This window comes from Clostridium sp. Marseille-QA1073 (assembly GCF_054863625.1).
Genome location: NZ_JBSVQM010000023.1, coordinates 1 through 57,671 on the forward strand (window position 1 = coordinate 1; position 57,671 = coordinate 57,671).

Annotated in this window: 41 protein-coding genes, 1 pseudogene and 1 other annotated feature (1 of these 43 running past the window's edge); of the genes and pseudogenes, 34 read left to right on the forward strand and 8 right to left on the reverse strand. The window is 28.3% G+C overall.

Annotation, left to right across the window (positions count from 1 at the left end; genetic code table 11):
• Nucleotides 1–58: 58 nt before the first annotated feature.
• The gene (locus tag ACY1IQ_RS17050) at nucleotides 59–1,246 is read right to left on the reverse strand and encodes a sensor histidine kinase (RefSeq protein ID WP_461615102.1); all 1,188 of its coding nucleotides are present in this window, start codon (nucleotides 1,244–1,246) and stop codon (nucleotides 59–61) included.
• Nucleotides 1,247–1,573: 327 nt separating this feature from the next.
• Nucleotides 1,574–1,833: a binding site (T-box leader), on the forward strand.
• A gap of 331 nt (nucleotides 1,834–2,164) precedes the next feature.
• Between ACY1IQ_RS17050 and brnQ the strand changes: the two genes are divergently transcribed.
• Nucleotides 2,165–3,493, forward strand: a complete 1,329-nt coding sequence (gene brnQ / locus ACY1IQ_RS17055; protein WP_461615103.1) for a branched-chain amino acid transport system II carrier protein — start codon at nucleotides 2,165–2,167, stop codon at nucleotides 3,491–3,493.
• 144 nt (nucleotides 3,494–3,637) lie between these two features.
• Here brnQ and ACY1IQ_RS17060 read toward each other — a convergent pair whose 3' ends face one another.
• Nucleotides 3,638–5,626: an ABC transporter substrate binding protein gene (locus ACY1IQ_RS17060; protein ID WP_461615104.1), complete on the reverse strand. Its 1,989-nt coding sequence runs from the start codon at nucleotides 5,624–5,626 to the stop codon at nucleotides 3,638–3,640.
• 518 nt (nucleotides 5,627–6,144) lie between these two features.
• Here ACY1IQ_RS17060 and ACY1IQ_RS17065 point away from each other — a divergent pair.
• The 21 genes from ACY1IQ_RS17065 to ACY1IQ_RS17165 all read left to right on the forward strand — a co-directional run bounded on the left by ACY1IQ_RS17065 (nucleotide 6,145) and on the right by ACY1IQ_RS17165 (nucleotide 36,642).
• Entirely contained in the window at nucleotides 6,145–6,819 is a 675-nt protein-coding gene (locus ACY1IQ_RS17065; protein WP_461615105.1) for a response regulator transcription factor, read from the forward strand.
• Nucleotides 6,820–6,834: 15 nt separating this feature from the next.
• Entirely contained in the window at nucleotides 6,835–7,869 is a 1,035-nt protein-coding gene (locus tag ACY1IQ_RS17070) for a sensor histidine kinase (protein ID WP_461615106.1), read from the forward strand.
• Between the two features lie 299 nt (nucleotides 7,870–8,168).
• Entirely contained in the window at nucleotides 8,169–8,936 is a 768-nt protein-coding gene (locus tag ACY1IQ_RS17075) for an ABC transporter ATP-binding protein (RefSeq protein WP_461615107.1), read from the forward strand.
• Nucleotides 8,923–10,869, forward strand: a complete 1,947-nt coding sequence (locus ACY1IQ_RS17080; protein WP_461615108.1) for an ABC transporter permease — start codon at nucleotides 8,923–8,925, stop codon at nucleotides 10,867–10,869. The genes ACY1IQ_RS17075 and ACY1IQ_RS17080 overlap by 14 nt, the downstream gene beginning before the upstream one ends.
• 101 nt (nucleotides 10,870–10,970) lie before the next feature.
• Nucleotides 10,971–11,339, forward strand: coding sequence for a pentapeptide repeat-containing protein (locus ACY1IQ_RS17085; protein ID WP_461615109.1), 369 nt, complete (start codon nucleotides 10,971–10,973; stop codon nucleotides 11,337–11,339).
• Nucleotides 11,340–11,383: 44 nt separating this feature from the next.
• A complete protein-coding gene (locus ACY1IQ_RS17090) occupies nucleotides 11,384–12,031 on the forward strand; it encodes an ion channel (RefSeq protein ID WP_461615110.1) in 648 nt (215 codons plus the stop codon).
• 99 nt (nucleotides 12,032–12,130) lie between these two features.
• Nucleotides 12,131–13,606, forward strand: coding sequence for a LexA family protein (locus tag ACY1IQ_RS17095; RefSeq protein ID WP_461615111.1), 1,476 nt, complete (start codon nucleotides 12,131–12,133; stop codon nucleotides 13,604–13,606).
• A gap of 751 nt (nucleotides 13,607–14,357) precedes the next feature.
• Nucleotides 14,358–14,894, forward strand: a complete 537-nt coding sequence (locus tag ACY1IQ_RS17100; protein WP_461615112.1) for a TDE2712 family protein — start codon at nucleotides 14,358–14,360, stop codon at nucleotides 14,892–14,894.
• Between the two features lie 1,142 nt (nucleotides 14,895–16,036).
• On the forward strand, nucleotides 16,037–17,395 hold the full coding sequence (locus ACY1IQ_RS17105) for an MATE family efflux transporter (RefSeq protein ID WP_461615113.1): 1,359 nt from the start codon (nucleotides 16,037–16,039) through the stop codon (nucleotides 17,393–17,395).
• An 800-nt stretch (nucleotides 17,396–18,195) separates the two neighbouring features.
• Nucleotides 18,196–18,387, forward strand: coding sequence for a hypothetical protein (locus ACY1IQ_RS17110; RefSeq protein ID WP_461615114.1), 192 nt, complete (start codon nucleotides 18,196–18,198; stop codon nucleotides 18,385–18,387).
• Between the two features lie 452 nt (nucleotides 18,388–18,839).
• On the forward strand, nucleotides 18,840–19,280 hold the full coding sequence (locus ACY1IQ_RS17115; RefSeq protein ID WP_461615115.1) for a hypothetical protein: 441 nt from the start codon (nucleotides 18,840–18,842) through the stop codon (nucleotides 19,278–19,280).
• A gap of 470 nt (nucleotides 19,281–19,750) precedes the next feature.
• Nucleotides 19,751–20,269 (forward strand): peptidylprolyl isomerase, encoded by a 519-nt coding sequence (locus ACY1IQ_RS17120; protein ID WP_461615116.1) that lies wholly within the window; start codon nucleotides 19,751–19,753, stop codon nucleotides 20,267–20,269.
• Nucleotides 20,270–20,428: 159 nt separating this feature from the next.
• Nucleotides 20,429–20,815 carry a DUF3783 domain-containing protein gene (locus ACY1IQ_RS17125; RefSeq protein WP_461615117.1) on the forward strand — a complete coding sequence of 129 codons (387 nt, stop codon included), beginning with the start codon at nucleotides 20,429–20,431 and terminating at the stop codon, nucleotides 20,813–20,815.
• Between the two features lie 92 nt (nucleotides 20,816–20,907).
• Nucleotides 20,908–21,579 (forward strand): helix-turn-helix domain-containing protein, encoded by a 672-nt coding sequence (locus ACY1IQ_RS17130; protein ID WP_461615118.1) that lies wholly within the window; start codon nucleotides 20,908–20,910, stop codon nucleotides 21,577–21,579.
• A gap of 209 nt (nucleotides 21,580–21,788) precedes the next feature.
• Nucleotides 21,789–25,355 (forward strand): S8 family serine peptidase, encoded by a 3,567-nt coding sequence (locus tag ACY1IQ_RS17135; protein WP_461615148.1) that lies wholly within the window; start codon nucleotides 21,789–21,791, stop codon nucleotides 25,353–25,355.
• 29 nt (nucleotides 25,356–25,384) lie between these two features.
• Complete coding sequence (locus ACY1IQ_RS17140; protein WP_461615119.1) at nucleotides 25,385–27,247, forward strand: S8 family peptidase; 1,863 nt, start codon at nucleotides 25,385–25,387, stop codon at nucleotides 27,245–27,247.
• A 36-nt stretch (nucleotides 27,248–27,283) separates the two neighbouring features.
• Entirely contained in the window at nucleotides 27,284–29,152 is a 1,869-nt protein-coding gene (locus tag ACY1IQ_RS17145; protein WP_461615120.1) for a S8 family peptidase, read from the forward strand.
• Between the two features lie 45 nt (nucleotides 29,153–29,197).
• On the forward strand, nucleotides 29,198–31,066 hold the full coding sequence (locus ACY1IQ_RS17150; protein ID WP_461615121.1) for a S8 family peptidase: 1,869 nt from the start codon (nucleotides 29,198–29,200) through the stop codon (nucleotides 31,064–31,066).
• A 46-nt stretch (nucleotides 31,067–31,112) separates the two neighbouring features.
• Nucleotides 31,113–32,981, forward strand: coding sequence for a S8 family peptidase (locus ACY1IQ_RS17155; protein WP_461615122.1), 1,869 nt, complete (start codon nucleotides 31,113–31,115; stop codon nucleotides 32,979–32,981).
• A gap of 46 nt (nucleotides 32,982–33,027) precedes the next feature.
• Complete coding sequence (locus tag ACY1IQ_RS17160) at nucleotides 33,028–34,905, forward strand: S8 family peptidase (RefSeq protein WP_461615123.1); 1,878 nt, start codon at nucleotides 33,028–33,030, stop codon at nucleotides 34,903–34,905.
• A 351-nt stretch (nucleotides 34,906–35,256) separates the two neighbouring features.
• The gene (locus ACY1IQ_RS17165; RefSeq protein WP_461615124.1) at nucleotides 35,257–36,642 is read left to right on the forward strand and encodes a peptidoglycan-binding domain-containing protein; all 1,386 of its coding nucleotides are present in this window, start codon (nucleotides 35,257–35,259) and stop codon (nucleotides 36,640–36,642) included.
• A gap of 488 nt (nucleotides 36,643–37,130) precedes the next feature.
• Here the strand turns inward: ACY1IQ_RS17165 and ACY1IQ_RS17170 are convergent, their stop codons facing one another.
• Together ACY1IQ_RS17170 and ACY1IQ_RS17175 are read right to left on the reverse strand one after the other, a co-directional pair.
• Entirely contained in the window at nucleotides 37,131–37,331 is a 201-nt protein-coding gene (locus ACY1IQ_RS17170) for a hypothetical protein (RefSeq protein WP_461615125.1), read from the reverse strand.
• Nucleotides 37,332–37,344: 13 nt separating this feature from the next.
• The gene (locus ACY1IQ_RS17175) at nucleotides 37,345–38,034 is read right to left on the reverse strand and encodes a TraX family protein (RefSeq protein WP_461615126.1); all 690 of its coding nucleotides are present in this window, start codon (nucleotides 38,032–38,034) and stop codon (nucleotides 37,345–37,347) included.
• Between the two features lie 771 nt (nucleotides 38,035–38,805).
• Here ACY1IQ_RS17175 and ACY1IQ_RS17180 point away from each other — a divergent pair.
• The 3 genes from ACY1IQ_RS17180 (at nucleotide 38,806) to ACY1IQ_RS17190 (ending at nucleotide 43,391) form a co-directional block, all read left to right on the forward strand.
• Complete coding sequence (locus tag ACY1IQ_RS17180; RefSeq protein WP_461615127.1) at nucleotides 38,806–39,492, forward strand: response regulator transcription factor; 687 nt, start codon at nucleotides 38,806–38,808, stop codon at nucleotides 39,490–39,492.
• Nucleotides 39,482–40,987 (forward strand): sensor histidine kinase, encoded by a 1,506-nt coding sequence (locus ACY1IQ_RS17185; protein ID WP_461615128.1) that lies wholly within the window; start codon nucleotides 39,482–39,484, stop codon nucleotides 40,985–40,987. The genes ACY1IQ_RS17180 and ACY1IQ_RS17185 overlap by 11 nt, the downstream gene beginning before the upstream one ends.
• Before the next feature lie 604 nt (nucleotides 40,988–41,591).
• Nucleotides 41,592–43,391 (forward strand): heme NO-binding domain-containing protein, encoded by a 1,800-nt coding sequence (locus ACY1IQ_RS17190; protein WP_461615129.1) that lies wholly within the window; start codon nucleotides 41,592–41,594, stop codon nucleotides 43,389–43,391.
• 244 nt (nucleotides 43,392–43,635) lie between these two features.
• Here ACY1IQ_RS17190 and ACY1IQ_RS17195 read toward each other — a convergent pair whose 3' ends face one another.
• Complete coding sequence (locus ACY1IQ_RS17195) at nucleotides 43,636–44,541, reverse strand: radical SAM protein (RefSeq protein ID WP_461615130.1); 906 nt, start codon at nucleotides 44,539–44,541, stop codon at nucleotides 43,636–43,638.
• Nucleotides 44,542–44,886: 345 nt separating this feature from the next.
• The gene (locus ACY1IQ_RS17200; protein ID WP_461615131.1) at nucleotides 44,887–45,969 is read right to left on the reverse strand and encodes a YkvI family membrane protein; all 1,083 of its coding nucleotides are present in this window, start codon (nucleotides 45,967–45,969) and stop codon (nucleotides 44,887–44,889) included.
• 223 nt (nucleotides 45,970–46,192) lie between these two features.
• Between ACY1IQ_RS17200 and splB the strand changes: the two genes are divergently transcribed.
• The 3 genes from splB (at nucleotide 46,193) to ACY1IQ_RS17215 (ending at nucleotide 50,263) form a co-directional block, all read left to right on the forward strand.
• Entirely contained in the window at nucleotides 46,193–47,200 is a 1,008-nt protein-coding gene (splB, locus tag ACY1IQ_RS17205; protein ID WP_461615132.1) for a spore photoproduct lyase, read from the forward strand.
• A 343-nt stretch (nucleotides 47,201–47,543) separates the two neighbouring features.
• Nucleotides 47,544–48,968 (forward strand): TldD/PmbA family protein, encoded by a 1,425-nt coding sequence (locus tag ACY1IQ_RS17210; RefSeq protein ID WP_461615133.1) that lies wholly within the window; start codon nucleotides 47,544–47,546, stop codon nucleotides 48,966–48,968.
• On the forward strand, nucleotides 48,968–50,263 hold the full coding sequence (locus ACY1IQ_RS17215) for a metallopeptidase TldD-related protein (protein ID WP_461615134.1): 1,296 nt from the start codon (nucleotides 48,968–48,970) through the stop codon (nucleotides 50,261–50,263). The genes ACY1IQ_RS17210 and ACY1IQ_RS17215 overlap by 1 nt, the downstream gene beginning before the upstream one ends.
• 136 nt (nucleotides 50,264–50,399) lie before the next feature.
• Here the strand turns inward: ACY1IQ_RS17215 and ACY1IQ_RS17220 are convergent, their stop codons facing one another.
• Nucleotides 50,400–50,822 (reverse strand): EamA family transporter, encoded by a 423-nt coding sequence (locus tag ACY1IQ_RS17220; protein ID WP_461615135.1) that lies wholly within the window; start codon nucleotides 50,820–50,822, stop codon nucleotides 50,400–50,402.
• A 301-nt stretch (nucleotides 50,823–51,123) separates the two neighbouring features.
• Here ACY1IQ_RS17220 and mnmL point away from each other — a divergent pair, with 301 nt between their 5' ends.
• From mnmL to ACY1IQ_RS17245, 5 genes are all read left to right on the forward strand, one after another.
• Complete coding sequence (gene mnmL, locus ACY1IQ_RS17225) at nucleotides 51,124–52,062, forward strand: tRNA modification radical SAM protein MnmL/YtqA (protein WP_461615149.1); 939 nt, start codon at nucleotides 51,124–51,126, stop codon at nucleotides 52,060–52,062.
• Nucleotides 52,059–52,766, forward strand: coding sequence for a 2-phosphosulfolactate phosphatase family protein (locus ACY1IQ_RS17230; protein ID WP_461615136.1), 708 nt, complete (start codon nucleotides 52,059–52,061; stop codon nucleotides 52,764–52,766). The genes mnmL and ACY1IQ_RS17230 overlap by 4 nt, the downstream gene beginning before the upstream one ends.
• Nucleotides 52,767–52,951: 185 nt before the next feature.
• Nucleotides 52,952–53,518: a S66 peptidase family protein gene (locus ACY1IQ_RS17235; protein ID WP_461615137.1), complete on the forward strand. Its 567-nt coding sequence runs from the start codon at nucleotides 52,952–52,954 to the stop codon at nucleotides 53,516–53,518.
• Nucleotides 53,519–53,566: 48 nt separating this feature from the next.
• On the forward strand, nucleotides 53,567–53,911 hold the full coding sequence (locus ACY1IQ_RS17240; RefSeq protein WP_461615138.1) for a hypothetical protein: 345 nt from the start codon (nucleotides 53,567–53,569) through the stop codon (nucleotides 53,909–53,911).
• Nucleotides 53,912–54,048: 137 nt separating this feature from the next.
• Complete coding sequence (locus ACY1IQ_RS17245; RefSeq protein WP_461615139.1) at nucleotides 54,049–54,930, forward strand: DMT family transporter; 882 nt, start codon at nucleotides 54,049–54,051, stop codon at nucleotides 54,928–54,930.
• A 918-nt stretch (nucleotides 54,931–55,848) separates the two neighbouring features.
• Here the strand turns inward: ACY1IQ_RS17245 and ACY1IQ_RS17250 are convergent.
• Nucleotides 55,849–57,068 (reverse strand): annotated as a pseudogene (locus ACY1IQ_RS17250) (NupC/NupG family nucleoside CNT transporter).
• A gap of 422 nt (nucleotides 57,069–57,490) precedes the next feature.
• Between ACY1IQ_RS17250 and ACY1IQ_RS17255 the strand changes: the two are divergent.
• Nucleotides 57,491–57,671, forward strand: partial view of a hypothetical protein gene (locus ACY1IQ_RS17255; RefSeq protein WP_461615140.1) — the 5' portion only. Its footprint extends 11 nt past the window's final position; only the first 181 of its 192 coding nucleotides appear in the window; the start codon lies at nucleotides 57,491–57,493; its stop codon lies beyond the right edge, outside the window.

Here is a 57,671-nt window from a genome sequence, read left to right on the forward strand (position 1 = left end):
AGAGATCCCTATGCTGATACTAGCATAGGGATTTTTAAATCTTCAAATAAAAATAACACTATAAATTATATATATCAGAGAATTCAATATTTATACTATTTAGAATATTCGATTTAGTAACTTCGTCAATAGTATAAATAGCATTTTCTTTTGAGTTGTTAATAGGTAAGGAGATAGTAAAGGTCGATCCCATATTTAATTGACTTACTAAAGATATAGTGCCGCCGTGAAGGTTTATAAGACCCTTTACTAAAAATAATCCGAGTCCACTGCCCTCTACATTTCTAGAAAGAGAGGTATCTACTTGACTAAATTTGTCAAATATATAGGCTTGATTCTCTTTAGATATGCCTATTCCATTGTCAGAAATACTTATATAAATATAGTCTGTATCATAAGTTATATTCACAAAAACATTCATTTTATTAGGTGTAAATTTAATAGCATTAGATAACAAATTTAATATTATTTTTTCAAATTTATTGTAATCAATGAGAGCAAACAATTCTTCACTATCAGTATCAAATATTATAGATATATCTTTAAATTTTATATACTCGTTAGCGGAGGTGCATAAATTCTCGATTACATCAACTACATTATAATTTTGCAAGTCTAATATTAAAGAACTATCATCTAAAGCAGAGATATCTAGGATATTGTTTATTAATCTTAGTAATCTTAAACTATTTTGATGTATGTCAGAGATTCTACCAGATACCTTTAAGTCATTTAAAGTAGTTTTCTCACTTTTAGAGTAAAGTTGCAATAACTGAGTTCCAGATAATATAACATTTAATGGAGTTCTAAATTCATGCGAGATATTATTCATAAAGTGATTTTTTAGTTGATTATATTTAAGTTCTTCTTCAAGCTTAATTTTTTCTTTCTTAGCTTGATGTTTTAATTTATTAAATTTTATTAGTTTAAATATAAGAATAGTAATTATAACTATAAATATTATTATTAGTATAGTTTTAGATAATTCAATCTTTCTTTTAGTTTTATTTATACATTTTTTACGGTAATTTCTATGATTTTTACATTTTTCATGGTTCATAGTTCTATAAGTTCTGTATTTGGAGGTTGAGGTTTTAGCGTATAAGTTTAGCATAAAAGAATTTTTTGAAAATTTATTTTGATAAGTAACTGTATTAGCTTTAGTAGAGGCAGGGAAAATGATAAATATTATAAAAATTAAAATTAAAATTAAAATTTTAATAATAGAAGAATATTTCTCTTTCATAAACATACCCCCTCTAAATTTTTAAGCATATTATACCACTTTCATAGTAAATTATTTGTATAATTAAGGTAGAAAAAATTTAATTTTTAAAAATTTATTTGATTTTACACAGTAAAAAATAACTTTATATAATTAAGTTTAATATTAACTTTAATTACATAAAAATATTTAGAGTTATAAATCACAAAAAAGAATATAAAATTAGCATTTATTCATTATTTTGACAGTTATTTCAAATATATTTTTATTTAAATTGGTGAATTATATGAAAAAAATATTTGACATAGTAATTAGACCATGATATTATAACTTTAATTTATTTACGAACTAAATTTGATGAAGAGAACAAGTAAGTTATGATATCTGTCCCACAGAGAGTTGGCATTATGCTGAAAGCCAATGTTCAGAACATATCTGAACATCATCTCTGAGAAGTAAAACTGAAGCTCACTTTAGGTAAGTTTTACCGGAGTTCCACCGTTAAAAGGAACGCGTATCATGTGTACGTAGCTGAGTGCTATAAACTAATATAGTATTTTTTGGTTTATAGAATTAGGGTGGTAACGCGAGTAAAACTCGTCCCTTTTATGGGACGAGTTTTTTATTTTTATATACTAGAAAATTATGGATTTTATAAGAGCATTAACAGTGAAGAATTTATAAAGTAAATAATTAATCTTACACTATAAATTACTTATCTATATATAATTAAACATTAAAACTTATAAATAATAGCGCTATTAATATATATTAATTTTTAACATGAGCATGTTGTAAAAACTAATTAAATTTTACAATCCAGTTCATGAAATAGTAATAATTAAAGAATAATTTCGGAGGTGGTATTAATGGAATGTGATATAGATATTAAAAACTATTATAAAATTAATGAGTTTATATATGTTTGGAGGCATAAAAATGGAAAAATTATCAAGAAAAGATATGATGCTTATTAGCTTAATGCTTTTTTCAATGTTTTTTGGGGCAGGAAATTTAATAATTCCCCCCTTTTTAGGACAATCAGCAGGTACTTCTATGGGAAGTGCTATTTTAGGATTTATTCTTTCAGCGGTAGGATTACCAATATTAGGAGTAATTATTGTTTCTAAAGCTGGAGGATTACATAATTTAGCTAGTCGAGTACATCCCTTTTTTGCATCTGTTTTTACAGTATTGATTTATGTAGCTATTGGACCTTTTTTAGGTATTCCTCGTGCAGGAAGTTTGGCGTTTGAAATGGGAGTAGCGCCTTTCTTACCAAATCATATAAACTTAAGTGGGTGGATTCTATTTTTATATACTTTAGTTTATTTTTTAATAGCCTTTTGGCTTAGCTTAACACCTTCTAAATTAGTAGAGCGTTTTGGTAAAGTTTTAACTCCTCTATTATTAATTCTTATTTCAACTATATTTATTTATAGTATATTTAAGCCACTAGGTAGTTTTGGTGCGCCAAGTGGAGATTATGCAAAATTTCCTTTCTTTAAAGGATTTTTAGACGGATATGTGACTATGGATACCATAGCTGCTTTAAACTTTGGAGTTGTAATTTCATTAACTCTTAAACAGATGGGCATTGAAAAAGAAAAATCTCTTGTTTCAAATTCAATACGTGCAGGGTTAATAGCTGGCTTTTTCTTAACTATTATATATATCATATTGGCAGTTTTAGGTGCTTCAAATCAAGGAAGCTTAGAAACTACAGCAAATGGAGCAGTAATATTAACTAATGTAGTATTATATTTATTTGGTAAACCAGGCGTTGTATTATTGGGACTAATATTTTCTTTAGCTTGCTTAACTACATCTGTTGGACTCATTACATCTTGTAGCCAATATTTTGCTTCATTAACACCAAAAATTTCTTATAAATGTTGGGTTACAATACTGAGTATATCAAGTATGATTCTTGCAAATATGGGATTAACCAAAATTCTTATAATATCAGTACCAGTTTTAACTGCTATTTATCCAATGGCAATTACCCTTATCCTTCTTTCTTTTGCTCATGACTTTTTTAAGGGAAAATCTAGTGTATATATGTGTAGTATGATTTTTGTATCCTTAATTAGCATTATTGAAGCTCTTAAACAATCAGGGGTTAAGGTTGATGTTATAATTAACTTATTTAAGCATCTACCACTTTACTCAATGGGACTTGGATGGATAGTTCCAGCTATAATTGGCGCTGCTATTGGATTTATATTCACTTTTTCAAAGGAAGAATTAGTTAATGTTGATATATAATTAAGGCATCATATAAAAAGCAGCCTAGCTATTTAACTAGGTTGCTTTAAAAATAATTGCCATCAATCGTCTATTGGTTAAAGTTATAAAATGAAATACTTAAGGATGCAATTATATTAGTTATACATTAATTTTTTAGACAGTTTATTTATATTCTTCTTTATACAAGTCTGAAAACTCTAAGTTAACTTTAGTAACAATATTTGAAGATAAATCTTTATTAGCTTCAATAGTACTATTTTCTAATATTGTTATAGGTAATTCAACTGTAAAAGTAGAGCCTTTATTCACTTCACTATCAACATAAATCTTTCCATTGTGAAGTTCAACTATTGATTTTACAATAGACAGCCCAATACCACTTCCATCAGCATTTCTAGATAATGAATTATCTATTTGAGTAAATCTTTCAAAGATAGAAGTTTGTTTATCTTCAGGAATACCTATTCCAGTATCTTGTACTATTATCAGAACGTTATCTTCCTTTAATTTTACATTAATAGTTATTGATCCACCAGATTTCGTGAATTTTATTGCATTAGATAATAGATTTAGCACAACTCTTTCAATTTTGTCATAATCTACTGCAGTGTATATTTCCTCTTCTTCAGTATCAAATATAAGAGATATGTTCTTATTTTCAACATAGTCTACTGTGCTTAAAACTATATTTTCAACTACTTCAACAATATTAATATTTTCAAGCTTTAAATTTAGAAAACCTGCATCTAGTTTAGTTATATCTATAAGATTATTTATAATTCTAAGTAGTCTTAGCCCATTTTGATTAATGTAAGAGATTTTATCCTTAGCTCTTTCATTCTTATATACTATATCTCCTGACTTTTCATAGAGCTCTAGTAATTGAAGTCCAGCAAGCATAACATTAAGAGGAGTTCTTAACTCATGGGATATATTAGCTAAAAACTCGGTTTTAATTCTATCATATTTAATTATTTCATTTAATTCTTGTTGGTCTTCTAAAGATTTTTTTCTAAGTCTAGTAGAATTAATAGATTGAAACATAGTAATAAGAAGGAATGTACAAATTAATCCTAAGATTAATGATTTAATTTCACTAGGCATATCGAAGGGAATTAGCGGCTTGTTTAATATAATACTATCCTCTGGCAAGTCTTTCATATCTATATCAAATTTTATTAACTCATCATAATTAAAAGTATATTTAGATGAGTTATCATAAAGTAAAGGCATGCTAGATAAATTTTCATTCATTAATATTTTTAAAGCAAGATTTCCGATTTGTGCTCCTTGTTCCTCAGGATTATAAACTTTTCCGCCTATTATGCCCTTAATGCCTATATATCTGTTCTTGAGAGTATACATAGGAAGAGTACTGATTTGTTTTAAATTTTCAACTATCTCTTTTGGTGATAAATATATATTCTTCTTATTTTTAAAATGTCCAGCTATTAAATTTACTTCATTAGAATTGGAAGGATGAATCTGTGATATAACATCTTCTATATAATCGGAGCAAATATAATTTAATTTAATATTGCTAAAATGCTCATCTAGTAGTAATACTTCGTCTAGTAGCAATTGAGAATATATATTGGCATTTAGTAATATGTTTATTTGTTTTGTTTCAGGATGCAAGTTGGAAATTAAATGTAATGTATCATCTAGTTGACTTTCTTTAGCAATACCTGAGAATAGATTATAAGGATACGATTTTAATTTAGTAATATCGTTTACGACACCAAAAATTACAGGTGTGTCCTTAAATAAATCTTCATAATAATTAGCAACAAAGTCTAGAGATTCATCATTGAGTACAATTATTAAATCAAATTTGTGATTTTGATATTTAGATTTCAAATAATTAGCTTTTGTATTTATATAGGAGAGATCTTTAGAACCATCTAGTTCTAAGTACTCAAAATTATATGTTATTTTAGTATATCTTTCGTCTAAAGTATGCTTTATTACATCAGAAATTTTAATAAATTTATAGTTTTCCTTATAATAAGATTGAAGTATAAGAATAGATTTAACTTGATTTAATTGCCCGGTATCACAATAGGCATAGGAAGAGGTATTTATTATATAAAACATTATAATAAAGAAAAAAATAAATATTTTTAATTTAATAAATCTAAAACACTTCATAAGACTATCCCCCATCAGTTCACAATATAATAATTATACCACTTTTGTTATTTTAAAGTATTAAATATTCGTAAAATTGGGAATTATTCAACAAATTGTCTTATATTAAAAAATTTGTTTTAATTTTGGATAATTGTGAAAAAACCATTCATAATCTTTAAATTATATAGGATAATATATAAATAAGTAGATTTTAATCTATCCATCAATAAAGTTGTGTTATTAAATTATTTTAGCTTACACTAATATAGAATGGACAATTGATAATTATGGTGGAAATTAATTTTACAAATTAACTTCTTCAAATAGTTTTTTAATAAAAGTGAATTGTACACTTTAAAAAGAAATTAATTCAAAACTTCTCTTTTAAAAGAGAAGTATCAATAATTCTCCATTGTCAATAGTCAATTTTCAATTTTCAATTATATAAGTTAGAAATTCAAATAACAATAACGTAATTATATAAAGTATAGATTAAATTTTAAAGTAGTGCATTTATAGAAATATGAGGTGATTGTATGTTTAAAATAATGGTTGTTGAAGATGATAAAACCATAAAGAATATAATATTAGAAAACATAATTAGATGGGGATTTACTCCTATTGATATAGATGATTATGGTGAGGTGTTTAATACTTTTATTAAGGAAGAACCACACTTAGTTTTATTGGATATAAATCTTCCATCTTATGATGGTTTTTATTGGTGTAATAAAATAAGGACAGTATCAAAAGTTCCTATTGTATTTATTTCTTCAAGAAATAGTAATATGGATATAGTTATGGCAATGAATATGGGAGGCGATGACTTTGTTCAGAAGCCATTTTCTATGGAAGTTTTAATGGCAAAAATTAATGCATTACTTAGAAGAACATATGATTATACTAATATAGAATCAAGCATTATCGAACATAGAACTGTAGTGTTAAATTTAAAGGATAATAATTTAATATATAATGATAAAAAAGTAGAGCTTACTAAAAATGAATTTAAAATACTTTATATACTTATGAAAAATAACGGAACTATAGTTAGCAGAGAAAAAATAATGAGGAAACTTTGGGAAGATGAAAGTTTTGTTGATGACAATACACTAACAGTAAACATAAATAGACTTAGGAAAAAATTATCAGACATAGACCTTGAAAATTTTATAGAAACAAAGAAGGGCCAAGGGTATGTAATATTATAAAAGGTGGTAAAATCAATGAAATTTAGGCATTATTTGTACGATAATATAAGTTTTATGGTTTATTATATAGGATTAATGGGTTTTATTACTATTTCCTTATATATAGATCCTAATAAGAGTATAACTGTAAATAATCTAATCTATATAAATATAGTAGCTTTTTCCTTTACCTTTATATATCAAGTATACAAATATATGAGTATTAGAAAATATTATAGTGAACTAAAAGTTATTGTAGATAACTATGTTCAAGACATTTCAAATACTTTACCAGAACCAAATAACTATGAGCAAAAAATTTATGTTGAGTTATTAAAAAAGATGTATGAAGAACAAAATGAAAAAATATATGAGCTTCGTCATGATAAAAAAGAAAATCAAGAATTTATAACCTCATGGGTTCATGAGGTTAAGGTTCCTATTGCAGCAAGTAGACTTATTATGGAAAATGATTTAGGGAAAAATATTGATGAAGTTACAGATATGCTAGAGGATGAACTTGATAGAATAGATAATTATGTAGAGCAAGCATTATATTATTCTAGAATAGATGATTTTTCTAAAGACTATTTTATTAATGAAATTAGTTTGATAAAAATAATAAAAGAGCTTCTAAAAAAGCATGCTAAAATGTTTATAAATAAGAAAATATCAATAGAGATAAAAGATGTTAACTTTGATGTATTAAGTGATAGAAAGTGGCTTAGCTACATAATTGAACAAATATTAGCCAATTCCTTAAAGTATACAAAAGAGGGTGGAGAAATAGTTATAACTGGGAAAGAAAAAGATGGAGATAAAGTTCTTATAATAGAAGATAATGGGATAGGTATAAAAAATGAAGATATAGGTAGAATTTTTGAAAAAGGTTTTACAGGATATAATGGAAGACAAAATTATAAGTCTACTGGAATGGGATTATATCTTGCTAAAAGAATGAGCAATAAACTAGGGCATGAAATAACTGTAGAATCAGAGTATGAGAAATATACTAGAATTAAAATTTATTTTCCTAAAATCACTAATTATTTAAATGTTACAAAACTGTAAGCTCATAACATGCTTTTGTAAGTTTAAAAAATTGTTTATAATGAATAAGTTTTATAAAATAAGCTTGTAAATAATAAATGCAAGCTTATTTTTGTGCATTAAGGAGATTATAAAAATAAAAAATTAAATTTGTAGATGATTTATAAGAAAATTAACGGCGAATGGCTTATAAGAATGAGTAGTTTTTAATTATTTATTTTTAGTTTAACAGAACTCTAAATTGTATACTGTTAGTTCTGTATTTAAAAAGTTGGAAGCTAGTTAATATATATTTTATAGAAGTTTTAGGAGGATAAATTATGAAAAATGTATTAACAGTAAAAAATGTTAAAAAAGTTTATGGTTCGAGAGGAAATGTATACACTGCTCTTAATGATATAAGTTTAGAAGTAGGAGAGGGAGAATTTGTTGGAGTAATGGGGCCATCTGGTGCAGGTAAAAGTACATTACTTAATATTATTTCAACTATTGATAAACCTTCTTCCGGTATAGTTAGTGTAGATGGAGACGATATAACAAAGATGAATGAAGATAAGCTATCTTCATTTAGAAGGGATAAATTAGGATTCATATTCCAAGATTTTAACCTTCTAGATACATTAACTGTAAAAGAAAATATAATATTACCATTAGCACTTTCAAAAGTTAATATAAGAGAAATAGAAAGTAGATTAAAAAGCATAGCACAAACATTAGGAATAGCAGATATATTAAATAAATATCCTTATGAAATATCTGGTGGTCAAAAACAAAGAGCGGCAGCAGCAAGAGCAATTATAACAAGTCCAAAGCTTGTACTTGCAGATGAACCTACAGGAGCACTTGATTCAAAATCTGCTACAGAACTATTACAATGTTTATCAGATTTAAATGAAAAAAATAACGCAACAATAATGATGGTTACTCATGATGCTTTTTCGGCAAGTTACTGTCAAAGAATATTATTTATAAAAGATGGTGTTTTATTTACAGAACTTGTAAGAGGAGGTTCACGTAAAGAGTTCTTCCAAAAAATAATAGATGTACTTGCGACTCTTGGAGGTGGAGACAAGAATGAACTTATTTAGTATTGCTATAAAAAATATTAAAAGTAATTTTAAAAATTATTTTCTTTATTTTGTATCGATGGTATTTAGTGTAATGATATACTTTACCTTTACATCAATACAATATAATGAACAAATTGTGGAATTAGTAAATAAAAGAGCAAAAATTATGGGGGCGTTTAATGCTTCGGCAGTAATAATATTATTATTTTCTGCTGTATTTATATGGTACTCAAATTCTTTCTTTACGAAAAAAAGGAAGAAAGAAATAGGATTATATTCAATGCTTGGGGTTAAGAAAAAGCAAATAGGAAGAATGTTATTTTATGAAACAATAGCAATGGGAGTTTTGGCATTGGCTGTAGGAATAGGGCTAGGTGGATTACTTTCTAAGTTCTTTATAATGATACTTGTTAATTTAATGGGATCAGCTATAGTTGTTAAATTCGCAATATCCATGAAGGCTATAATTCAAACATTTATAGTGTTTTTTATATTATTCCTTATAACATCAATACATGGATACTCATTAATATATAGATTTAAGCTTATAGAACTTTTTAAAGCTGAAAGTAAAGCAGAGGGAGAACCAAAGGCATCAATAATACTTGCAGTATTTTCAGTAATACTATTATCAGTTGCATATGCTGTATCTTTCCATATTTTCGAAGGTAATTTCTTACTAAGAATGATGTTTGTATTATTTGGATCTATTATAGCTACATACATACTTTTCTCATCTTTTATAGTATTTTTAATTAAAAAATCAAAGAAGAATAAAAGAAAATATTATAAAGGTATGAACATAATATCTACATCACAGCTTTTATATAGAATAAAAGGAAATGCAAGAACACTAGCTACCATAGCTATACTTAGTGCTACAACTATAACTACTATGGGAACAGCAGCAAGTTTTTATTATCAATCTGTGATAAAGACAAGAGACCAAGTTCCTTTTGATTATGCTTATAGTCATAATCAATATAAGGATATAGATAATGAAATTGAATCAATAATTAATAAATATGAAGATAATAAATTGAAGAATAAAATACAAGTAAAATTTATAGAAAAGGATATTAAATTACCTAATGTAATTAAAATGGCTGATAAGTCAGATGAAATGCAAGAAGCTTCTGTAAGTATAATTTCCGAAAGTAGCTTTAAAGAAATAGATAAAGCCTTAAATAACAAATTTAACTTTGAATTAAAAGACGATGAAATGGCGTATTTCCCTCAATTTTTTTCACCAGCACTTATGAGAAAGTTTGAAGGAGAAAAAGCTATAATTAACTTAAATGGACAATCTAAAGAGCTTACAGTAGCAAAATTTAGTGAAAAGCCATTAATACCTGTATATATGACTAATGAAATAGTAGTAGTTAAAGATGAGTTATATAATAAATTATATTCAAAAGACAATTTAACAACTATTAGTTTATTTAACGTAGAAAATTATTTAAAAGCAGAAGGACTTACTAATGAGCTTAAAAGCTTTATTGATTCTAAGAGCCTAGATAACGAATCTTATCTTCATGAATTTACTTCATTCTATTCTGTATATAAACAATCAATGGAATTTGGAGGGCTATTTATATTTATAGGAAGTTTCTTAGGATTAGTATTCCTAATTTGTACAGGAAGCATAATATTCTTTAAACAACTTTCTGAAGCTAGTGAAGAAAAGCCTAGATATATTATACTGAAAAAAATAGGAGTTAATCAAAAAGAAATTAAAAAGTCAATTGGTAAACAAGTTTTAGTAGTATTCTTATTACCACTTTTAATGGGAATAATGCATAGTTTATTCGCCTTAAGAATTTTAGATGGAGTTATGGGTGGATTAATGACACCAATAATGATAACTATAGTAGTGTATGTCATAATCTATTCTATATTCTATGTATTGACGGTAATATCTTATAATAATATAGTTAATGAAAAACGTTAATGTAGTAAATTTTAAGTTATTTATTAAGAGTATTTATCAGTTTTTGATAAATACTCTTTTTTAGGGAAAAATATTTAAAATTCTATATTGGTTGGTGTGTTATGAAATATAAAGGTTACAGTTATTATAAAGAATATAAAATTATAAATAGAACAATAGAACTAGAAAATTATAAGAGCAACGATATAGATAAAATATTTTTCTCTAATACTAAGTATGTTTCTTGTAATTTTTCTCATATAATTTTTGAAGGTATACAATTTTCTAACATGATATTTGAAAATTGTACTTTTGAATTTTGTAGCTTTTCTCATTGTAATATAATAAATAAAAGCTTTTTACAGTTATTATCTAGTGAAATTTTCAAATGCAGTTTTGAAAAATGCAATCTTAAAGGTATATATATTAAAAAGAGTAGATTTAAAGATGTAACTTTTAAGGATTCTTCTTTAAAGGGTGCAATTTTATAGATAATTGTTATAGTAGAGTAAGATTTATCGATGATTGTAATTTAATGGATTGCGTTATAAAAGATAGCAATTGCAGGTTTGACATATGTTTTATTAATAAAAAGTCCTATACAAAATTTAATTTAAATTCCCATGTTGGAAAGTTTAACTATGATGATAAGTATTATTACAAGGATGATAAATACTATGATAATGAAAAAAGATATAGAGATATCTGTAATACTTATTTATGTTTTGGAAGTCAATATTTAAAAAATGATATTAGGGTTAAACAAGGAGAATGCTTTTATGAGAGTAAGAAGGCACTCCATAAAACTTTAAGAGGAGTAAGAAAAATAACTTCTTTTTTATCTTATTATGTTTGTGGATATGGAGAGAAACCTTATCGAACTTTTAGCTTTTCATTAATAATAGTAATTTTTTGTGCTATATTATATATGCTTACAGGTTTACAGGGAAAAGATGAATTGATTTTGTATGGATTTAATGTAGGATCTAAAGGTATAAAGATTCTAATTAGAGATTTTATTTACTGTTTTCATTTTAGCTTAGTAACTTTTTCAACAGTAGGCTATGGAGATTTAGTGCCTTATGGTATTATGAGTACAATAATATCTAGTATTGAAATAATATTAGGTGTACTAATGATAGGAATTTGGACTTCAACTTTAGTTCGTAAAATGACAAGGTAAATATTATTTTTATCTATAGGTTATAATTTGTGAATTCTGCATTGGTTACGTTTTATATAATGTTATAATATAAGAAAGATATAATTAGGGGGTGAGGGTATGGAGCTTTCTAAGAAACAACAACAAATAGTTAATAGTAAATTTAATGGATGCTTGATAATAAAAGGTGAAGAGCATAGAGGTAAAACTATTACTGCAATACATAGGGCAATACATTTAAAAAATAACTATTGCTTATATAATGATGATAATATAATAATGATTATTCCTAATGACGAAGAAAAGGAAAATATACTAAATATTTACGAAAAAGAACAAGAATCTGGAATATTAACTTTATTTTCTTATAATAATCAAAGTTTTAAGGTGTTTACAATTAATGAAATAATAGAGTCAAAGTTTAAACAAATTAAAAGTAATAAGTCATTAATAGATGATAGTATTAGAGCTGAAGTTTTAAAAGAGTGTATTATAGAGCTGAAAAAACAGAAGAAAAGATCAAAGATACTAAAAGAAGAGTATATATCTTACTTTTTAGAAGAGTTTGATTATATAAAATCTAATATGATTTTTAGTATAGATGATTATCAGATATTTATAAGAAAAGGAAGAAAAGATACTATTTATAATGGCCCTAAGTCAGTACCTAAAAATTCTTCTACGAGAGAAGTGATATTTAACCTTATGGAACTTTATGATGAAGTTTTAGAAGAGAGAAATTTAATTGATTGTATTGGAAGAGAAACTTTGATATTAAGAAGTTTAAAGATAAATGACATAAAATCATACACTCATATAATTGTAGATAAACTTCATAAATACAGTAAATTACAATTAGAGATTATAAGGTTATTAAATAATAAAAAAGATTATACAAATTTTATTGTAACCTGGGATATAAAAGATATGTCAGAAAAAAACTCACTTGGAAATCGTGGCATTAAAATTAAAGATTTATTTTATGATATGAAGATTAAAACTATGGTATTGAAAGAAAAATTTAAAAGAGAAAATAAAATAGCTTCTTTTGATGTATCAAAGGATTATAAAAATAAAGAGAATATATTTATGGAAAGTTATGAGTTTTTTGATATAAGGCATAATAGAAAATTTGATTTTGCTATAGATACAAGCAGTGAGACAGATTTTATATTAAACCCTAAAGGCAAGGGTGAAAATTTACGGATAGATGACCTTCTATCTGTACCTATGTATAATGATATAGCGGCTGGAGAGCCTATAATGATTAATGAGGGAATTGAAGGTAACTTTTATCTCCCTAAATATTGGCTTAAAGGGATTAAAGATGCTTTTTTATTAAAGGTAAAGGGCGATAGTATGATAAATGCTAATATTAATGATGGAGATTATGTTGTTATAAGAAAGCAATATAATGCAAATAATAATGATATTATTGCAGTAGACTTAGATGGAAGTGCTACTTTAAAAAGATTAAGTATTAAAAAAGAAGGTATATTTTTAATGCCAGAAAATGATAAATATACACCAATTGTAGTAGATAATGAAAATACCACAATAATAGGAATAGCAATAGCAATAATAAAAAGGAATTAAAAAGTAGCAGTATTTTACTGCTACTTTTTATAAATAAATGCAATAAATGCTTTTATTTATACTAAAAAATGTTGAAAAAACTTATTATAATCTGTTATTAATTATGACTTATTATTTTATAAATAAGTTTCTTAAGTTTATTTTTTGTATAAATATATAAAACTGGTATTCCGTAGGCTAAAGAAAGAGAGGCTAAAGATTGTTTATCACAGTACCCTAAGAAAACTCCACATATTCCAAAGCTAAAAGAAAAAGAACCTATAAAAATTAGTAATACTATCAGTAAAAAAGTATACATTTTATTATTTGTAGAATTTAATTTAAAAATTATATATAAAATTACTATAGATAATAATACTAATAAAAGTGATGTAAAACTGTGAGTCATATTTAATGTGTCACATCCTTTGTATTTCTATGGTAATATATTATAGTTTTTTTTATATTTGGTGAGTGTTTTTATTGAATAATAAACTACTTTTAATAAGTGATAGAACTGAAGTAATAATTTAAAAATGAAATTATTACTTATATATTATATTTATTGTATAATTAAACTATAGTAGGCATCTTTAAAAAAATAATAGACCAGTATGTTAGCCTATTTTTCATCATACCGCGTTGTCAGAACCCACCCATAGCACCACTATGAGCGGAATCTGACACCTTGTCTGATATAAAATATACTAATATCTTTGATTTATTATTTTCTCTCAGATGCCTTAGTTATAAAAGATAAGGGGAGAATATTATGTTACAAAGGATTAAGTTAAATCTTGAGGCAGTTGAGGCTATGCTTTATTATTGGCAAGCAGCTAGTGAAAAGGATAACATAGCAGAAAAATTTTTCTATGACGTATCAGATATGCCTGCATTAAGTGCAGCTTATGACGATGAGTTTAATGGCGAGTCAGTAAGGCGTGCATTAAGTGCTATAAAAAATAGGGAACCTTTTGAAGGAAATAAGAAGGAAAAAAAGTTTTGGAATAATAATATGTGGATGATGGAAGATCTAGAATATACTAAAGCAATGGCTACTCCACTAAAAAAATTAAATTTAGACTCCTTGGTAGCAGAACTTAAAGATTGTAACGGTGCAGATAAGTATGAGGAAATAGAGGTGATATTTTCGCCACTACATTCAGATGAATATATAATTTCTGATAATAAATTAATAATTAATTTCTTTAGAATTAAACCTAGTGACATAGATGATAGAACATTTATAGGGGATGTTGAATTAATAAATTATATAGCAAATAAAATAAAAGAATTATTAAATAAGTAACTTGTATTATTAAATTTTCAAATAAGCAAACTAAAATTGAGAAATTGAATTTAGTTTGCTTATTTTATCGTTAAAAGAGATATTTTTGCCTAATATTATAATTTAAAGAAAAAATGTAATTATACTGATTATTTATAAATATAATATATAATACCTACAGTTTTTAAAAGAATACTTTGTATAGATTTATAATGGATAAGCTGGCATAGATAGAATAAGAAAAAATAGAGAAATTATTGCTTAAACTTTTAATAGGAATAAAAATTTATTTATTAATGTTAACAATTATAAGATTTTAAACTGCAATAATAATTTACTAAAATCTAGCTTAAAAATAAGCAATGGAATTTTAAGGGATAATTATGACCAGCCACAGTGTGTAAGATTACGAAAATTATCTCTCATTTCGTTTAATAAATAGTTTTATCTATATTATCTTATCGTCCATAATATATAAGAAATTCCTACTATTTATGGACACAGTACTGAGTTTTTTATAAGTACTAAACTTATGCTCCAATAATTTGCTATGCTATTTATTATAATCTTACACACTTTATATATTATAATTTAATATTTTTAATATGAAATAAGAATTATAAATTTTATTATTTGTAATTCTTATTTTTATTGCTTAAAAATTATTTATAAGAGATAATTAAGGGTTGATAATTGGTGTCAAATGTTGTAGAATTTAAAAGGTTAGTTAGGAGGCTAAGTAAACTTGTTAAGGATTAGACTTAATGGTAGAATGTTGGATTGACTAACTACTGGTAAAATGACAAACATACATGATTCAGCACTTCAGGAATATATTTAGGTTCATCTCAATCCTCAATATTATATCAATTATCCAGAAAATACTAACAAATTTAAGAATAAATTCAATAAAATAGAAGTTGAAGTAAGCACCTTGCTGAACCTTAATCTTCATTAGAATATAAAGGAGACCTATTTAGATTATAGAATAAAAATATTCGATAATTAATAGACTCTATTTATTTTTTATGGAAAAAAAGGAATATTAATGTATATTTAGAAAAGTCTAAGGATGATTTGTGTGGAATTTTTTCTTATAGAAGAAATAATTTTATTGGTTAGATGGCTAAAAAAAGCTTAGAAAAAAGCTAAGGGGGAATACAATGGATAAATCAACGCAATTAGGAAAAGAAAGTATAGGAAAATTATTATTAAAATTTTCTATACCAGCAATAATAGGTATGCTTGTTAATGCATTTTATAATATAGTAGATAGAATATTTATAGGGCAGGGAGTTGGAGAAATAGCTCTCTCTGGAGTTACAATTACCTTCCCAGTTTCAACGATTATTATGGCTTTTGGTATGCTTATAGGTATAGGTGCTGCAGCATTAATATCCATAAGACTTGGGCAGCAAAAGAAGGATGAAGCGGAAAAGATATTAGGAAATGCTTTTACTCTAGTAGTAATTATAATGATTTTGCTTACAGTAGTATCAGTAATATTCTTAGAACCTATGCTTAAAATTTTTGGTGCAAGTGATGTAACATTACCTTATGCCAAAGATTATGGTTATATCATATTATTAGGAGCTATTCTTCAAAATCTTGGATTTGGATTAAATGGAATAATTAGATCAGAAGGAAATCCTAAAGTTGCAATGCTTACTATGTTAATAGGTGCTATAACTAACATGGTGTTAGATCCTATTTTTATATTTACCTTTGGATTAGGGGTTAAAGGTGCTGCAATTGCTACTGTTATAGGACAAGGCTTAAGTGCAATTTGGGTAGTATTCTATTTCACCAAAGGGAAAAGTGTATTAAAGTTAAAAATAAACTATATGAAGTTAGATATGAAAGTAATAAAAGAAACATTTTCAATAGGAATGGCGCCATTTTTTATGCAACTAGCTGCAAGTTTAGTTACAGTGATTTCAAATAACGCATTAGCAACTTACGGTGAAGACGTTGCAGTAGGTGCTATGGGGGTTATATCTAGTGTATCAATGGTAATACTTATGCCTATCTTTGGTATAAATCAAGGCTCCCAGCCTATAATAGGATACAATTATGGAGCTAAAAGTTATGATAGGGTTAAAAAAGCTTTAAAATATGCGATAATAGCTGCTACTACTATAACAACAATAGGATTTTTGTCAATACAATTATTTGCACCACAAATAATAAAATTATTTAATAAAAATCCACAACTTGTGTCAATAGGTACCAAAGGTTTAAAAACTTTTATGTTTATGCTTCCTATTATTGGATTCCAAATAGTTAGTACAAATTATTTTCAAGCTGTTGGGAAAGCAAAAGTTGCAATGTTCTTAAGTTTATCTAGACAAGTTATAACTTTAATTCCATTATTGTTGATAATTCCACCCATATTTGGATTAAATGGAGTATGGTATTGTGGACCAACATCAGATTTTATAGCTTCTGTTATAACAGCAATATTTTTAATAAAAGAAATAAAAAATATAAATAGATTAAATAAAGAAAATGCTACATTATGAAATAAATAATGAGGTAGCTATGGAAAATGCAGAGTAGCAATTTATAAGAATATATTTAATATGATATGTTAATAATTAGAAGAATAGCAATATAAATTTCTTGAATAGAAATTTTAATTTATATAATAGTTTAATTTCTATAAATAAAAACTCTTTTATAGGAATTAAAAATTGAGAATGAAAAATTAAGAATTATGGTTAAAACTCCATAGCCAAATCCTTCGGAGTTTTTTAGAAAAATTTTCATTTTAAAAGGTATACTTTAAGTTTTTATATAGAATATTCATATTGTTATTCTTTATTAGTTTTTTATTATTGTGATATATTTTTAAAATATAATAAATTATATACAACTTACTACACAGGCTTATTATAGGGTGGCAATATTGAATTTCGATAGCGAAAGTAGTATTGGATTTTTTGATTCAGGTATGGGAGGACTAAGCGTATTAAAGCAATAAAAGTATTACCTAATGAGAATTACATATATTTTGGAGATTCAATAAATGTCCTTATGGAATAAAATGTTAGTAGGAGTTAAAAAATTAACTTGCTAATGCAGTAAATTTTTATTGAGCAAAAACCGCAAAAGCTATAGTCATAGCATACAATGCAACAAATTACGCTCTCAGAGGAATTAGAATACAATATGCTCATATACACCTATAGTTGAATGAACAGCATAGCTAACCCAGTAGAGCTAAATAGAGAAGGGAGTATAGTCATTATGGCAACATCTATGACATTAACTGAAAAAATAATTTGCTAAACTTCAATCAAAGTATAAGGAAATAGTAATATTGAATAACTTCCTTGTGCAGGGGTTAGCAGAAATTATTGATGAAGGAAAAATAACGGGAGAAGAAATTCATAATTATCTTGTAAATAAATTAAAAAATATAGAAAATATGAAAATAAATTCTATTGTTTTAGGATGTACTCATTATCCTTTAATAAAAGAAATCATAAAGGTTATGATAGAAATTCAGTAATTGATGGAAGTTTAGGAACTTCGAAGCAGTTAAAAGAATATTGTCTTCAAGAAAAATATTAAACACAAGTAATTCTAAAGGTAATGTTGAAATTTATAACTCATTAAAGTCAAAGAAAATAATTGATTTGAGTTATGAATTATTAGAGGTTTAGAAAGGAAGTCTGTTTATATAAAATAAAGTTTTATATAAAGAGACTTTCTTTCACTTATTTTACTAAATATCTTTAACAATATTTAGTAGTTATTCATACCATATATTATAAAATAAAACTTAGGTATCTGAAATAAATATGATTAAAAGATAGTGGCTTATTTGCATTAGTGTAAGTTAATGTATATATTAACACTGATGTTACTAGATGTTTCTGTAAACAGTATATAATAAAAAATAGGTTATCATAATGACAAATTATTTTTTGAAGATGACTTATAGAAATAAGGTGATTAAAGGTGAAAATATTTAAATTTCGTAAGGAGAAAAATTACAAAGCTCATGATAAAGTAATAGAGCTTGATTTGGATAAGGAGAAGGAATTTAGGTATATTACAATAACCAATCCTATAGATAGTAATAGATTATATATAATAAGCAATATAATGTTAAATAATATTAATAAAAACAATGAATTGTACTTTTATGGATATGATAGTAGCAAGAAATTAGAAGGCAGTAGTAAACAAGGAGTTCTAGATATAAAATCAAAAATTCATGAAGGAGATAATAAGGACAAGTTATTATTATATAAGTCAAAAATTAATGATCATAATAATCTAAGCTTACTTGGCGAGGATTATTTTATTGTTTTACCTGGAGGTACATTATCAATTGAATTTTCAAATTATGATAAAGATTTATCAGTAAAGGTATCCATAGAAGAAGAGGAGATATAAGGCATCTGAAATAAAATTATAGATTAAGCATATAAAAAAGTTTATATTGATGAAATAAAAAAGAGTAAAATTATATAGAAATTTAGAAGCTGTATGATTATTTGGGAATATAATAATTATTTCACCAAATCATATAGCTTTTTTAGAAAAAAATTAAGAATATATATTCAACACTTATAGAGTTAATAATTATGGATATAATTTAAATACAAAGATTGTAAATCACAAAGTTTTAAAATTATATAATTTATTATAATATTTCTATGATATAATCTGATTAATAAATTATATAAGGCATCTTCAAAAAAATAATAAACCAGTATGTTAGTCTATTTTTCATCATACTACGCTCACAGAACCTGCACATAGCTCCATTATGAGCAGAACCTGAAGCCTTGTCTGATATGAGACATATACTAACATCTTTAATTTATTATTTTATTTCAACTGCCTAGAAGGAGAGATTAAGAATGAAAAATCCAATAGTTACATTTAAAATGGCAAATGGAAAAACAATGAAAGCTGAATTATATCCAGAAACAGCACCTAATACAGTTAAAAATTTTATAAGTCTTGTTAAAAAAGGTTTTTATAATGGACTTATATTTCATAGAGTAATACCAGGATTTATGATTCAAGGTGGATGCCCTGATAAAAGTGGAATGGGTAATCCAGGATACAGAATAAAAGGAGAATTTTCAGCTAATGGCTTTCCAAATGATTTAAAACATACAACAGGAGTATTATCAATGGCTAGAACTGCAGTGCTAGATTCAGCTGGATGTCAATTCTTCATAATGGTAGCTGATTCACCTCATCTAGATAGACAATATGCTGCTTTTGGTAAACTTATAGAAGGCCAAGAGGTAGCGGATGAAATTGTTAATGTAGATAGAGATTTTAGAGATAAGCCATTAGAAAATCAAGTTATGGAAGAGGTTACAGTTGAAACTTTTGGTATAGAATATGATGAACCTGAAAAATTATAATAAGGCATGTGAAATAAAATAACTAGTTACAAATATTTAGGATATTTCATATCAAATAAAGACATTGGTATTTGTAATATTAGTAATATTAGTGAACATAGTATGATATAAAACATCCTAACTGGTTATTTTTAAATATGTCTAGAACGGAGAGTGGGTATGAGTAGTTTAAATGATAAAGTAATTTTAACTTATGAATTATCTGATGATGAAGTAGAAATACTGAATAAAGAGTTTGAAGGTAAAGTTGATTGTAATTGCATAGTGATAAAAGAAGCTATGGGTAACTCAAAAATTAAGGACATTTTAAGTAGAGAATTTAAAGAAGATGATGAATTTACAATGCCTTTAGAGAAAACAATAATATTTAATAATTTTCCCCCACAACAACTTCAAGCTTCAGTTAAGAAGGTTAGAGCTATTTTAGAATCTAGACCTATACTTGCAACAGTGACTCCAATATCAATAAATTGGAGATTTCATAAGTTATTAGAACATTTAGTAGAAGAAAGAGAGCAATTTAAAAACTCTACAAACAGAAAATAACAAAAAATCCTCTATGTTAATTGTAGAGGATTTTTTTATTTATGATAGAATATATCTATAGCTAAATTTCAAGTTTAAGAGAGGTATATAACATGAGCAAAGTAGGAGAGAACATTAAAAGAGCTAGAAATGAAAAAGGTATGAGTCAAAAACAATTAGCGAAAAAGCTTGGAGTTTCTGAAGGTTTTATTAATGAAGTAGAAAGTGGAAGAAAGGTAATAAATGAAAAGCTAATTGAAAGAATAGGTAAAGTATTAGGAGGAGATATTCAGAATATGACTTCTATGTTCCAAAATATTGCCTATGAAGAAAGTAAGAATGAAAGTGTTACTCCAAAGAATAAAGCTCCTGAAACTGTTAAGGATGTATGGAATGATGCCTTTGGCTCAATTTTAAAAACTATAGGAGTATACAAATATGATTTAGATAAACCTATAGGAAATCGTCAAATGCCTATAATATCTAATAAAATAGAGGGACATAATTCAGATAAAGTTTTATTTATTCAAATAGAAAATGATGATTTAATGGGCTTTAGAATATGTAAAGGAGATATAGCTTTTGCAAATTTAACTACAGAAATAGAAAACAATGCTATATGTTTAATTGACTATAATGGGGAGAGAGTTTTAAGACAAATTAAAAGATTAGATAATAACAAAGTTTTATTAATAAGTAATAAAGGAAGTCTTAGAACAGAAACATTAGGAGTAAAAGATATAAAAGTTATTGCAAAATTAAATAGAGTGGAAATTATACTTTAATAAATAAAAAAACTAGCATATATTGCTAGTTTTTTTATTTATTAAATTCTCAACCTTTTCAACTCATAATTGTAGATATTTCTCAGTAAAAGCCAATAACTTTAAAATTAATTTATTTTCAGGTACCATAGACACTTTCATTAATTATGAATTATTTTAACTTTTGCCTCATAACATATTAAGTGAAGGAGTGTTTTTAGGGAGGGATTATTACGGAAAAAGTTAGTGGAAGATTAAATTTATTTTTGAACCTACCTAGAGGAATTAGAAATAGAGTAGCACAAGTTTATAGAGAGCTTGAGATAGAAGAAGATAGAATTGAATTAGTAGTTTTATATGGTGAGAATGCACCAAGTGTTAGAGAACAAGTGGAGGCCTTAGGAGGTATCTTTGAAGATCTAGGCTATGGCTTTGGAATTATAACCGTAAGTTTTGATAGAGTTCTGGATGTGGGAAATATACAAGAAATAGATTATATGGAAATTCCTAAAAGTCTATTTATTAATTCAGAAATTAGCAATAGAGCTATTTGCCAACCGGCGGCTCAATTGGTTTATGGACTTACTGGTAAAGGAGTTTTAATAGGATTTATAGACTCTGGTATAGATTATACTCATCCTGCTTTTATAGATGCAGATGGCAATACAAGAATTGATTATATTTATGATTTGGCTGCTGATAATGTAGTATACAATAGTACAGATATTAATAATGCATTAAAATCTCCAGATCCCTTTAATATAGTTCCTCATGTTGATACAGCAAGGCATGGTACTCACGTAGCTGGTATAGCCTGTGCTGGTGGTAATATACCTCCACGATATTATGGTGTAGCGCCTGAAAGCTCCATAGCTATGGTTAAGCTTACAAGAGAGATAATGGGAGGATATACAAAGAGTACTCAGCTTATGAGAGGAGTAAAGTTTTTAATAGATAGAAGCAGAGAACTTATGAAACCTTTAGTTATAAACTTAAGTTTTAGCACTAATGATGGAGCTCATGATGGAAATAGTTTACTTGAAAGATATATATCAACAGTATGTTCTCTTGAAAGAATAAGTTTTATTGTTGCAGCAGGAAATGAGGGAGATAAGGCACATCATGCATCTGGAATTTTAGCCTTAGAGAATAGAGTAGATGTAAGTATTGGGGCCAATGAGACAGCAGTAATATTTCAATTATATAAATCTTTTATAAAAGATATTAGCATAGAATTAATAGCACCTAATGCTTCAAGAAGTGGGGTTATACCACTGATTAGAAATTATGTAGAAGGAAATATAAGAAACGATTATTATTATATTTTTAATTCTGGACCAACTCCTTTTAATATATCTGGAGAAATAGTTATAAGTTTAGTAGGTCAAAATCAATTTATTTCTCCAGGTACTTGGTCTATTATCATATATTCTAGAGAAGTTAATGAGGTTACTACCTTTGATATGTGGCTTCCAATAACTGAAGGATTAAATATAACTACTAGATTTTTAGAACCGTCAGTTTTTAACACAGTAGGAATTCCTGGTACTGTACAAAACGTTATTACAGTAGGTAGCTATAATGCTATTACTGGAACTATATCTAGTTTTTCAGGAAGAGGACCAGCGGATAGGTGTGTAATTAGACCAGAGATAGTTGCACCAGGAGAAAATATAGAAGCACCAGTACCAGGAGGTGGTTATGATTCACTATCAGGAACATCTATGGCTGCTCCACATGTAGCAGGTGCCGCTGCACTGCTTATGCAATGGGGATTAATACAAGGAAGAGACTCATACATGTATGGAGAGAGATTAAAGTATTTCTTACTTAAAAGTGCTACTAGAGATAGACCGCTTGTAGTTTATCCAAATGAAAGTTGGGGCTACGGAACACTATGTATAAGTAATGCATTAGAAACTTGGCTAGAAGAAGCACCTGTAAGAAGTATAGATATGAGTAGAGAAATACCCATACTAACCCCACCTTCTCCTGGTTGTAGGGAGTTATATTTAGATGAAAACTATGAAACCTTTATGGTGGAATATAATGGAGATATAATAAGCGAACTTGACAGATTTGATTATGCTTGTGCTTTTCTTGCAGAACCTTTTTATGCCGTTATATCTGTTCAAAGAGGAAGAAGAGCAGAACTTTTAAGAAGTGTTAGATCTATTATAAATGTAGAGAGAACAAAGCTCTATACGCTATCAGTATTATCTCCTGTTGATACTGCTAATATTTCTCAGTTTCATGAAAATCCTTATTTAAATTTAAGAGGTAGAGGAGTAATAGTTGGGATAATTGATACAGGAATTGATTATTTAAATATCGAGTTTATGACTGAAGATGATAGAACTAGAATAGTGAGTATATGGGATCAAACAATACAGGCAGGGACGCCGCCGGAAGGATTTGCTTATGGTACAGAGTATTTAGATACCCAGATAAATGAAGCAATTGCTGCTAGTTTTAGAGGAGAGGATCCATATGCTATTGTACCTTCAAGAGATGAAAATGGCCATGGAACAGCAGTTGCTGGTATTGCAGGAGGAAGAGGAAGAGCCGGTGTAACTGGTGCAGCACCAGATTGCCAATTTGCAATAGTTAAATTAAAACAGGCTAAAAGGCTTACATTAGAAGAACGTGGAGTGATTTTTCCAGTTGATACTCCAATATATCAAACTACAGATGTGGTATTGGGGCTGAGTTATTTAACTTCTATTCAAAGAAGATTAAATAGACCTATGGTAATTTGTGTGCCTATAGAAACAAATTATGGTGGACATGATGGTAGTGCTATTTCAGAAAGATTTATTGATTATTTTTCAATAACAAGAGGAATTGTTGTTGTTGCAGGTGCAGGAAATCAAGGAGCTAGTGAAACTCATGCTAGTGGTAGATTTAAAAATACAGGAGAAACTCAAATAATAGAGCTTAGTGTTGATTCAAATCAGGTAGGATTAGAAATAAATATATGGTGTAATCAGCCAGATAAGGTATCTGTAGGCATAATATCTCCAAGTGGAGAAGTGCTAGAAAGAGTTCCAGAAAAGCTACAAGGAGTAGAAGATATAAGGTTTATACTTGAAGGCACTACTGTTTCCATAACGTACTATTTGCCAGAGGATATTACTGGTGATGAACTTATTAGCATAGTGATGAGGAATGTTACAGGAGGTATATGGCAAATAGAATTAATAGGTGATTCTATAGTTGATGGCAGGTATAATGCATGGATATATCAAAGAGCTCTTTTAAAACCAAATACCAGATTTTTACGTCCTGATGCAGATATTACATTGACTATACCTTCTACTAGTAGAAGTGCAATTGTAACAGCTTATTATGATCAAGACAATAATACCATAGTGACTTCTTCAGGAAGGGGATATACAAGAGATGGTAGAATTAAACCTTCCGTTGCTACAGGTGGAGTTGATGTATTAACCACTAGACCAGGTGGCGGTACTACCACAGTCACAGGATCAAGTGCAGCTACAGCAGTATTATCTGGTGCAGTAGCATTAATATTACAATGGGGAATAGTAGAAGGAAACAACACCACTTTATACGCTTCAGAAATTACAACTTATCTTATTACTGGAACTAGAAAGAGACCAGGAGATATTTATCCTAATAGGGCTTGGGGATACGGTATGTTAGATTTAGCTGGAGTATTTAGAAATATAAGATCACTTGGATTACCCAAAAATTTTGAAAATAAAGAAATAGTTGAGTTTTCAAAAGAGGTATCAATAAATATACCAGAAAATATTTATCATAGATTAAAGTAACAATAATATTTACAGTGGGAGGGGGTATAGTGAAAAATCAAAAAGAAAATATTAGAGAGTCTAATATTAATGAATGTGGAAAACTATATTTAAGCGATGAATATGAACATTATATAGCTGACTATAACGGAGATATATTAGAAGAAATTAATAAAATAGATTATGCTTGTGCGTTTTTAGCGGAACCTTTTTATGCAATATTATCTGTAAAAAAAGGTAGAGTATGGGATTTGTTGGAGGATGTAAAATCTATTATAAGTATAGATGTAGATAAGTTGTATACGCTTAATGCAATGTCTCCTATTGATACCTCTAATGTTTCAGAGTTTTATAAAAATCCTTATTTAACACTTAGAGGAACGGGAGTAATTGTAGGGATGCTTGATACAGGTATTGATTATTTAAATAAGGAATTCATGACAGAAGATAATAAAACTAGAATATTAAGTATATGGGATCAGACAATTCAAACTGAAAATCCACCAAAGAATTTTGCTTATGGAACAGAGTATTCTATGGAACAAATTAATGAAGCTATAAGCGCACAAAATAGAGGAGAAGATCCCTATAATATTGTTCCGCAAAAAGATGATATTGGTCATGGTACAGAAATAGCAGGTATCATTGGAGGTGCTGGACGGCAAGGAGTAAGAGGGGCTGCACCAGAATGTGAATTTGTAATAGTAAAACTTAAAGAAGCTAATAGGAGTCTTATGCTTGATTATCCACAGGTTAATGTATCTATACCAGAATATCAAAGTTCAGATATAGTTTTAGCATTAAAATATTTATATGATATTCAAGCTAAATTAGATAAACCTATGGTGATATGTATAGCCTTAGGGACTAATTATGGAGGGCATGATGGCAGCTCTGTAGTAGAAAGATTTATAGATTATTTTTCTCTTAGAAGAGGTATTATAGTAGTTGGCGGTACTGGAAATGAAGGAGATGCAGCAAATCATACTAGTGGAAAAATTGCCCAAAATGGTGAAGTAGAAATTATAGAACTTAGTATGGGGGATGATCAACTGGGAATGGAGATGAATATATGGTTTAATAAACCAGATAGAGTGACAGTTGGAATAGTTTCGCCAAGTGGAGAAGCATTGGAAAGGGTTCCTCATAAGATAAAGGGGGCACAAGGAGTGAAGTTTGTACTTGAACAAACACTGGTTACAGTGACATATAATTTACAAGAAGATATTATAGGGGATGAACATATATCAATTTCTTTCAGAAATGTTAAAGGTGGTATATGGCAAATAAGACTTATAGGAGATTATATAGTTCATGGAACATACAACGCTTGGATATATCAAAAAAAGTTTTTGAAACCAGGAACAAAATTTTTAAAATCTGATCCATACTGTACATTAACTCCTCCTTCTACGAGTAAAAGTATAGTTGTTACTTCATATTACAACCAAAATAATAACACAGTTGTAGCAACATCGGGGAGAGGATATACAAGGGATGGACGTGTAAAACCAGCAGTTACTACTGGAGGAATTAATGTACTTACCACTAAGGTTGGAGGAGGAACAACTGTTGTTACTGGATCTAGTGCAGCCACTGCAGTTTTAACCGGAGCAGTAGCATTAATATTACAATGGGGTATAGTTGAAGGAAATAAACCTACTCTGTATGCACCTACAGTAATAACATATCTTATTTCAGGAACTAAAAGGAGAGGTGGAGAAATCTATCCAAATCCAATATGGGGATATGGCATGCTAGATTTAAATGGAGTATTTCAAAATATACGCTGCATTAATAATGATTTAAATAAAAATGAAGAAGTAGAGCAAAATGTAGAAGAATTTACTACAAATATATTTGTACAGATACCAAGAGAGGTTTATACAAGAATGAATATTAAGGCTCTTTAATTACCTTATAGATATAAAATCAGGAGGTATTTGTTTATGAAAGAGCATAGAGAAAACATAGATGAAATGCAAGAAGATTTAAACACGAATATATTACAATGCGGAGAAAGGTATTTAAGCGAAAATTATGAAAGTTATATTGCAGAATATAATGGAGATGTTATAAATCAGCTCAATCAAATAGACTACGCTTGTGCATTTATGGTAGGAAACTATATGATAATAGTAATTGTTGAAAGTGGAAGATTAAATGATTTATTAAGAGATGTACCAGCCATAGTATATATAGAAAGGGATGATTTATATTCTCTTACTCAATTATCCCCTATTGATGCTGCTAATATTTCTAATTTTCATGCAAATTCATATTTAATACTGCGAGGTACAGGTGTAGTTGTAGGGATGTTAGATACAGGAATCGATTACTTAAATAGAGAGTTTATGACAGAAGATAATAAAACTAGAATAATAGGCATATGGGACCAAACAATACAAGAAGGACCACCTCCGGAAGGATTTGCTTATGGAACAGAATATTCTAGGGAACAAATCGATGAAGCTATTAATGCACAAAGTAGAGGAGAAGATCCCTATGCTGTTGTTCCTTCAAGAGATGAAATTGGTCATGGAACTGAAATAGCGGGAATTATTGGCGCAGGAGGGCGCGAGGGAGTAACAGGAGCAGCACCAGATTGTGAATTTTTGATTGTAAAACTTAAAGAGGCTAATCCAGCACTTTTACGGCAATTTCCACAAGTTAATGTGGAAATACCAGAATATCAAACTAGTGATATACTTTTAGCATTAAAATATCTATATGATACTCAGAGAAAACTAAATAAACCTATGGCTATATGCATAGCCTTAGGTTCAAACTTTGGAGGTCATGATGGAAGTGCTAGAATAGAAAGATATATAGATTATTTTTCAGTTAGAAGTGGAATAGCAGTGGTAGGAGGTACTGGAAATGAAGGAGATGCTGCAAATCATACTAGTGGAACATTTACTGAAAGCGGAGAAGTTAGAATAATAGAGCTGCAAGTAGCTGATAATCAACTTGGAATAGAGGTAAATATTTGGTTTAATCAACCGGATAGAATGTCTGTATCAATTATTTCTCCAAGTGGAGAAATTTTAGAAAGAATTCCAGAGAAGGTGAAAGGAGTAGTAACAGTACAATTTACATTTGAGGGAACTACTGTTACATTATTATATGATTATCCAGAAGATATTACAGGAGATGGACATATATCTATTGGTTTTACAAACGTTAGAGGAGGAATATGGCAAATAGTTTTAACAGGAGACTATATAGTTGATGGGAGATATAATGCTTGGACTTATCAAAAAAACTTTTTAATGCCGGGAACAAAATTTCTAGAGCCAGATCCATATATTACTTTAACTATTCCTTCAACAAGTAGAACTATAATTGTTACATCTTATTATAATCAATTTAATAATACAGCAGTTGCTCTTTCTGGAAGAGGATTTACAAGAGATGGCCGTGTAAAACCATCAGTTGCTACTGGAGGAGTTAATGTGGTTACCACTAAGCCAGGAGGAGGAACAACTATTGTTACTGGATCAAGTGCAGCTACTGCAGTTTTAACAGGAGCAGTTGCATTAATATTGCAATGGGGTGTAGTAGAAGGAAATAATCCAGCATTATATCCACCTAAAATAAATACATTTCTTATAGCTGGAACTAGAAAAAGACCAGGTGATATTTATCCTAATCCAGTATGGGGATATGGAATGTTGGATTTAATTGGAGTATTTCAAAATATTCGATCTCTTGATAACTCTTCAATGCGCTCTAATAAAAATAAAGAAAATTTAGTTGAATTTACCAAAAATGTATTTATAAATATACCTGAAAATACTTATACAAGGTTAGACTAATGCTCTTTAAATAACCTTATATATAAGATAAGGAGGATTTAGCTCATGAAAGAGCATAGAGAAAATATAAATCAAATTCAACAAACTCCAAATAATAACTTATTACAATGTGGAAATTTGTATTTAAATGATAACTATGAGAGCTATGTTGTTAGTTATAATGGTGATATTATAAGTGAACTTAATAATATAGATTATGCTTGTGCCTTTATTATAGGATTTAATATGGCGGTAGTTGTTGTTGAAAGAGGAAGATTAAATGATTTAAGAAGTATATCTAAGACTATAGTGCGTTTGGAGAGAGATGAATTATATTCTCTTACTGAATTATCTCCCATTGACACTTCTAATATTTCTAATTTTCATGAAAACCCTTATTTGACATTACGGGGTACAGGGGTAGTTATAGGAATGTTAGATACAGGAATTGATTATTTAAATAAGGAATTTATGACCGAGGATAATAAAACAAGAATAATAGAAATGTGGGATCAGACAGTACAAGATGGACCACCACCACAGGGATTTCCCTATGGAACAAGATATACTAGAGAACAAATTAATGAAGCTATTAGTGCACAAAGTAGAGGGGAAGATCCTTATGCTATTGTACCTGAACAAGATATTATTGGTCATGGAACAGGGGTTGCAGGTATTATTGGAGCAGGAGGCCGGGCAGGAGTAACTGGAGCAGCACCAGAGTGTGAGTTTGTAATTGTAAAACTTAAGGAACCAAATAGAGCTGTTTTGCAATTATTTCCTGCAATAGTGGCAACTGCTCCACAATATCAAACTAGTGATGTGCTTATGGCATTAAAATATCTATATGAATCTCAAAGAAGATTAAATAAACCTATGGTTATATGTATAGCACTAGGGTCAAATTACGGAGGCCACGATGGAACTGCTCGTGTAGAAAGATATATAGATTATTTTTCATATAGAAGTCAAATTGCAGTAGTTGGTGGAACTGGAAATGAAGGTGACGCATCAAATCATACTAGTGGTAGATTTACACAAACTGGAGAAACTATAATAGTTGAATTACAGGTAGCTGATGATCAAATAGGAATAGAGGTAAACTTATGGTTTAACAGGCCAGATAAGGTATCTGTAGGAATAATTTCACCAAGCGGTGAAGCTTTAGAAAGAGTTCCAGAAGAAATAACAGAAATCACAAATTTAAAATTTACATTAGAAGGCACTACTGTTTCCATATTATATGATTATCAATTTGATATTTCAGGTGATGAGCGTGTATCTATTGAATTTAATAATGTTAAAGGAGGAATATGGCAAATAGTATTGATAGGAGATTATATAGTTGATGGAAGATATAATGCCTGGACTTATCAAAAGTTTTTTTTAAGACCAGGAACAAAGTTCTTAAAACCAAATCCGTATACTACTTTAACCAATCCTTCAACAAGCAGGGAAATAATTGTTACATCTTATTATAATCAATTTAATAATACAGCAGTAGCACTTTCAGGAAGAGGGTTTACAAGAGATGGTCGTATAAAGCCATCAGTTGCTACTGGAGGGATTGATGTGCTTACAACTAAGCCAGGAGGAGGAACAACTACTGCTACTGGTTCTAGTGCAGCTACTGCAGTTTTAACAGGAGCAGTGGCATTAATAGTACAATGGGGTATAGTTGAAGGTAATAATCCTGCATTATATCCACCTAAAATAAATACCCTTCTTATATCTGGAACTAGAAAGAGACCAGGAGATATATATCCTAATCCTGTATGGGGGTATGGTATATTAGACTTAGTAGAAGTATTTAAAAATATTCGCTCTCTTAATAATAGTTTAAATAAAATTCATAGGAATAAAAATGAGATAGTGAAGTTTAGTAAAAATATATTTATAAAAATACCAAAGGAAATTTATACAAGGTTAGAATAATGCTCTCTAGATAACCTTATGGATATAAGATAAGGAGGTTCTATTTATGAAAGAGCATAGAGAAATTATAGATCAAACCCAGCAAACTCCAAATAATAATTTATTACAATGTGGAAATTTGTATTTAAATGATAATTATGAGAGCTATGTTGCTAGTTATGTTGGTGATATTATAAGTGAACTTAATAATATAGACTATGCTTGTGCTTTTATTGTAGGATTTAATATGGCGGTAGTTGTTGTTGAAAGAGGAAGAGTAAATGAATTAAGAAGTATATCTAAGACTATAGTGTATTTGGAAAGAAATAATCTATATTCTCTTACTGAATTGTCGCCTATTGATACTTCTAATATTTCTAACTTTCATGAAAATCCTTATTTGACGTTACGGGGTACAGGTGTAGTTATAGGAATGTTAGATACAGGGATTGATTATTTAAATAAAGAATTTATTACAGAGAACAATGAAACAAGAATAATAGAAATGTGGGATCAAACAGTACAAGATGGGCCACCGCCACAGGGATTTCCTTATGGAACAAGATATACTAGAGAACAAATTAATGAAGCTATTAATGCACAAAGTAGAGGAGAAGATCCTTATGCTATTGTACCTGAACAAGATATCATTAGTCATGGAACAGAGGTTGCAGGTATTATTGGTGCAGGAGGCCGGGCAGGAGTAACTGGAGCAGCACCGGATTGTGAGTTTGTAATTGTAAAGCTTAAAGAGGTTAATCCAGCTGTTTTAGCACAATTTCCCAAAATAGAGACAACTGCTCCACAATATCAAACTAGCGATGTGCTTATGGCATTAAAATATCTATATGAATCTCAAAGAAGATTAAGTAAACCTATGGTTATATGTATAGCTCTAGGCTCAAATTATGGAGGTCATGATGGAACTGCTCGTGTAGAAAGATATATAGATTATTTTTCATATAGAAGTCAAATTGCAGTAGTTGGTGGAACTGGAAATGAAGGGGATGCAGCAAATCATACTAGTGGTAGATTTACACAAACTGGAGAAAGTATAATAGTTGAATTGCAGGTAGCTGACGACCAAATGGGGATAGAAGTAAACTTTTGGTTTAATCGACCAGATAAGGTATCTGTAGGAATAATTTCTCCAAGTGGGGAAGCTTTAGAAAGAGTTCCAGAAGAAATAACAGTAATTACAGATTTAAAATTTACATTAGAAGGAACTACTGTTTCCATATTATATGATTATCAATTTGATATTTCAGGTGATGAGCGTGTATCTATTGAGTTTAACAATATTAGAGGAGGAATATGGCAAATAGTATTAATAGGAGATTATATAGTTGATGGAAGATACAATGCTTGGACTTATCAAAAACTTTTTTTAAAACCAGGAACAAAGTTCTTAAAACCAAATCCATATATTACTTTAACTAATCCTTCAACAAGCAGGGAAATAATTGTTACATCCTATTATAATCAAGGTAATAATACAGCAGTAGCTCTTTCTGGAAGAGGGTTTACAAGAGATGATCGTATAAAGCCATCAGTTGCTACTGGAGGAATTGATGTGCTTACAACTAAGCCTGGAGGAGGAACAACTACTGTTACTGGTTCTAGTGCGGCTACTGCGGTTTTAGCAGGAGCGGTAGCATTAATAGTGCAATGGGGTATAGTTGAAGGTAATAGTCCCGCATTATATCCAGTTAAAATAAATACCCTTCTTATATCTGGAACTAGAAAGAGACCAGGAGATATATATCCTAATCCTGTATGGGGATATGGAATATTAGACTTAGTAGAAGTATTTAAAAATATTCGTTCTCTTGATAATAGTTTAAATAAAATTTATAGGAATAAAAATGCCATAGTAGAGTTTAGTAAAAATATATTTATAAAAATACCAAAGGAAATTTATACAAGGCTAGAATAATGCTCTCTAGATAACCTTATGAATATAAGATAAGGAGGTTCTATTTATGAAAGAGCATAGAGAAATTGTCAGTGAAATTCAAGAAGAATTAATAATTGATTTGCCACAATGTGGTAAATTGTATTTAGATCCTGAATATGAAAGCTACATTGGAGAATATATTGGAGATGTGGCAGGTCAACTTAATAAAATAGATTATGCTTGTGCACTAGTAGTTGGTGAATTTACAGTAATAGTAATTGTTAAAAGTGGAAGAGTAAGTGATCTATTACGTGATGTACCAGCTATAGTAAATTTAGAGAGAGATGAATTATATTCTCTTACTGAATTATCACCTATCAATACAGCTAATATTTCTATTTTTCATGGAAATGCTTTTTTAACTCTACGAGGGACAGGAGTAGTTGTAGGGATGTTAGACACAGGCATTGATTATTTAAATAGAGAGTTTATGACAGAAGACAATAAAACTAGAATAATAGGGATATGGGATCAAACTATACAAGAAGGACCATCACCAGAAGGATTTCCTTATGGAACTGAATATTCTAGAGAACAGATAAATGAAGCTATCGCTGCTCAAGCTAGAGGAGAAGATCCCTATGCTATTGTTCCTCAAAGGGATGATAATGGTCATGGAACTCAAATAGCAGGAATTATTGGTGCAGGAGGCCGCGCAGGAGTGACAGGAGCAGCACCAGATTGCGAATTTTTAATTGTTAAGCTTAAAGAAGCTAGTAAAAGTCTTACCGAGCAATTTCCGCAAGTTGCTGTAACAATACCAGAATATCAAAGTACTGATATACTTTTAGCACTGAAGTATTTATATGATACTCAAAGAAAGTTAAATAAACCTATGGCTATATGCATAGCTTTGGGTGCAAATTATGGAGGACATGATGGAAGTTCTCGAGTAGAGAGGTATATAGATTATTTTTCTGTTAGAAGTGGAATAGCAGTAGTAGGTGGTACTGGAAATGAAGGGGATGCTGCAAATCACACTAGTGGTGCATTTACACAAAGTGGAGAAACTAGAATAATTGAGCTACAAGTAGCCGATGATCAACTTGGAATAGAAGTAAATATATGGTTTAATCGTCCAGATAGGATTTCTGTAGCAATCATTTCTCCAAGTGGAGAAATACTGCAAAAAATTCCAGAAAAATTAAAAGGAGTAGTAACCTTAAAATTTACATTTGAAGGAACTATTGCCACATTATTATATGATTATCCAGAAGATGTCACTGGAGATGGACGTATATCTATTGGTTTTACAAATGTTAAAGGTGGAATATGGCAAATAGTTTTAGTAGGTGAATATATAGTAAATGGAAGATACGATGCATGGACTTATCAAAAGGATTTTTTAAGACCGGGAACAAAATTTTTAGAACCAGATCCAGAAATTACTTTAACTATCCCTTCAACAAGCAGAACTATAATTGTTACTTCTTATTATGATCAAAATACTGGTACAATTGAAGCAACCTCTGGGAGGGGATTTACAAGAGATGGACGAGTAAAACCAGCAGTTACTACTGGAGGAATCAATGTGCTTACCACTAGAGCAGGAGGTGGAACAACTGTTATTACTGGATCTAGTGCAGCTACTGCAGTTTTAACTGGAGCAGTAGCATTAATATTACAATGGGGTGTAGTAGAAGGTAATAGACCAGCATTATATCCACCTAAGATAAATACTCTTCTTATATCTGGTACTAGAACAAGACCAGGAGATATTTATCCTAATCCAAGCTGGGGGTATGGTATATTAGATTTGAATAAAGTATTTCAAAATCTTCGCTCTTTTGATGAAGATTTAAATAGAAATATAGATAAAAAGAATAATGTAGCAACATTTACTAAGGAGGTAATTGTTCGTATACCTAAAGAACTCTATAATGTATACAAAAAAAATAACTAGTTAAATATGCAAAGTATATCTTGTGTTAGACATGTTGACAGGTTTCCATGATAGCTCAGCTATCATGGGGTTCTGACGATTTAGTATGACATAAAATATATACGTATACTGACTAGTTATTTTTTGAATATATCTAATTATTAAATATAAAAGTTAGATAATATCTTTAGGATATAATTAAGTAATTACAATGTAATAATTATTGTAACTAATATTTATAACTTTCTATAAAAGCAAGTTTTATAGATTAAATTAAACTATTAATAATACAAAATAAAAAACAATTTACTCATATATTTACATATATTAGAATAAAATATAATTGAAGCATTTTAATTAAGGAGTATTTATATGGCTGATATAGGCAAAATAATGGTTAATGTCTATAGACAAGATAGTTATGTTCCAATTACCGATGCCAGAGTAACAATAACTCCAGTAGGAGAGGAAACAAGACAAGAGATTGTATTAACAACTAACAGTGCAGGGCAAACAGAAGCTGTTGAAGTGAGCACACCACCTATAGAACTTACGCTGGAACCACAACAAGATCAACTGCCTTATAGTCTTTGGAATATAAACGTTGAAGCAGAAGGATATGAGCCGGTAACTGTGGAAGGGTGTCAAGTATTATCTGAAACTACATCTATACAAAATTTTAATCTAGCAAATTTATCTAGAAGCAATAGAGAAATACAGATAGGAAGAGTAATAATTATACCTGATATAACTTTGTTCGGAAATTTTCCACCTAAAATTCCTGAAGATCCTGAGAAAGCTTTGCCGCCTCCACCAACTGGATTTGTGGTATTACCTGATCCAATAGTACCTGAATATGTAATAGTTCATGCAGGCGCACCAACTAATCCAGCAGCACCTAATTATAGGGTACCATTTAAAGATTACATTAAAAATGTTGCCAGTTGTGAAATATATGCAACCTGGCCAGAAAGTACAATAAGAGCTAATATATACTGTATAACATCCTTCACATTAAACAGAATTTATACTGAATGGTATAGAGGCAAAGGATATAATTTTGATATTACAAACTCTACTGCTTTTGACCATGCGTTTACTTATGGAAGAAATATCTTTGACAATATAGATAGGATTGTTGATGAGATATTTACCACCTATATTAGGAGGAGAGGGGCAAAGCAACCGCTATTAGCTCAGTATTGTGATGGACAAAGGGTTCAATGTCCAGGATGGCTGACCCAATGGGGAAGTAAATTTTTGGGTGATCAAGGAAGAATACCATATGAAATCTTAACTAATTTTTATGGAAGTGATATCGATTTGGTTAGAGCTGAAAGAGTAGCAGGAAGTCCACAATCTTATCCAGGTTATACATTAGGAATTGGCACTACTGGAGAACCAGTAAGAGTAATTCAAACTCAGTTAAATAGAATAGCACAAAATTATCCTTTAATACCTAAAGTAGCAGTGGATGGAGTATATGGACCTACCACTGCAGAAAGTGTTAGAGTATTTCAAAGTATATTCAATCTTCCACAAACAGGAACGGTAGATTATGCAACTTGGTATCAAATATCAAATATATATGTAGGCGTTACTAGAATTGCTGAATTGAGAAGTAGTATGGGCATAGACTCTAGGGAAGCTAGAACCTTACAAGAAGAATTAAATAGAAGTAGCACATCAATATTTATTCCGCCTACACCATATAAAGGAATATGGAATGTACCAAGATTGGAATATCCAGTGGATTAAAATAAATGAGAGTGTTTGCAAAAAATGCAAACATTCTTATTTATATTTTACTTTAAAATGAGTATTTTATAGTATTAATTTAAATAGATTAGAATCAAAAATAATTATTAATATAGTGTAAATACAAAATAAGGCATGATTTTTATCATGCCTTATTTTTTCGGGATTATTGGGATTGATTTATTAAAGTTTATCATAGTAACTATTGTTTATATCTTTTCAATTAAGATTTAAATTAGCTTAATTGTAAAGATATTTAAGAGAAAGTCTTAGAATATTTATATAAGTTTATAATTCAAATTATTTCTCAATAGAATAAAATCTGTAAAATAATACTTGGGGAAGTGATTAAAAAACACTTACAGAATTTTATCCAATACATAATAGCTACAATTAAAAACATTTCAATAATATTATTTTAGCAAGATTTTATTATATAATTCTTATAAGAAGATTAAAATTTGATGAATAAGCCATAAAGGTTATATTTACTTATACAATTTCGATTGAATTTTATAAGTAAAGGTTTGAAGTTCTTCATTCAAAATATTTAATCCTCTTTCAATTTTAATTCCATTGTATTTTATAAAGCTTCTTCCAGATTTCATATACATATATTTATTTAAGCCTATAAGTAATATAAAGATGCTAGATATGATAATAACTACATTTATAATTTTCTTTTTCATATATATCCTCTACTTAAATAAGTAAAAAGTTACTTATAATATATAACAATAAAATATGAACTGGATAGAAAGCATAAAAAGCATATTTAAAACTTTTGCCCTTTTCACCATTGTATTTTTTAATAAATATTAAGGAAAGGAGGGAGGCGCATTGCAAGAAAACACCCAAATTTAAATTACCATTTATAAATATATATTTATAAATAGGTACAACATAAATTATATTCACAATAACCTGTGCTATAATTAGCTTTGTAAAATCATTTTTAAACAATTTAAATGCTAATATAGTTAAAACTCCATATATTCCATATTCAGCACGAAATATATAAGAAGATGTAACTATAGCTGATACAACTATGACTTTTAGTATACTGTTTAATAGTTGATTTTCAGAAAATTCATAGTCAGTAGCATATAGTGCCATAAGTCCAATGAATAATGTAAAAAATATATTTAAATAAGTCATGTGAAAAGCTAACATATACGGTGCTTGAGAGACTAAAGCAAAAATAAAAAGTCTTATTGAATATTTTTTAATGCTATGGGTATGTATATAGCCTTCTGTAATTAAATAAGCGAATATAGGAAAAGCAATTCTTCCTATAACTCTCAAAAACAAATATTCTGGAAATAGAACAGAACCTATGTGATCTATAAGCATACAAATACAAGCAATTAGTTTTAAGTGAAAACTGTTCATAAATATCACCTCATTTATAAATTTTTAAATCCAAATTAGAATAATACTATTATAAGGTTGAAGGTAACAAGTTGCCTAGTAAGAAAATAGAATTTACAATCTTAATCAATGGAGAATTGAAAATGGATAATTATCGGCGGAACATGGGAATTTTTTAATTATTTGTTTTCTAGAGCCTATTATTTTTATGATGGAATGTATATTCCTTAATAAAGCAATAAATCCTTTTATATATATTGTTAATATTTTAGATATATTCATAGTGTATAGGAATAATAAAATAAAGGTTTTGTGTTACATTATCTGTAAAAAACTAAATTTTTTGTAACAACTATCAGTAAAAATGCAATTTGAAATAAAGCAAAATCTTGACAATTAGTCATGATTTTGTTCTTAAGATATAATATAATATTTTTTAGTATTTATTCTAAGTTTAAAGTATTAACCAATTTAGCCACTTCTCCTTTAGATTCTCATATTCAAAAGCAAGTAAATATACTAAGCATACTATAAAACACATAGCTATAAGTCCAAGGAATAATGTAAAGAATATATTTAAGGTAGATGATTTAAGAGTGAGCATGTAAGATAGATGAGAAATGAATCTAAAGATTTAGTAATTGAATATTCTTTTAAATTTTTACCGTGATAAGAACCTTTTGGAAAATTTGGTTGCAATATACTCCTATTCCTTATAATAAAATCCTTCTGAAAATATGTTAATATTGGTTTATAATATAATAAATAAAGATTTATAAGAGGTGAAAGTTAATGGATAAGACAATTCTGGTTGTTGATGATGAAGAAAGCATAAGAAGATTATTAGGGGCTTATTTATCGAAAGAAAAATATAATGTTATTTATGCAGTAAATGGCGTGGATGCTCTAAACAAATTAAAAAATGATGAGGTTCACCTTATAATCTTAGATATAATGATGCCTATTATGGGAGGATTTGAAGCATTACAACTTATAAGACAAAGTTATGATATTCCTATTATAATGCTCAGTGCAAAGGAAGAAGAACAAGATAAGCTTTTAGCTTTTGGGTTTGGAGTAGATAACTATGAAACCAAACCTTTTAGTCCTAAAATATTGGTGGCAAAAGTTAATGCGTTGATTAAAAGAACTTATGGTAGCGAAGTTAAGAGTGAAGATGTGTATGATTTTGATGGTTTGTGTATAAATGAGAAATCACATATAGTAACTGTGGATAAATTAGAAATTTCTTTAACTCCTACAGAATTCTCTTTACTTATGTACTTTGTAAAAAATAAAAATATTGTTCTAACTAGAGAACAAATTTTAGACGGAGTTTGGGGTTATGACTTTGATGGAGATTTTAGAGTGGTAGATACCAGTGTTAAAAGATTAAGAGAAAAGTTAAAGGATAAATCTAAGTTAATTCAAACAGTTAGAGGCTTTGGATATAAATTTGAGGTGAAGAATGAAGTATAATATAAGATATAAGGAGAGTATATCAACAAAGCTATTTATAATTACTACACTAATTTTTACATTATTCTTAAGCTTTAGCCTTTTAATACAAAGAATATTTTTTCAAAGTATGTATTCTAATAAGAAGAAGCAAGAAATAAGAACTAATACTGTTAAGTTTTCTCAAAGATATGATAAATTAAAGAATTATGAAGAGCTAACAGCACTTATGAAAGAATATGAGGAGAAATATAATACATATTTAGCAATAGTAGAATATAAATATGAATTTACTATTACATTTAATATTGAAATAGCAGGAGAAAGTAATAAAAGAGGTAAATATGTAAACCAAATTTTAGCTGAGTTAAACACAAATGAATTATTAAGAAATAAGCTTTTAAAGGAAAAGATAGTTGTCTTTTCTGTAGAGACTACCTATAGTGACAATAAAGATCTAGTTTGTATAAAGCTAGACGATAATAAACTTATAATAGGAACTACATCACTTCAGCCTATTGATGAAGGTATTAGTGTTATAGAGGAGTTTTATAAATACTTCTATGTAGTAGCAATATTTATAATTCTAGTTATGTCTTTTATATACTCTATAATGATTACTAATCCTCTAAGAAGAATAAATGCAACTGCAAAGAAAATGAGTAATTTAGATTTTAGTGAAAAATGTGAAGTAGTATCTGAAGATGAAATAGGCAATTTAGCAATAACATTAAACTTCCTTTCAGAAAACTTGTATCGTGCGTTATCTTCACTACAAAGAGCAAATATCCAGCTTCAAAAAGATATAGAAAAAGAAAGAAAAGTAGAAGAGGTTAGAAAAGAATTCGTAGCAGCAGTATCACATGAGCTTAAAACTCCTATAACTATAATTAAAGGTTATATAGAAGGTATTAAGGATGATGTATTTTCAGAGGAAGAAAAAAATGAATCTTTAGATATAATTTTAGAAGAAACTAATAAAATGGGTAAGCTTGTAAAAGATATGTTAGATTTATCTGCATTAGAAAGTCATGCTACAGGACTTAAGCACGAAATATTTAATCTTAGTGAAATGATAGAAAAAAATATAAAAAGTTTAAATAATGAAATAAATGATAAAGATATAACCATTGATAGAAACTATATTTCTGATGTTTATATAAAAGCAGATAAGTTTAGAATGGAACAGGTTATAACTAATTTTCTAACTAATGCTATAAGACATACTGAGCCTTTGGGATTTATATGGGTATCTATGAATTTTGAAGACAATAGGCTTAGGGTATCTGTTGAAAACACTGCAAATCCTATATCAGATCAAGAGATGAGCAACATATGGAGTAAATTTTATAAAGCTGATAAGTCAAGAAGTAGGACTTTGGGAGGAAGTGGATTAGGACTTTCTATAGTTAAAAATGTATTAGAGCTTCATAATATGGAATATGGTGTAAGAAATACAGAAAGAGGAGTAGAGTTTTACTTTTATACAGAAGTAGAAGATGTTAAAAACAATTAGCATATAATTTCTCAATATTTTTTAAGTTGTCTATGGAAATCCTATTAAAATTAATATAGTATAATTAAACTATTGAAAAAATATTTAGAATTTTGGTATTATAGTCTTACACATAGGGAAAATTTTAGGATATATTAACTTTATATGAGACTATAAGTAATTTATACAATTATAGGATAAATATGTTTAGAATTATTTATTCGCAAAGATATTACTTAGAATTATATAAGTTTAAATTCAATGCTTATTTTAAATGTAAACAAGGCATCTTGAAGAAAACTAGTCATTATTCTAGGATATTTATGTCACACTAAATGGTAAAGATCAAAGATATTACTTATATCTATGGAGTATTACTTTTTATGTGACAAAAAATATCCTTAGAATCTTTAACTAATTATTTTGTTTCAGATGCTAAGGCATCTTCAAAAAATAACTAGTCATTATTCTAGTATATTTTATGTCATACTGCATCGTAAGAACCAAAAGATAGCGCCACTATCTTTTGAACCTTACTCTTTGTCTGTCAAAAAATATCCTTAGAATTTTTAACTAATTATTTTGTTTCAGATGCCTAAACATAAAATAGATGGGGGTATAAAATATGAAAGGCACAACAGTAGCTACATGGGTTAGAACATGTAGAAATTTTTATGGAGATGGTTTTATTGATGAAGCTATGATAAATGCTGGCTTTGAAAGCAGCAAGATATTTTCTCCAGCAGAAGATGTTGACGAATTAAAAATCCAAAAGTTTATAAGATATATTTCAAATAACAAGGGAATAACAGAGGGAGAACTTTGGAGAAAAATAGGTAGGGATAATATATATTCTTTCTCTAAAGATTTCAAAGCGTTTTTTTATCATGATAATACCTATTCATTTCTTAAGTCACTTTATGATATACATACTGTAATGACTAAGAGAATACCAGGAGCTAAGCCGCCAATAGTTGATATTAAAGCTATTTCTGATAGACAAGCTATTATAACTTATTCTTCTAAAAGAAAAATGTTTGATTATTTTTTAGGAATGCTTGAAGGTAGCTTTTCTTACTTTAAAGAAGAAGCTGATTTTGATGTAATTGAAAAAACAGAAGATGGATTAAAAGTTAAAATAACTTTCTATAAAGATATTAAGTATAAAAAAACTTATTTTATAAATAAAGTATTATCTTTTGGAATTATAAAAAGTATAGGATTTAAGACTGCAATAGTTACATCTATAATAACATTTTTAGCTACACTACCTGTTTTAGGTCTAGGTAGTATATTTAAAGGATTGATAATTTCATTAATTAGTGGAGCAGGTGCCTTTTTAGGAACTTCATTACTTATAAGACCACTTACTCATATTGAAAAAATACTAGATAATCTTAATAATAAGGAGTTTATTGAAGAAAGTATACTTATAACTAATGATAGATTTGAAAGGTTATATAGTAAACTTAATAGTCACATAAAGAATACAAAGAGTGATTTTGTAGGATTCAAAGGAATTACTGATGAAATGGCAACTTTCGCGAAAAATATAAGCGTTATTTCTGAAAATATGGACAAGACCTCAGAGGAAATATCTCAAGTTGTGAATCAAGTAGCAAATACTTCTGTTGAACAAGCACAAAATACAGAAAATGCTGCACATATATTAAATGATAATATCAATGCGTTAAAGCTCATTGTTGATAGTGAAAACAATAATAAGGAAGAGCTTGAAGTTACAATTAATAAGATTACTGATAGCTATAAACAAGTTGATAAAGCGAGTGAAAATATATTAGAGACACTAGAAAGTTTCCAAGAAGTTAAAGTCAAAGGAACTCAATTAGGTGATAAAGCTAAAGATATTACTAATATAGTTTATATAGTATCTCAAATTTCTGATATGACTAATCTATTAGCTCTTAATGCTTCTATTGAAGCAGCAAGAGCAGGAGAACAAGGTAAAGGATTTGCTGTAGTAGCTGATGAAGTTAGAAAGCTTGCTGAGCAGACTAAAGATGCGGTAGAAGAAATAAATACAAATCTTGTTCAATTTGTTGATGATATTGATATGTTAGTTAAAAATATAGAAAATAAACATGATGTACTTCAAGAAGCAACTAAAGGACTAGTTCTAATAAGGGATGTAAGTAAAGAAACAACTACATCTGTTAGAACTGTATCTACTTCAATGATAAAAACAATAAATGAGTTAGATACAGAAGCAGAGTCAATTGCGAATATGTACAACAACATAGAATCCCTAGCAGCTATAGCGGAACAAAATTCAGCAGCATCACAAGAGGTTAGCGCAAATGTTAATCTATATACAGAGGAAATTAAAAATCTTATGGAAAGCATAAATGAATTTAAGAAAATTGCTAAATTCTTTGAAGAGGATTTAGGAAAATATAAAATATAATAAAAAAGTCCATTATCCTTAGGACAGTGGACTTTTTTATTTCATTATTAAAATTCACAGTTCTCAATTCATAGCTATACATATTATTTCACTCATGGGAACCCTAAAGGGCTTCACTACTTTTCATCAGAGGTGAAAAAACTAGCAATTGTATTACTAGTAAAAAAATCTATTAAAGAAATTAGTTTCAATAAAACTAATTTCCACCATAATTCTCAATTGTCCATTGTCAATTCTCCATCGATTAAACTCCTTCTAAGTCAAAGTTAGGTATAAAACTTTCTTTTGCAGTGCCTTCTTCTTGTATAAAAGCATTCCTGTATCCTAATTCTAGACAATGACTAATAAGTACATCATAATGTTTAGGATTTAGAGGTTTTGTCAATTCCTGAAATTTATTACAGTTATAAACTGGTGTGTACTGATTCATAAGACTTAGATAAACTTTGTGATTATAAGTCTTAAATATATAATCTACGATTTTTTTAGAATCAAATAATAATCCAGGAAGCATCAAATGTCTTATTATAACACCGTTTTCCATCATACCATCATTATTAAATTTAGGTTCACCTACTTGATTAAACATTTCTTCAATAACAGAGATTGCGCTATTAAAATAGTTTTTGGCATTGGAATATTTTATTGCATATTTATCATTAAAATATTTTAAATCTGGAAGATATATATCAATATAGCCTCTTAATTTTCTAATAGCTTCTACATTTTCATATCCGTTAGAATTATACACAATAGGTAAATTTAATCCATTATCTTTAGCTAATTTTATAGCCTCAATGATTTGAGGAATATAGTGGGTAGGAGTAACTAAGTTTATATTATGAACTCCACTTTCCTGCTGCGCTAGAAATATTTCACTAAGTCTTTCGATAGAAATTTCTTTTCCCACTCCATTATGACTAATTTGATGATTTTGACAAAAAACACATTTAAGGTTGCAATTAGAAAAGAAAACAGTACCAGAACCTTTAGAACCAGAAATACAAGGTTCTTCCCAATAATGTTTAGAAACTTTAGAAACTTTTATATTTGAATTCGAATTACAAAATCCTAGTTTTCCAACTGTTCTATCGATAGAGCAGTTTCTAGGACAAAGATTACAGTTTTTTAACATATATAAATTTTCCATAGTAAATCTCCTAGGTAAAGTGTAATTTTAGGCACATGAAAGAAATTAATAGACCAAAGATGTTAGTATATTTTTATCAGATAAGGAGTTAGGTTCTGCTCATAGTGGTGCTATGTGCAGGTTCTGAAGACGCAGTATGATGGAAAATAGGCTAATATACTGGTCTATTAGTTTTTGAAGATGCCTTAATATAGTAAAATTATAACCTAATATAATGGAGAATGCACAATTTAAATAAAATATTGAGCTTTTATTGCTAGTCTTTAACTATTTATAAAGTTTAATATATTATGTAAAATCACCTCTGAAAAATATCAGATTACTCAGAGGTGAAGGCTTCATTTACTATTTTCTACATTTTTTCATATAGAATATGAAAGTTTGTACCACAAATATTAAGCTTATAATACCAAAGCCGGGATACAAATAAGTTATTAAATTTTTAAAACCTATTTGAGAAACCGGAAGAGCGATAAGAAGTATTATAACTACAGCTTTTTTATAAGGTATATTAAACTTTTGCTCAAGAGTTTTTCCTACACTATATATATCTGATACTTCTGTTGAGAACATTTCACACCAAATAACAAGTAGAAGGAGAACCTGCATTAATGGTCCAAATTTGCTTGCTACATGAAGTAAAGGTATTTCATATTTAAATATATTAGGAATATTTACTAGTAACATAGAATTTATTAGAAATCCTAGTAAGGTCAATAACAATGAACCTAATATAAGGCCAAAGATAATCATAGATTTATTTTTAATTTCTTTACTTACAGGAACAAGAACTCCACTACAGGATAACATATTGAATCCTGCATATAAAAATGATGAAATTATCCATTGGTAAGGTATTATCATATTCTTATGAACAGGTATAGTTTTCATAAATTCTAAGGACATATTATCTCTATAATATATTAAATAAAGGGTAAATACAGCAATTATAATAGTAGAAAGTGAAGGTACAATAAAAGAATTAATAGCAATTAGACCTTTTGTATCACGAAGTAAAGTGATAAGAGAAACTATTGCCATTAAGATAATTCCAATATATTTTGGAAGTCCAAAATATTGTTTTAATAATGCTCCTCCACCAGCTAAAATGATTGCTGCACCAGCTACTAGAAAAAAGCTAGTTAAAATATCGGTGATTTTTCCTAGAAAGCCAGGACTTACTAAGTTTATTAGCTCAGTGTAGGAATTTAAATTGTAACGTAGACTTATGGATACTATCATAGAACTAACAAAGATATAAAATATTGCACAAATTAATAATCCAATAAAGCTTTTATATCCATATGTAGTAAAAAACTGAGTTATTTCTTGACCTGATGCTAACCCTGCTCCAACAATAGTGCCCACAAAAACTGTAGCTGTTTGAAAAATTAAAGCTAGTTGTTTCTTCAAGTATATCTCCCCCATAATCTTATCTATATACTTTAAATATATAAGGGGTTGTACAATTTTATTCATAAGAAAAATACTTAAGTACGTAAAATAAAATAAATATTATAAGTTATAGTATGAATTTCACAATCAAATCTATAAATAAAGTTAAAAACTTCAAAGTGAATATAATGTAAAATGATGATTTCTTATGTTTAGTATTAATTTTTTTACAAACACTATTGTTGAGGTGATATAAATGTTTAATCCCAAAAGAGTGATTTTTGAAGAAGGAGCATTGAAATATGACAAAGGAAAGGAACTTTTAGAGTTTTTCAAAGATCAAAATGTGGAAATAAAGTATTCTAAAAGCGGCAGAATATCTGGAAGTCCAGGTAAAAGTCCTACGGAAATGTATGGAGAAGGAAAGAATACTTTAGTTGTAGGAGTGAGAAAGACATTAAAATTTGAATCTTGTAAACCATCAGCTCATTATCAACTTCCGTTAGTTAGTGGATGTATGGGAATGTGTGAGTATTGCTATTTAAACACCCAAATGGGAAAAAAACCATATACAAAGATTCATGTAAATGTTGAAGAAATATTAGAAAAAGCAGGAAAATATGTAGAAGAGAGGCTACCTAATATAACAATATTTGAAGGAGCCGCTACTTCAGATCCTATACCAGTAGAACAGTATACAGGAGCCTTAAAAAAAGCTATTGAGTATTTTGGTGGAAATGAAAAAGCACTTTTTAGATTTGTTACTAAATATACAGATGTGGATAGTCTTTTAGATGCAAAACATAATGGTAGAACTACTATAAGATTTAGTTTAAACATAAATGAAGTAATAAGTAAGTTTGAACATAGAACACCTAGTTTTGAAGAAAGAATAGAAGCAGCTAAAAAAGTAAGTGATGCGGGATATAGTTTGGGATTTATAATTGCTCCAGTGTTTTTATGTGATAATTATCAAGAGAAATATTATGAACTTTTATATAAGATTAAAGAAAAAATTCCAAATACAAAAATAAACTTTGAAGTAATTTCTCATAGATTTACTAAAAGAGCTAAGGAAAATATATTAAGCATATTTCCTAAAAGTATTTTACCTATGGAAGAAGAACTAAGAAAGTTTAAATTCGGTCAATTTGGTTATGGAAAATATATTTATAAAGATGATGAAATGAAAGAATATAAAGAGTTTTTTACAAAGAGTATAAATGAATTTTTTGGAGAGGAAAATATAAATTATATAATTTAAAAAGTCAATTTTGTTTTAATCTTTAAAAATAATATGGAAAAGTATAATCAATGATTTGTTAACAATAGAAATTTTATAATTTGAATACATTAATTGTAGAAGTATAAGCCCTTTAAGTGTAAACTAGCAAGAAAATTGCTAGCTTTTCCTTTTTAAAAATAAATTTTAAACTGAATAAGAAATATTAATCAATTATTTATTATATAAAAGTATGAGAGTGAATAGAAATTTTTTATGCTATATTAAATTGAAAATTATGATAATTTTAGTGATATAATAATAAGTAAAAATATTCTAGCATAACATTTTAATACATAGTTTTAAATAAAGAGGGGTGTAATATATGGAATTAGAATTATCAAATTTTCTTATAGAATCAAAGAAATCTATAAAGAAACTTATAGAAATCTTATCAACGAAATATAAATATGTATCTGTATTAGGAACTGACTGTTTTGGGAAAGAATATACTTCTTTAACAACTGGAACTTCTATAAAAAATTCTACTTGGAATGAAAGAGGATTTGTTCTAAGAGTATATAATGGAATCAATTATTCAGAATTTTCCTTTGATTATATATCATATGATAGCGTAGAAAATCTTGCAGAACAAATTAAAGAAAAAGTAAAAACTTATATATCTTTATTTAATGAAAATGAAGTAAATCATTATCCAGTATTAGAGGAAGAAGAAATAACAAAGTCCTTTAAGGATAAAGTAGATGTTTATCCAACGACTGTTAGTGATAAAGAAATATTAAATAAAATTACAAACATAAATAAAAATGCAATAGTTCTTAGCGATAAGATTTTAGATGTAGTAGTAAGATATAATTATCTTCATGTAAATAAAATCTTTATGTCAAATAAAAAAGATTTAGAGCAAAGTTATTTGTGGAGTGAAGGTATGATTCAATGTATAACCACTGATGAAGAGGACACTAGATTTAATTATAAAGTTTTTTCTGGATTAGAAGGTGTAGAAATTATAGATGAAATGGAAAGTTCAATTAAAGAGGTTGTAGATACTGCTTTAAAGGCATTAGAGGCTAAGCCTATAATTCCAGGAATGTATGATGTAATATGCTCTCCAGAAGTGTCAGGATTAATTGCTCATGAAGCTTTTGGACATGGTGTAGAAATGGACATGTTCCTTAAAGAAAGAGCAAAAGCCAAGGAGTATATAGGACAACACATTGCATCACCATTAGTAACAATGCGTGATGGAGCAACATCTGAAAGACATATGTCTTCTTATTTGTTTGACGATGAAGGAGTATTAGGACAAGATACAGTTATTATTGATAAAGGTGTATTAAAATGTGGAATATCTGATACTTTATCAGCACTAAAATTAGGTGAAAGGCCTACAGGTAATGGGAAAAGACAATCCTTTGAAAGAAAAGCTTATTCAAGAATGACTAATACGTTTTTTGAAAAAGGTTATTGTAACTTAGAAGAAATGATTAAATCCATAGATTATGGTTTTTTATTAGATGTACCTATGAGTGGAATGGAGGATCCTAAAAGTTGGGGAATCCAATGTATGGTGAACTTTGCATATGAAATAAAAGACGGAAAACTTACAGGAAAAATCTTTTCTCCTATCGTTTTAACTGGATATGTACCAGACTTATTAAAATCTATATCTATGGTTTCTGGGGAAATATGTTTAGAGGGAAGTGGAGCTTGCGGTAAAGGATATAAGGAATATGTAAAGGTATCTTCTGGAGGTCCATATATTAAAGCGAGAGTGAGGTTAGGATAATGATAGATAATATAATTTCTATATTAAAAGAGTTTGATATTAGTGGATATAAGATAATAGAAAAGAAAGTAATTAGTGAAGAAATGTTTTTTATAAAAAAACAATTAGATATGAACAGAAATAAAAAAGTTCATAAGTTTAATGTTGTAGTTTATGTAGACTTTGAAGAAAATGGAGAGAAATTTAAAGGAAATTCATCAATAGAAGTATATACTACAATGGGTGATGAAGAGATAAGAAAAGCTATAAATGATGCTAGTTATGCAGCAAAATTTGTGAAAAATAAGTATTATCCATTGGTAAGTGGAATTAAGGAAGAAACTATAACTATACCTTCTAAATTTAATGAAGAGGATTCTATTAAATGGATGATAAGATTAAAAGATTCTCTTTATAAAAATGATAACAAAGAAGATGGAAGTATAAATTCTTCAGAGATATTTTTAAGTAAAGTTTTTACTAGAATTGTGAACTCTGAAGGGGTAGATGTAAGCTATATAAGTAATTTATCAGAAATAGAATTCATTACAAATTGGAAAGGTGAAGAAGAAGTAGAGCTTTACAATATGTTGAGCTTTTCTGATTATGATGAAGCTTATATAGAGAATAAAGTAGAGGAAGCATTAAAAGTTTCAGAGTATAAGGCAAAAGCAAAAGAAGAGCCATCAACAGGAAGTTATAACGTAATATTAAAAGGTGATAATGTAAAAGAAATGATGACATATTATTATACACAAGCTAATGTTAAATCTGTGTATAACAAAATAGGAAAATTTAAAATTGGGGATAAAATTCAAGGAAAGAATGTAAAAGGTGATTTATTAAATATCACTTTAACTAATAAATTAGAAAATTCTCCAGTATCTTCACCTTATGATGAAGATGGCTTTAAGTTATCAAATATAGAAATAGTTGAAGATGGAAAGTTAATAAACTATTATGGTGATGTTAGAAACAGTTATTATTTAAATGTAAACCCAACAGGAACTCTTAAAAATTATATTGTTGAAGGGGGAAGTAAGACATTTGAAGAAATGAAAAGTGAACCGTGTATTATAGTAGAAGCTTTTTCAGACTTTCAAATGGATAGTTTAACAGGAGATTTTGGCGGAGAGATAAGACTTGCCTTATATGTAGATGGAGATAAGATAATTCCTATGACAGGTGGTTCTATATCAGGAAATATAAAAAATGTACAAGGAGAAATGTATTTATCATCTGAAGTTGAAGTAAACGGAAACTTCTTTGGTCCAAAAGCAATGTTATTAAAAAATATATCAGTAGCAGGAAGATAATTAAAATCCACCTTTGGAGAATGAGAGTAAAATTGCTTGAAGTTCTCCAGAAGTGGATTTTAATTATTATGTGCTTATATTTATATTATTATAGTTTTAATTTTAAAAGTTGCCATAATAAATACGAAATAAAAGCTTATTTTAAAACTACAAGTATTGCACCTATAGTCATAAGAGCTAGACCTAATATACTTGTTTTATTTATTTTTTCACCTAGTATTAAAAATGCAAGTATTGCTGCCATAACTGCACTAGTTTTATCTAAAACAGATACTTCTGCTACTTTTCCTGTTTTTATAGCAGTAAAATAGAATATCCAAGATAGGGCTCCTGCTGTTCCACTTAAAATAATAAATAATAGTGCTCTCTTATCTTCTAGTATCTTAGAAACTTCAGAAAATTTTCCTTGAAAAAATACTACTAAAGTTGTAAATATAGCCATAACAATAGCACGAATAGCAGTAGCACTATTAGCATCTAGTTTAGTAAGGCCTATCTTACCAAATATGGCAACTAACGCTGCAAAAATTGCTGATAATAAAGAATAAACAATCCACATGGTATCCACTCCTTTTTATAAAAATTTAGACTTATAAAGTTTAACCCAAATATTAAACATATTCAAATTAAAGTTTTCATAAAGCTTATTTTTACTATATTAAATATAATGAGTTGAAAATCCTTTATATTATTTGTTAAATTTTTACAAAGGGCTGTTACATATTAGTTTTAAATTTGTAGATAAGGATTTTATCATAATTAAAAGAATACTATTTATATATATTTTGCGTTATAATTTAGGTATTGTTATTAATAATATATTTTAGTGATAAAACATTATGCTTAGAAAGGAATATGCTATGACAAAGAACTGGAAAGGAAAGAGATATCATAATTTAAATTATTTTTTAAGAGAAAAATTTGGCCAAAAAGTATTTAAAATATCTTTAGATGCGGGCTTTTCTTGCCCTAATAGGGATGGTACTATAAGCAAAGGTGGATGTGTATTTTGTTCTGAAAGAGGTTCAGGAGATTTCGCAGGAGATAGATGCTTTTCTATATCTAAGCAATTTGAAGATATAAGAATGATGATGAATAAAAAATGGAAAGATGGAAAATACATAGCTTACTTTCAAGCTTATACCAATACTTATGCAGCTATTGATATTTTAAGAGAAAAGTATGAAGAAGCAATAAATCAACAAGATGTAGTAGCATTAGCTATTGCTACAAGACCTGATTGTTTAAGTGAAGAGGTTCTAGACTTAATTGAAGAGTATTCAAACAAAGTTTATACATGGGTAGAATTAGGACTTCAAACCTCAAAAGATGAAACTGCAAGACTTATTAATAGAGGTTATGAGCTTTCAGTCTTTGAAGAAGGAGTTAGAAATTTAAGAAAAAGAAATATTGATGTAGTCACACATGTAATTTTTGGATTGCCTGGTGAAAGTAAGATAGATATGATAAACACAATAAATTATGTAGCACACAGTAATATTCAAGGAATAAAAATACATCTTCTTCATCTTATGAAAAATACTCCTTTGGAAAAGTTTTATAAAAGTGGCCATTTAAAACTTATGGAGATGGAAGAATATATAGATTTAATATGTGAGACTATAACATTACTTCCTGAAAGTATGGTAATACATAGATTAACTGGTGATGCACCTAGAGATCTATTAATAGGACCTATGTGGAGCTTAAAGAAATGGGAAGTTTTAAATGCTATAGATAAAAAGTTAGAAGATGAAAATCTATATCAAGGTATGAATTTTAAGGGGGAGATTTTATGAAAATTGATATAATAATTTCTGCTAGTGACATTAAAGAAGAAAAAATTAAAGATAAGGTTGTTGTGGTTATTGATGTTCTTAGAGCTACTTCAGTGATGGTTACGGCATTAAATAATGGGTGTAAGGAAGTTATACCTGTATCTCATGTAGAAGAAGCTAGAGAAATTGTTAAGGAGGATAGAGAGAAATATATATTAGGTGGAGAGCGAAATGCCCTTAAAATAGAGGGATTTGACTATTCTAATTCTCCGCTGGATTATACAAGAGAAAATATTCAAGGTAAAACACTAGTTATGACTACAACTAATGGTACAAAGGCTATAAGGAATGTGAAAGGGGCAAGTAGAATATTCATAGCTTCTATGATAAATGGAAAAGCTATTGCAAATAAGCTAATAGAACTAAATAAAGATATAGTATTTATAAATGCTGGTACACATGGACAGTTCTCTATAGATGATTTTATTACTAGTGGATATATAATAGAATTAATAAAAAAGGAAATAAAGATAGAACTTACAGATATAGCAGTAACTGCTAATTATATATATAGTAATAACAAAGATATATTTTCCTTTGTAAAAAATGCTTCTCACTATAAAAGAATATTAGAGCTAGGTTTAGAAGAAGACTTGAAATATTGTCTTTCTAAGGATTTAGTTGATATAGTACCAGAGTATAAAGATGGTAAAATAAATATATAATATGAAAAAAGTAGAGTGGAATAGATTATACACCTCAGGGAACTTCTATAAAATTATAGTGCTGTTCTCCTGAGGTTTTTTGTATATTTGAGATATTATGAGGAGGTATTTAAAGTATCTAGTAATAATTAAAGAAATACTTTTTATTAGATAATGAAATTTTATAGGATACTTGGAGGCTATTTATGATTATTAAACCAAAGAAATTAAATATAGGAGACAAGGTGGCAATTATTGCACCATCTTCACCAGCAACAGAGGAAGTTGTTAAAAAAGGGGAAAAAATGATAAAAGCAATGGGACTTGAACCAGTTATGTATCCTAGTTGTTACACTACACAAAGAGATTTACCAATATCCGATTATTTAAAAGCTAAAGATATTAATGATGCTTTTCAGGATAGAAGTATTAAAGGAATCATTTGCTTAAAAGCTGGATATGGTATACAACATATACTTAAATTACTTGACTATGACTTGATAAAGGAAAACCCTAAGATTTTTTTAGGATATAGCGATATTACAGCTTTGCACATAGTACTCAATAAAATATGCAGGATGGTCACTTATCACGGATCTATGGCATCTTCAAATATATATAAAAAGAAAGGTGATAAATTTAAATTTGACCCATATACTTTTGCCAGTATCAAGAAGAATTTGTTTACAAATGAAGCACCAGGTTTGATAGAAAATCCTCCAGGAGAAATTATTGATTCCTTGTTTGGTGGTAAAGCTGAGGAGAGCTTGTAGGTGGTAATTTATCGCTGCTAACGAGGACTTTAGGTTCTGCTTACGAGGTTGATACAAGGGAAAATATTATTTATAGAAGACACTAAAGAAGATGCATCTAATATTGGTAGGATGTTAAGGTCATTATCTCTTGCAGGTAAATTTAATGACTGTAGTGGTATAATACTAGGAACATGGACAAATTGTAATGTTAATAGTAAAGGGTTCAATAATAGTAATTTAACTTTAGAAGAAACTTTTAAAGAAATTTTACTTCCACATAAAAAGCCAATAATTACAAATTTTAGAGCAGGTCATAATAATCCACAGGCTATATTAGCCTTTGGCACAAAAGTTATTATAGATGGAGACCAAAAAGAAATTATATTTACTGAATCAGGAAATATAGAGTGATGAGAATTTATATTGTATATAGAAAATTCAAAAAGAAATATCAGAAAATTTAAAAAATAACAGAGATATTACTAGGTCTTAAAAAGAGGTAATAATATGTAAAGTAATATTAATTGTATTATATAGGGGGAAGGGCTATGAATAGTAAAACAAAAGCGGATTTGATGCTGTTAATGATTACAATTTTTTGGGGGGCATCATATATTCTTACTAAAATAGGACTTGAAACTTTTGAACCATTTAATTTAATAGCACTACGGTTTATTATTGCTTTTGGGATATCTGCCATTGTATTTAAAAAACAAATTTTTAAAATAGATATAAAAACAATAAAATATGCTTTGATTTTATCAATAATTTTATTTAGTGTTTTTATTTCAATGACATTTGGGTTAAAATATACTTCAGCTTCAAATGCTGGATTTTTAATTAGCCTTTCTGTAGTTTTAATACCAGTAATTTCTTTTATATTTTTAAAGCAAAAAATTGAGAAGAAAGTTATTGTTGGAGTATGTTTAGCGTTAATTGGAATTGGTTTATTGACATTGAATACTGAGCTGAGATTAAGTAGTGGAGATCTTCTTTGCATACTATGTGCACTATTATTTGCAGCACATATTGTTGTAACCAGTGTCTTTACTCAGAAAGTTGATTCAATTGCTCTTGGGGTTTTACAACTTGGCTTTGTTGGTATCTTCAGCGTTCTATTTTCAATGTTAACGGAGACTGTGAAGCTTCCTAATAATAGCATATCATGGTTTGTAGTATTATCGCTAAGTATTCTCTGTACTGCAGTTGGTTATATTGTACAAACAACTGCGCAGCAATACACAAGTGCAACCCATACTGGACTTATCCTATCATTGGAACCAGTTTTTTCAGCTATATTTGCCTATGCATTTTTAGGAGAGATCCTTACTAGAAAGGGATATATAGGTGCAGTAATTTTACTGCTTAGTGTTTTAATTGCTGAGCTAGATTTTAATAAGAAGAGTGCATCCAAATCTGTTTACAAATAATCTTTTTAATAGCAATACACTGCTAGTTTTCCACCTCTGGGGGTTAATCAATGGAGAATTGAGAATGGAAAATTGACAATTATAGTTGAAATTAATTTTACAAATTAATTTCTTCAAATAGTTTTTTTAACAAAAGTAACTGTATTGTTTTAAAAAGAAATAAATTCAAAACTTCTCTTATAAAAGAGAAGTATCAGTAATTGTGAATTTTGCATTGTGAACTGTGAATTCAAAGTTTTAATTATAATATTAAAAAAACAATTATTTTCATAGATATGTTAATTTTAGAACTGGTACATTTATAAAGCCTCAAAATAAAGTTATGTTTATTTTGAGGCTTTGCTATGTCTTTTCCTAAGGAGTAAAACTTCATAGATTACTGTATAGAGGGTAAAAAGGGATATAAATGTTATTTGTTCTTTTTCGCTCATATTATAAGTTGCCAGTACAATTAAAAGGGGGAAAAATATAAAAATTTGAATAAGTCTAAAGGTGGATAGTTTTTTCAAAAAATCACCTCTTCTACTTCCAAATATTTACTATATGTATATTCTTACATTAATATTACTAAAAGTAAATAAAAATATTCTTACAAATAAGTCCATAAATATCTTTAATACATGTCGAAATATATAATTAATGAGAAATTGAAGAAAGTTTCTCATTTAACTTTAAAATATTTGTAAATAGCTTTTTTCAATAATTATCAATTTCCTATTCTCAATTTTTAAGAGTTTAAGCTCCTTTTATAGAAAATTTATTTTCAAAGTATATTTTAAATTTTCAAATTGTATCCATATAAGAGTATAGATATATATAATTCAATAAAATAAAGATATACTATATGTAATATTACATATAGTATATCTTTATTTTAGATTACTCATATTCTTAATAGATTATTATTTTTTATAAAGATTATAACAATGCACCTGCAATGGCAGCAGTCATAAAGGCGGCTAGAGAACCCCCTAAAACTGCTTTTAGTCCTAGCTTTGCAACATCTCTACGTTTTCCAGGTGCAACTCCCCCTATAGAAGCTATCTGAACTGCTATAGAGCTAAAATTAGCAAATCCACAAAGTGCATAAGTTAATATTACTATTGTTTTTTCAGTTAATTGACCACTAGCAATTAGCGGTGAAAGATTAGCGTAAGCAACAAATTCATTTAATACAACTTTCTGGCCAAGAAGATCTCCTGCTACTGCTATGTCTTTTGCCGGAATACCCATTATATATGCAACAGGTGAAAAGAGTTTACCAAAAATCCAGCTTAAGCTTAAGAAATCAGCACCAACTAATCCACCTAACCATCCTAAAAGAAAGTTTAATAAAGCTATTAAAGCGATAAAAGCTATTAATAATCCACCTACATTAAAAGCAATTTGAATACCATCCATGGCACCATTAGCTGCTGCCTCAATTATATTAGTAGTAGTTTTTTCGTTCTTTAATTCAATTGAATTCTTAGTTAATGGTTCTTCCGTTTCAGGAATCATAATCTTTGCTATAACTAAGCTTGCTGGTGCAGACATAACACTAGCTGCAAGTAAATGACCAGCACTGACACCCATAGCTACATAACCAGCCATAACACTACCAGCAACGGTAGCCATACCACCAACCATAACTGAATATAGCTCAGATTTAGTCATTTTCTCCATATAAGGCTTTATAATAAGAGGTGCTTCATTTTGACTTACAAATATATTAGCTACGGCAGATAATGTTTCCGCTCCACTAGTTCCTAAAATTTTTGCAAGTCTCTTAGATATAATTGAAATAAAGAACTGCATAACACCTAAATGATAAAGTATACTCATAAGTGCTGAAAAGAAAATTATAGTAGGCAGTACTTGCAATGCAAATATAAATCCTATTTTATTTACGTTTACTAAATCTCCAAATACAAAATCAGTACCTTCAGTAGTAAATTGCAATAATTTATCAATTATATTACTAGCAAATTGGAAAAACTTTTGTCCTAAAGGTACTTTAAGTACTAATAGTGCAAATATTACTTGAAGAACTACTCCAATGGTAACAAGCTTCCAATCAACTTTTTTCTATTAGTAGAAAATAAATATGCTATTAAGATAAAAATAGCTAAACCAAAAATTCCTATAAATCTATCCATAATACATTCTCCGTATATAAATTTTTAGATTCTATACAAGTAATTAATCGAGAACATAGATGTACTTGTAAAGTCCATTAAATAATATAGAATAAAATTCGACAATTTTAAACAAAACATTTTTCTTATTTTAAATGATAATGTTTGTCATCTAGAACTAAGTATAGAAAAAATCGGGATAAATAAAGAGTTTAAATATATTTATGGTTCAAAAATAAATTACATGAAAATATTCTATAAAAAATTGTAAATTTATTTTGATTAAAATTTCTAATATTTTAAAAAAATTTATAATATTAATAAAATTTATATTAAATATTTTGGGAGAGTAAATATCTTTAGAAGAGAAGAAGATGTATATTAAAGATAATTTTTAGGAAAGCTATTTTTAATTAATATTCACAAGTTAAGAGGTGTTAAATATGAAAAAAATTTTTACTCAAGAAGATTTAGAAAGAGCCTTTAATTTAGGAAGAGAACAAGGATATATAGAATCACAAAATAATAGTGGACATAATAGACATAATGAGTTTTCTTCAGAATTTTCTAATGAAATACCAAATTATTATAACCTTAGAGATTATACATCAGCTAAAATAGACG

Excerpts from the sequence above, each read along its gene's own strand:
- ACY1IQ_RS17150 (WP_461615121.1), top strand. The coding sequence starts at position 29,198 with ATGAAAGAGCATAGAGAAAATATAAATCAAATTCAACAAACTCCAAAT.
- ACY1IQ_RS17145 (WP_461615120.1), top strand. The coding sequence starts at position 27,284 with ATGAAAGAGCATAGAGAAAACATAGATGAAATGCAAGAAGATTTAAAC.
- ACY1IQ_RS17075 (WP_461615107.1), top strand. The coding sequence starts at position 8,169 with ATGAAAAATGTATTAACAGTAAAAAATGTTAAAAAAGTTTATGGTTCG.
- ACY1IQ_RS17170 (WP_461615125.1), bottom strand. The coding sequence starts at position 37,331 with ATGAAAAAGAAAATTATAAATGTAGTTATTATCATATCTAGCATCTTT.
- ACY1IQ_RS17085 (WP_461615109.1), top strand. The coding sequence starts at position 10,971 with ATGAAATATAAAGGTTACAGTTATTATAAAGAATATAAAATTATAAAT.
- ACY1IQ_RS17245 (WP_461615139.1), top strand. The coding sequence starts at position 54,049 with ATGAATAGTAAAACAAAAGCGGATTTGATGCTGTTAATGATTACAATT.
- ACY1IQ_RS17180 (WP_461615127.1), top strand. The coding sequence starts at position 38,806 with ATGGATAAGACAATTCTGGTTGTTGATGATGAAGAAAGCATAAGAAGA.
- ACY1IQ_RS17160 (WP_461615123.1), top strand. The coding sequence starts at position 33,028 with ATGAAAGAGCATAGAGAAATTGTCAGTGAAATTCAAGAAGAATTAATA.
- ACY1IQ_RS17215 (WP_461615134.1), top strand. The coding sequence starts at position 48,968 with ATGATAGATAATATAATTTCTATATTAAAAGAGTTTGATATTAGTGGA.
- ACY1IQ_RS17200 (WP_461615131.1), bottom strand. The coding sequence starts at position 45,969 with ATGGGGGAGATATACTTGAAGAAACAACTAGCTTTAATTTTTCAAACA.
- ACY1IQ_RS17155 (WP_461615122.1), top strand. The coding sequence starts at position 31,113 with ATGAAAGAGCATAGAGAAATTATAGATCAAACCCAGCAAACTCCAAAT.
- ACY1IQ_RS17105 (WP_461615113.1), top strand. The coding sequence starts at position 16,037 with ATGGATAAATCAACGCAATTAGGAAAAGAAAGTATAGGAAAATTATTA.
- mnmL (WP_461615149.1), top strand. The coding sequence starts at position 51,124 with ATGACAAAGAACTGGAAAGGAAAGAGATATCATAATTTAAATTATTTT.
- ACY1IQ_RS17125 (WP_461615117.1), top strand. The coding sequence starts at position 20,429 with ATGAGTAGTTTAAATGATAAAGTAATTTTAACTTATGAATTATCTGAT.
- ACY1IQ_RS17065 (WP_461615105.1), top strand. The coding sequence starts at position 6,145 with ATGTTTAAAATAATGGTTGTTGAAGATGATAAAACCATAAAGAATATA.
- ACY1IQ_RS17120 (WP_461615116.1), top strand. The coding sequence starts at position 19,751 with ATGAAAAATCCAATAGTTACATTTAAAATGGCAAATGGAAAAACAATG.
- ACY1IQ_RS17210 (WP_461615133.1), top strand. The coding sequence starts at position 47,544 with ATGGAATTAGAATTATCAAATTTTCTTATAGAATCAAAGAAATCTATA.
- ACY1IQ_RS17195 (WP_461615130.1), bottom strand. The coding sequence starts at position 44,541 with ATGGAAAATTTATATATGTTAAAAAACTGTAATCTTTGTCCTAGAAAC.
- ACY1IQ_RS17175 (WP_461615126.1), bottom strand. The coding sequence starts at position 38,034 with ATGAACAGTTTTCACTTAAAACTAATTGCTTGTATTTGTATGCTTATA.
- ACY1IQ_RS17165 (WP_461615124.1), top strand. The coding sequence starts at position 35,257 with ATGGCTGATATAGGCAAAATAATGGTTAATGTCTATAGACAAGATAGT.
- ACY1IQ_RS17190 (WP_461615129.1), top strand. The coding sequence starts at position 41,592 with ATGAAAGGCACAACAGTAGCTACATGGGTTAGAACATGTAGAAATTTT.
- splB (WP_461615132.1), top strand. The coding sequence starts at position 46,193 with ATGTTTAATCCCAAAAGAGTGATTTTTGAAGAAGGAGCATTGAAATAT.
- ACY1IQ_RS17070 (WP_461615106.1), top strand. The coding sequence starts at position 6,835 with ATGAAATTTAGGCATTATTTGTACGATAATATAAGTTTTATGGTTTAT.
- ACY1IQ_RS17230 (WP_461615136.1), top strand. The coding sequence starts at position 52,059 with ATGAAAATTGATATAATAATTTCTGCTAGTGACATTAAAGAAGAAAAA.
- ACY1IQ_RS17090 (WP_461615110.1), top strand. The coding sequence starts at position 11,384 with ATGGATTGCGTTATAAAAGATAGCAATTGCAGGTTTGACATATGTTTT.
- brnQ (WP_461615103.1), top strand. The coding sequence starts at position 2,165 with ATGGAAAAATTATCAAGAAAAGATATGATGCTTATTAGCTTAATGCTT.
- ACY1IQ_RS17050 (WP_461615102.1), bottom strand. The coding sequence starts at position 1,246 with ATGAAAGAGAAATATTCTTCTATTATTAAAATTTTAATTTTAATTTTA.
- ACY1IQ_RS17220 (WP_461615135.1), bottom strand. The coding sequence starts at position 50,822 with ATGTGGATTGTTTATTCTTTATTATCAGCAATTTTTGCAGCGTTAGTT.
- ACY1IQ_RS17095 (WP_461615111.1), top strand. The coding sequence starts at position 12,131 with ATGGAGCTTTCTAAGAAACAACAACAAATAGTTAATAGTAAATTTAAT.
- ACY1IQ_RS17060 (WP_461615104.1), bottom strand. The coding sequence starts at position 5,626 with ATGAAGTGTTTTAGATTTATTAAATTAAAAATATTTATTTTTTTCTTT.
- ACY1IQ_RS17100 (WP_461615112.1), top strand. The coding sequence starts at position 14,358 with ATGTTACAAAGGATTAAGTTAAATCTTGAGGCAGTTGAGGCTATGCTT.
- ACY1IQ_RS17235 (WP_461615137.1), top strand. The coding sequence starts at position 52,952 with ATGATTATTAAACCAAAGAAATTAAATATAGGAGACAAGGTGGCAATT.
- ACY1IQ_RS17185 (WP_461615128.1), top strand. The coding sequence starts at position 39,482 with ATGAAGTATAATATAAGATATAAGGAGAGTATATCAACAAAGCTATTT.
- ACY1IQ_RS17080 (WP_461615108.1), top strand. The coding sequence starts at position 8,923 with ATGAACTTATTTAGTATTGCTATAAAAAATATTAAAAGTAATTTTAAA.
- ACY1IQ_RS17130 (WP_461615118.1), top strand. The coding sequence starts at position 20,908 with ATGAGCAAAGTAGGAGAGAACATTAAAAGAGCTAGAAATGAAAAAGGT.